Genomic DNA, 56737 nt, shown 5'->3' on the forward strand with positions numbered 1-56737 from the left:
TTTCTGCATGCGGCGGACGAGCTCGGCGTTGGGGTTGCCCTCCGGCAGGCCCAGCGGATAGTGGCCGGTGAAACACGCGGCGCAGAGGCTTTCCGCAGGCTGCCTCGTGGACGCGATCATGTCCTCAGTGGACACAAACGCCAGGGAATCCGCCCCGATCATAGTGCGGATGGATTCGCGCGTGGCCGCGTCGTTGACACCGCCGCCGTTATTCGCAATCAACTCGCCGGGGCTGGCGAAGTCGATACCGTAGAAGCACGGCCACTTCACCGGCGGCGACGCGATACGGACATGCACCTCCGCCGCACCGGCCTCCCGCAGCATTTTGATCAGCTTGCGCTGCGTGTTGCCGCGCACGATTGAGTCGTCCACGACAATGAGCCGCTTGCCCTCGATAATCTCGCGCACCGGATTGAGCTTCAGGCGCAGACCCAGCTGACGCAGGGTGTCCGAGGGCTGGATGAATGTGCGGCCGACGTAGGCGTTCTTCATCAGGCCCTGTTTGAACGGGATACCCGATTCCTCGGCATAACCGATTGCGGCGGGAGTGCCGGACTCCGGCACCGGCATGACCAGGTCACCCTCCACCGGTTCGACGTGCGAAAGGCGTTTGCCGATCTCGATGCGCGTCGCGTGCACCGAACGCCCCTCGATCACGGAGTCAGGACGGGCGACGTAGACGTACTCGAACACGCAGTGTGCTCGTGGGGTGTCCGCAAAACGCTCGGTGTGGACCCCGGTCTCGTCGATGGTGATAAGTTCACCCGGCTCGATGTCCCGGACGTAGGTGGCACCGACAATGTCGAGCGCGCACGTCTCGGATGCGACCACCCAGCCGCGCTCGAGGCGGCCCAGCGACAGCGGGCGCACGCCGTGCGGGTCGCGGGCGGCGTAGAGCGTGTGCCCGTCGGTGAACATGAAGCAGAACGCGCCCTTGATGGTGGGAAGCAGCTTGCGGGCGGCGTCGAGAAGCGAGGAGTTGTCGCGGATGGCATCAGTGAGCAGCGCCGACACAACCGCCGTGTCGGACGATGAGCCTTGACCTTCCACCCCCTGCGGCGGGATGAGCTTGCGCTCGATCGCCTGAGCCTGGAGCTCCTGATAATTGGTCAGGTTGCCGTTGTGGGCAAGGGCCACATCCGTCCCGTTCGGCGAGGTGCGGAACATCGGTTGGACGTTTTCCCAGCTGTTGCCGCCTGCCGTGGAGTAACGGGTGTGCCCGATGGCGACGTCACCCTGCAGGGCATCAAGAACCGATTCATCGAAGATTTGGGAGACAAGGCCCGTATCCTTGAACACCACGATGTTCTCGTTGTCACCCACCGCGATGCCCGCACCTTCCTGGCCACGGTGCTGAAGCGCGAAGAGGCCGAAGTAGGTGAGCTTGGACACGTCCTCCCCCGGAGCCCACACTCCGAATACGCCACACTCATCGCGGGGAACGTCCTCGTTGTTACCGCGAATATCCTGTGTACTCAAGGTTTGCACGTGCCCCACCTTATCGGATTACCCCTCATCTATGGCAATCACGGGAAGGCCACGGGCGACCTCGCTCGCACGGGAACCGGAAGCGTCGATACGCCCCGCCGAAAGGGCGTCCCGGAAAGACTCGATACCCGTGGCGACCCGCAGCCACGTCTCTGGGCTCATTTCAACGACGTTCGGTGGGGTGCCGCGAGTGTGGCGGGGCCCGTCGATGCACTGCACCGCGACGAACGGCGGCACGCGCAGCTCAACCGCGTGGCCTGGTAGTTCTTCAGCGAGGGTGCGGGCGGTGGTGCGGCAAGCGTCGGCAAGCTCCTTGCGCGGCGGTGCGTCTTCGGTCTCCCCGCGGAGCCAAGCGGCAACCGCCTCCACCGTCTCCCGCGTCGCCACCGGGTCGCTCTTACGCGCACTCATGACCGACATACTAATGTGTTCACTCATGGCATCCCCCGTTGAACAGACGAAATCCCCCCTGGTGACCTTGCGCTTTATGGCGGCGCCCAACGACGTCCTCATGGCCGGCGCGCAGGGCGTGTCCGGCGGCCGCGTCCTCGAATGGATTGACAAGGCCGCCTACGCGTGCGCGGTCCAGTGGTCCGGCACCTATTGCGTGACCGCCTACGTCGGCCACATCCACTTCACGCGCCCCATTCCTTCCGGACACCTGGTGGAGGTGCGCTCCCGCGTCGCAATGACCGGCCGGACCTCGATGCACATCGTCAACGAAGTACTCTCCGCGGACCCGCGTGAGGGCGTATTCACCCGCGCCTGCGACTGCCTTGTCATCTTCGTGGCAAAGGACCCAGAGACGGGTCAGACGACTCCCGTTCCCGCCTTCCGGCCCTCGACCGAGGAAGAGGAGCGCGTGCGCCACGCGGCGATGTCGCGCATCGAGCTGCGCCAAGCCATCGAAGCCGAGATGAGCACGCAAACGTATACGGATGATTCCACCGCACCGCGGGTGATCCACCGGTTCCTGGCCAAACCCACCGATATCAACTGGGGCGGCAAAGTTCACGGTGGCAGCGCCATGGAGTGGATCGATGAAGCCGGTGTCGCTTGCACCATGGAGTGGTCGGGCGAGCGTACCGTGGCGGTCTACGCGGGCGGGATTCGCTTCCGCAAACCGATCTCCATCGGCGACTTGGTCGAAGTGGACGCGCGCCTCACGCGTACCGACGCCCGCTCCATGCACCTGGTCATCCAAGTGCGTTCCGGCAACCCCCGCGGCGGGCGCGAAGCGTTGACCCCGGCGATTCACGCCACCTTCACTTATGTGGGCATCGACCTCGACGGACAACCCCTCGCCGCACGCCAGTTTGTCCCGTCGACCGACGAAGACAAGAGGTTGTGGGAGCACACCCAGACATTGAAGGACCTGCGGCAGGAGTACACGCCGATCCCGCTGGTGCGCCCGGCCGACGCCCGCCAACTACACTCTTAGGCTCACGGCGGGCGCCGAACCCACCGGCAACAGCCCGGGACTTAGGCTGGCGAGTTCGGTGCCATCGCGTGGTCGAACAGCTGCGGCAGGGTCGCATGCCACGCCTCGGCCAGCTCGGCAACGGTGACAGTTTCTCCCGCAACGGTTATGTCGCCGGTGCTATTCGTGGTTCCCAGCACGGTGACCGGAACACCTGCCTCCGTGGCACGCTGAACGGCGGTGTCCGCGCGGTCCTGGGAAACGGCGACGAGCACGCGGGAGGCGGACTCGGAGAACATGGCGGTGAATGCGTCCTCGTGCACTCCGGTCAGATCCACCTGCGCGCCCTTGCCGGAACCGAGCAGAGTCTCGAACAGCGCTTGGGCCAGGCCGCCCTCGGAAAGGTCGTGCGCCGCGGAGACGGATCCGTTGCCGACGAAGAATTCAGCCAAGCGCTCCTCGTTGCCGAGGTCGACCTGCGGCGGTAGGCCGGCGAGGCCCTGGCCGGAAATCTCCTGCCAGATGGAGCCGCCGAACTCGTCGCGCGTCTCGCCGAGCAACAGGAGCGTGAACTCCTCGTCGTTGCGGGCAGGCAACGCATGGCCGATGGCCTTCTCCACATCCTCGATCACGCCGAGGACGCCCACGACAGGGGTCGGGAGGATCGGAACATCACCGGTCTGGTTGTAGAAGGAGACGTTGCCTCCGGAGACAGGAATGCCCAGTTCAACCGCGCCATCCGCCAGGCCGTGGACGGCTTCACGGAACTGCCACATCACGTCCGGGTTCTCCGGCGAGCCGAAGTTCAGGCAGTTGGTGATGGCGACGGGGCGAGCACCGGTGACGGCGACATTGCGGTACGCCTCGGCGAGGGCAAGGCGCGCGCCCATGTTCGGGTCGAGATAGGTGTAGCGGCCCGATGCGTCGGCGGAGACGGCGACACCGCGGTTGTTCTCCTCGTTGATGCGCAAGACACCCGAGTTGGCGTATTTCGCCTGCACGGTGTTGCCGCGCACGTAGCGGTCATACTGCTGGGTGATGAAGTCGCGCGAGCACAATGCCGGGGAGGCGACCATTCGCAGCCACGTCTCACGCAGGTTCGCATGCTTACCGACGCCCACTTGCTGCTGCACCTCATCCTGCCATGCGGGGCGCGCCCACGGACGCTCATAGACGGGGGCTTCGTCGGCAATGGTCGACGGTGGGGCATCGAGAACGACCTCACCGTTGTGGGTGATCACGAGACGGTCACCTTCACCGGTGACCTCACCGATAACGGCGGCGTTGACGTCCCACTTGGCGCAGATCGCCATGAACCGCTCGACGTTTTCCGGCGCAACGACGGCGCACATGCGCTCCTGGGACTCCGAGGCAAGGATCTCGGCCGCGGACATATTCTCGGCCCGCAGAGGTACGGCGTCGAGATTCACACGCATTCCGCCGTCACCGGATGCAGCCAGCTCTGACGTGGCGCAGGCCAGGCCTGCGCCGCCGAGATCCTGAATGCCAACAACCACACCGGAGTGGTAAAGCTCCAGGCAGCACTCGATGAGCACCTTCTCGGCGAACGGGTCACCGACTTGGACGGCCGGGAGCTTACGTTCCGCTCCCTCCTCGAAAGTCTCGGAGGCGAGGACGGAAACTCCGCCAATGCCGTCGAGGCCGGTGCGGGATCCGAACAGGATTACCTTGTTTCCCTTGCCTGAAGCGAAGGCAAGCTTGAGGTCCTCAACCTTCAGGGTGCCGACACAGAGGGCGTTCACCAACGGGTTACCGGCGTATGTCTCGTCGAAGACCGTCTCACCGCCGATGTTCGGGAGACCGAGGCAGTTGCCGTAGCCGCCGATTCCGGCCACAACTCCGGGGAGCACGCGCTTCGTGTCGTCCGCGTCAGCGGGGCCGAAGCGGAGTTGGTCCATCACAGCGATCGGGCGCGCACCCATGGCCATAATGTCTCGGACGATGCCGCCGACACCCGTGGCCGCACCCTGGTAGGGCTCAATGTACGACGGGTGGTTGTGAGACTCCACGCGGAAGGTCACGGCATCGCCACCGCCGATGTCCACGACACCGGCGTTCTCGCCGATCCCGGCAAGCAGCTTGGAGCCCATCTCCTCGGTCATCGTCTGTCCGAAGTAGCGAAGATGGACCTTCGACGATTTGTATGAGCAGTGCTCCGACCACATGACGGAATAGACGGTCAGCTCGGCGTCCGTCGGGCGGCGGCCGAGGATACCGACGATGCGCTGGTACTCGTCATCCTTGAGACCAAGCTCGCGGTAGGGCTGCTCCTGGTCGGGGGTGGACTTTGCGTTGTCGACGGTGTCGTTGTGCACGGTCATCCTTTACGCTCCGATCGAAGAAATGGCGGATAGGAACAGGCCCAGGCCGTCGGCAGAGGGGCCGGTGAGTAATTCAACCGCGTGCTCCGGGTGAGGCATAAGGCCGACGACGCGCCCGGTTTCGTTGGTTACACCAGCGATGCCGTTGACGGAGCCGTTGAAGTTGTCGGTGTAGCGGAATACAACGCGGCCTTCTTTCTCCAGCTGCTCGATCGTCTCCGGCGCGGCCTGGAAGCGACCCTCACCGTGCTTTGCGGGGACGAGGATCTTCTCCCCCGCCTCGAAGTTCGAGGTCCACGCCGTGGAATTGTTCTCCACCACAAGGTGGGTGTCGACGCAGTGGAAAAGCAGACCCTGATTGCGGGTGAGCGCACCCGGCAACAGACCTGCCTCGGTGAGAATCTGGAACCCGTTACAGATGCCGAGGACGGGCATTCCCTTCTTCGCAGCCTCCACAACCGCTCCCATCATGGGTGCCTGTGCGGCAATCGCGCCGGAACGCAGGTAGTCGCCGTAGGAGAAGCCGCCCGGGACAATGACAGCGTCCACACCGTTCAAGTCGTTGTCCGCGTGCCAGAGCTCCTTCGGCTCCGCTCCGGCGACTCTCACTGCTCGGAGGGCATCAACGTCATCGAGCGTTCCCGGAAAGGTGATCACTCCGATGGTTGCCGTCATCGAACAACCTCGAAGTCCTCAATCACGGTGTTCGCCAGCAGGGTCTCGGCCACGCGCTCGAGTTCGGCGTCGGTGACGGAGTCATCGACCTCGATTTCGAAGCGCTTGCCCTGACGGACGTCCTCCACACCGCTCACCCCGATTCGACCGAGCGCGCGCAGGACTGCCTGGCCCTGCGGATCAAGAATTTCTGCCTTCGGCATGACATTTACGACGACACGTGCCATGGGGGTCCTTCGCTATAGGTAGGTCATACGACGCGCCCAGTATATCGGACGTTCAGACACGCCCTAATTGACATTTTTTGGGGCCATGTAAGGCGAAAATTGCACCCGAGTAAACGCTGTGGAAATTCTGGCTGCCGACTCAGCAAGATTCCAGAAACGGGGTTAGCTTAAGACCGGACCCCGGTCGCAACCCTTATACCCATTTTGAAGCAAGGAATTTCCATGTCTCTCTCCCGCCGCTCTCTTAGCGGTGCGATGGCCATCGCCATCGCCTCAGGCGCTGTCTCCTTTGTCGCCCCATCTGCCTTCGCAGCCCCGGACGGTTCCGCCGTGGTCATCAACGAGGTCTACGGCGGCGGCGGCAACTCCGGCTCTGTGTATTTCAACGACTTCGTCGAGCTGTACAACCCGACCGGCGCGCCCATCGACGTATCCGGGTGGAAAATCGAGCAGCGCTCCGCCGCCAACAATGTCGGCAATACGGTGATGCTCTCTGGTTCAATCCCGGCCGGCGGTTACTTCCTCGTACAGGGTGACGCTGGCGCCACAAACTCCGGCGCTCTCCCCACGCCAGATCAAACCGCGAAGTTCGGATTCAGCGCAACCAACGCCGTCGCCGCGCTTTTCGACGCCACCGGGACGCAGGTCGACCTCGTCGGCTGGGGATCCGCTAACACATCCGAGGGCGCCCCCGCCAAGACGACGGCAAATTCTACGTCCATCCAGCGCACTGCGGTCGGCGTCGACACCGACAACAATGCAGCCGACTTCTCCGTCGCCGCTCCGACACCGATGAACTCGGGTTCTGCGGGCACCCCCACCGACCCGGCTGACCCGGTTGATCCGGTTGATCCGGCTTCCATCACCCCGATCGCCCAGATCCAGGGCACGGGGGCAACCTCCCCGCTGGCCGGCCAGACAGTCACAACGGAGGGTGTCGTTACTGCCGCGTACCCGGAGGGCGGCAAGAACGGCTTTTACCTGCAGACCGCCGGCACCGGCACCGCGCCGAAGAACGCGGGTGACGCTTCGGACGGAATCTTCGTCTACATGGGCTCCCGCACGGACTACCCCGCCGTAGGCGCCTCTGTCCAGGTCAGCGGTGCGGTCAGCGAGTTCTACGACGTCACCCAGATCACCGCGTCTTCAATCACCGCTCTCGAGTCCACGCTCGCAACCCCCGTCGCGGTCAAGATTGACAACCTCCCCGCCGGTAACGAGGCTCGCGAGCCCTACGAGGGCATGCTCCTGCGCCCCACCGGCGACTACACCGTGACCAACAACTACTCGCTGAATTCTTTCGGCGAGGTCGGGCTCGCCCCGGGTGCTGTCGCGCACCGCACCCCCACCGATGTCGTTCTGCCCGGTGCGCCGGCCCAGGCTCTCCAGGCCGAGCAGGACGCAGAGGTGGTTTACCTCGACGACGGCCGCACCCGCAACTACCTCAACAACGACAAAAACACCCCGCTGCCGTACCTCATCACCTCAGATCAGGGGATCAAGTCCTTGCGCACCGGTGACCAGGTCGACTTCCAAACAGACGTCGTGGTTGACTTCTCGCATAATTTTTGGCGTTTCCAACCCCTGGAGCCGATCACGGGCAAAAACGAGGCCGCCGATCTCCCGATCACCTGGCAGGATTCCCGGGAGGCGACCCTCGCGGTTCCGAATTCCGTGCAGGGTGAATTCTTCATCGCGTCCTTTAACGTTCTGAATTACTTCACCACCCTCGGTGAGGACGTCGCCGGCTGCGGCTCCTACGAGGACATCTACGGAAACCCCGTCTCCACCCGGAACTGCGACGTGCGCGGCGCGTACTCGCAGCAGGCGTTCCAGGACCAACAGGCGAAGATTGTTAACGCGATCAACCGTCTCGACGTGAGTGTGCTCGGCCTCGAAGAGATCGAGAACACCTACACCGTCACCGGCGACGTCGCGCGCCGCGACGAGGCGCTGAGCAAGCTTGTCGACGCCCTCAACGCCGCCGGTGGAAACTGGGCCTACGTGAAGTCGCCCACCGAGCTAGGTACCGACGAGGATTTCATTCGCGTCGCGTTCATTTACAACAGGGACGAAGTCGAACCCGTCGGCGAGTCCAGGATTTTTGACGACCCAGCCTTCACCGGCACCGCGCGACAGCCGCTTGCACAGGAATTCAAGCCCGCCGGTGACAACGGGGAGAACAGCTTCGTGGCTATTGTTAACCACTTCAAGTCCAAGGGTTCCGTCGCTAACGGCGATACGGACACCGGTGACGGCCAGGGCAACAACGCGGACGTCCGAACCGCCCAGTCCACCGCGCTGGTCGACCACCTTGAGGCGCAAACAGACTGGGCTGAGAAGCCTGTGTTCATCCTCGGCGACCTGAACTCCTACTCCAAGGAAGACGCCGTCCGCTACCTCGAGCAGCAGGGCTTCACCAACATCGAATCCCGACGCGACTTCGACGGCGCGTCCTACCAGTTCAGTGGACAGCTCGGCTCCCTCGACCACGTCATGGGCAACGAAGCGGCGGTGGCCCTTGTGCAGGACGCGGCCGTTTGGAACATCAACGCAGACGAGTCCGTAGCCTTCGAGTACTCCCGCCGCAACTACAACGTGCAGGACTTCTTCCAGGCGGACAACCCGTTCCGCTCCTCCGACCACGACCCGATCAAGGTCGGCTTCAACCTAAACACCGAGCCGGACCCAGCACCCGATCTTGATCTGCCAACGGACAGCAGCAGGCCCAGCCACTCGAGTTCCTCTGGTCTACTGGGAGGCATCATCAGTGCACTTGTAGGTGCAACAGGCGTCATCGCGCTTATCGTTGCTGCGGTGAATTTCCTCTACCCGGACGGTGCCTCCGCTATCCTCGCCCGTATGGGCATGTAGAACCCCAGGGACTCTGCCGTTGCAGTCCTTGCACGGCTCTAGGCCAAGAAGGCGCGGTAGTCGGAAGGCTCCGCGCCTTCTTCCATGGCCGCTGACGCAGCGTTCAGGAAGTCGCGGCGGACCTTCTTGTCCCCGAGCTCACGTCCCGAGACCGAGAGACGGATGATGTTTCCCTTCGCCGCGCCACGTTGGGCTGCTCGAATGATGTTGCGGCGCCACCATTTAGCTGCACCGAAGCCCTCCCCAACGGAGAGATTGCGGCATTGGTAGAACATCCCGGTGTCGGTCTGGTAGAGCCCGTTCGTGGAGGCGACGAGGAGGAAACCGAAGTCCGGCAGCACCTCGAGCGTGCCCTCGGAGAGCCGCCAGCGTGGCGGCGCGAAAATGGAAAAGGAGAACCCGAGGGACTCCATCTGGCGGGTCGCTCCCTTGAGGCGGAGGCGCGCTTCGTGGGCGCCGAGCGTCGCGAACTCCGCCCGGCGGCCCTGAACCGGCTGGTCGAAACCGTTGAGGATCAGCGCCCGATTTGCTTCCTGCTGGGACAGCAGCCAGTTGCGGGTCTTTTTGTCCTTGGCCAGGTGCCACTTCTTGTCGATGTGCGGAGCCACCAGCAGGGAGACGGGAATCTCGGCGGCATCAAGGCCGGTGACGAGGCGCTCGACGTTGTCGAGGGTGCCGTCGAAAATCGACGACACGGAGACGAGGACGTGGCCGGGCATAGGGGCAATTATCGCATAACCGCCAAGCTAGCGCTCTACGGCTCCTGCCGTGTCCAGCACCCAGGCGTACTCGAACGCCGTCTGCTTCCAGCGTGCGTAGCGGCCGGACACCCCGCCGTGGCCAGCGGACATTTCCGTTTTCAAAAGGAACGTTCCACCGGTGGCGGTCTGGCGAAGTTTGGCAATCCACTTCGCAGGTTCCACGTACAGCACTCTGGTGTCATTGAGGCTGGTCACGGCCAGGATATTCGGGTATTGCTTCGCCTCGAGGTTCTCGTACGGAGAGTAGCTGGCGATGTAGTCGTAGGCCTCAGGGTCGTGGAATGGGTCGCCCCACTCCTCCCATTCGGTCACCGTCAACGGTAGTTCGGGCATGAGTATCGAGGTGAGCTGGTCCACGAACGGCACGATCGCCAGGATCCCCGCGAACTTCTCCGGCGCCAAGTTCGCAACCGCGCCCATCAGCAGGCCTCCGGCCGAGCCACCCTCCGCAACGAGCTGGTCATAGGTTGTGAGGCCACGTTCGACCAAGGCGTCGGCGCACGCGATGAAGTCGGTGAAGGTGTTGCGCTTGGACATCATCTTTCCGTTGTCGTACCACAACCGCCCCATCTCGCCGCCGCCGCGCACGTGCGCGCACGCCCACACCATGCCGCGGTCCAGCAAACTTAACCGGGCGACGGAAAAGTACGGGTCGGTCGAGTGCTCGTAAGAACCGTAACCGTAAAGCAACGCCGGGTTGGGCTGAGCAGGCTTATCGACGCCCCTCTCAATGCGCCGGACGACCGACACCGGCACCTGCGTCCCGTCGACCGCAGTCGCCCAGATCCGCTCTGCCACATAGTCGTGCGGGTTGTAACCGCCCTCGACCTGCTGCTCCTTGAGCAGCGTAAACGTGCGCTCCGCGACGTTGTAATCCAGCACCTGGGCAGGCTGGGTGAACGAGGTGTAGCTGATGCGCACGACCGGGGCGTCCCACTCCGGGTTGCCGGAAAGGCCGACGGAGTACAACTCCTCGTCGAACTCGAGCTCCCTGAAGGGGCCGAACTCATCGGATCGGAGGTCGGCGACGGCAAGTCTTCCGATTCCCCCGGATCGGTAACTCAGGAACATAAAATCGCGGTAAGCATCCGTGCCCTCGACCCGGCGCGTGTCGTCGGGGGCGACGAGCTCATCCAGCTCGCGGAGGGGTTTGACGTTGTCGACCGGGCACGTTCCGACGGCGTAGTTCGGGCCCGTTGCGTTGTGGGTGACTACCCAGTGTTCGGAGCCACCCACAAGCGCGTAATCGACGTCGTATTCCACGCCATCTTCACGCTCCCACAGAAGCCGGAACCTACCCTCGGGGTCTTCGAGCTCGAGCACACGGAACTCGCTGGTGGTCTTGGAACCCGTGACAATGTAGAGGAAGCGCTCCGCGCGGTCCGCACCGATGCCCACGTTGAAGCGCTCGTCCGTCTCCTCGTAGACAAGGACGTCCTCAGCCTCCTCGGTGCCGAGCTTGTGGCGCCAGACCTGGTGCGGGCGCCACGCGTCGTCGACACGCAGATAGAAGATGTGTTCTTCCCCTGCCCACACCGCACCATAGAAGACGTTGGTCAAGTGATCGTCGAGAAGCGAGCCCGACACGAGGTCTTTGACTCGCAGCTCGAATCGCTCATCACCTGCAGTGTCGAAGGAGTAGGCGAGGAGACGGCCCGAGGTGGTCACGCTGGACGCGCCAAGGGAAAAGAACTCGTGGTCTGCGGCGAGCTCGTTGACGTCGAGGAGCACCTGTTCACCGGGCAGTGGGGTGCCATCTTCGGGCACCTCGGGCGGTGTCCACGGTTGGCCGGGGTCAGCGGCGACACGGCAGGAGATGCCGTAGTCCTTGCCCTCCACCGTCCGGCCGTAATACCACCAGCCACCCTGGCGTGTGGGAACGGACATGTCCGTTTCTTTCACGCGGCCCTTGATCTCCCGGTAAACAGAGTCCGTTAACGGCTGCAGGTGTTGTGTCTGCGCCTCGGTGTAGGCGTTCTCCGCTTCCAGGTAATCGAGGGTTTCGCGGCTCTCCTTGTTGCGGAGCCACTCGAAATTGTCCACCACGTCGCGGCCGTGGAACGAGCGAGTCACCGGATGCTGGGGAGCCTTGGGGGCTTGGGGGGCTTGCGGGGCAGTCATGCTCATGACCGCCGAGTGTACTTATGGCCGGTTACGCGTTGGCTCCCGGCCAGTTGCAGAACTTCTCTCCGCTCAAGCGCTCGTAGGCCTCGATGTAACGGTCGCGGGTCGCCTCCACCACCGAGCCCGGCAGCTCCGGCGGCTCCACGTCACCCGCCGGATCCCAGCCCGATTTGGGGCCGGTGAGCCAGTTGCGCACGTACTGCTTGTCAAAGCTCGGCTGCACCTTGCCCGCCTCGTACGAGTCCGCGGGCCAGTAGCGGGACGAATCCGGGGTGAGGACTTCGTCGGCAAGCACGAGCGTGCCGTCGGAGTCCAGACCGAACTCGAGCTTCGTGTCCGCGAGTATGATGCCGCGGGACTCCGCGTAGGTGGCGGCAGCGGTGTAGATCGCCAGCGTCGCCTCCTTTAGCTCCGTCGCCAGTCTGTCCCCCAGCTTGGAGGCGACATACGCGAATGTGACGTTCTCATCGTGGTCGCCCTGCTCCGCCTTTGTCGCTGGAGTGAAGATCGGCTCTGGCAGCTTCGAGGCCTCGACCAGACCTTCCGGCAACGCCACTCCGCACACGCGGCCGGTCGCGTCGTACTCCTTCTTGCCTGAGCCCGTCAGATAACCCCGGGCCACGCACTCGAACGGAATCATGTCCAGCTTTTTCACCACGTGCGCGCGACCCAGCACCTCTTCCGGGACCCGCTCGTCCTCGACTGGGCCCGCCAGATGGTTGGGAAAGTTGAGCTCGCGCTGCAGAAGGTCGAAGAAGAAAGTACTGGTTGCAGTGAGGATTCTGCCCTTGTCCGGGATTTCCGGATCGAGGGGGAAGTCGAATGCCGAAATTCGGTCCGTTGCCATCATCAGCAACGTGTCGCGATCAACCTCGTAAATCTCGCGGACTTTGCCGCCAGAGAGGTGAGTGTAATCGGATAACTCAGGGCGCATGGTGAGCCAGTGTAGTCCGGGCTCGCGTCAGGGCGAATCGGGGCGACGCACCGGGCAGTGACCTACTCTTGAGCCATGATAAACCGATCTGTTTTGGCGCTCGGGCTTTCCTTGGCGGGGGCGGCGGGCGCGCTGACCGCATGCTCCGCCGGGGCCGATCAGCCGACCGCCTCCATCGCGGAGCCGCTGACAGAGCTTGCCGACGAGCCCGAGGACTTCACACCCACCAGTGACGGGGAGGTGCTCGACTTTGGCGACTCCGCAACGGTGGTCACCACCGGATTCGACACCGGCGCCGCCGTGTACTGGGAGGTGACCGTGGAAAAAACGGAAACGCTCACCCACGAGGAGATCAAGGCCCGGATCGGGCAGGACCCGGGGGCGATCGGGCTGCCTGAGCCGGAGGAGAGCGATTCCGGTGCTGGTAGTTCGGACGGCTCCGGTGCCTCCCCCACGACGACCATCGAGCGACCAAAGCCGGAGCGCTACGCAGGTTTTACTTGCTTCGTGGCCACCTTCACCCCAGTTGGCAAGAGCGACGGCAGCTATTCCGTGACACTGCCAAAGCTGACCCCAGTCGACCCCGGCGGAGTCAACGCCAACTTCGTGCCCACCGGCAACAACGAGTACTGCGGGGTCAGCGCGGACGACGAGGTGCCCGCATTCACCGGCGACATGGAGATCGGGCGGGAGTATAAGCAAGCCGTTGTCACCTGGAAGGGAGCAGACGACCCGGGGATCGTGGGCACCGGCGTGGCGCTGGCCACCGAGCCGAGCCCCAGGAACACAGCGCACCAGCCCCAATACGTGCGCTGGGAGTAGCGCCTCTTACAGGATGTCGCCCGGTGTGTAGCCGGCGGCGTCGGGGTGGGCGTCGATAAGCTTCTGAATCCGTCCGAGCACGTTGTCCACCTGCGACTCCGCGGCGCCGATGAAGGCGTGGCGGTCCTCCAGCGCCTCCTCGAGTTGGGCCTGCGACAGGGGGAGACGCTCGTCGGCGGCGAGGCGCTCGATGAGGTTCTGCTCCGCACCGTTCTCGCGCATGTCCAGCGCCATCGCGACTGCGTGCTCCTTGATCACCTCGTGCGCCGTCTCACGGCCCACGCCCGCGCGCACAGACGCCATGAGGATGCGCGTGGTGGCGAGAAACGGTAGGTAGCGGTCCAGTTCCCGGTTGATCATCGCCGGAAATGCGCCGAATTCAGCGAGCACCGTGAGGAAAGTCTCCAGCTGGCCATCGATGGCGAAGAAGGCGTCGGGCAGGGCGACACGGCGCACGACCGAGCAGAACACGTCGCCCTCGTTCCACTGCTGCCCCGCGAGGTCCGCCACCATGGTGAGGTAGCCGCGGAGGATCACCTGGAAACCGCCGACGCGCTCGCAGGAGCGGGCGTTCATCTTGTGCGGCATCGCGGACGAGCCAACTTGGCCCTCCTTGAAACCCTCCGTGACCGTCTCGTTGCCGGCCATGAGGCGGATCGTGGTGGCCAGGCTGGACGGGCCGGCGCCAAGCTGCACGATTGCGGAGATGACATCGAAGTCGAGGGACCGCGGGTAAACCTGGCCAACCGAATCAAAGATACGGTTAAACCCAAGGTGACGGGCGATTCCGGCTTCGAGCTCGTTGAGCTTTCCCTCGTCGCCGCCCATCAGATCCAGCATGTCCTGAGACGTTCCCATCGGTCCCTTGATGCCTCGCAGCGGGTAGGCGCTGAGAAGGTGTTCGATGCGTTCGGTGGCGGCGAGGATTTCATCGGCGGCGGAAGCGAAGCGCTTGCCAAGGGTCGTCGCCTGCGCAGCCACGTTGTGGGAGCGGCCGGCCATGACCAGCGATTTATACTGCTCCGCGCGGTTGCCTACGGTTCTGAGTAGCGCCACGGCCTTGTCGCGGGTGAGCTCGAGGGAGCGGATGATCTGCAGCTGCTCGACGTTCTCGGTGAGGTCGCGGCTGGTCATGCCCTTGTGGATATGCTCGTGACCGGCGAGCGCGTTGAACTCCTCGATGCGCGCCTTCACATCGTGGCGGGTTATCTTTTCGCGCTCTGCAATGCTGCTCAGGTTGACGTGATCGATGACGCTTTCGTAAGCGTTGACCGCCTCGTCCGGGATGTCGACCCCGAGCTCCTTCTGCGCTTTCATCACGGCGATCCAGAGCTGGCGCTCGAGCACAATCTTGTGCTCGGCGCTCCACAACGACGCCATTTCCGGGGATGCGTAGCGGTTGGACAGGACGTTTGCGTTCATCGGTTTCTCCACGCGTCCGATTATTCCATGGCGGGTGGACATCGCAGGCCAAGCCTACCCGCATTCGAACTAGTGTTCTATCTTGCGGGGGCCGTGTCCTGGGTTGTTTTTATAGTGTCGGTATTTTAATAGAAAGGGGGGTCCCATGGCCGAGCTGCGCACGCTTGTCGACGACATTGCTCGCGCAATGAATGAGCTGAGCTCGCTTTTCGACGACCCCGCAACGCTGTCCTTCGCGTCAATCCGCGCCGAAATGGAGCGCCTAGAGCAGGCTGTGAATAAGAAGGCCTTTGTCGACGCCTCTTTCGCCTACATCTGCGACCGGGACCGGGCGGGCCGCGCAGTGGGCGGCAACCATGCGAACGATTACCTCGAGAAAGCCCTCGATCTATCACCCGCAGAGGCTTTCCGGCGACTGAGCCGAGGACGGGATATGTTCGCTCCCCCGCCGCCACCGCCTCCCCAGCCGCCTACCGGCGAGGAGAACCCGTTGGATTTCGACCCACCAGCACCGGGGCCGACCGAAAACCAGAGAAAGGCTCGTGCTGATTCGCAGACCGTGGGTCCGGAGAAACAGGCGGTCATCGATTCCGAACTGCGCGGTTTGTCAAAGGAAGCAGCGCATGAACGGCCCTCGATCTACACCCGTGCCATGGCGGAGGCGAAGACTCGCGGCGTCAGCGATTTGCGGAAGTTCGTTCGAAGCCAGGTGCAGCGCGCCAACCGGGCACACAAGCCGGACTGCGACCCGAACGCGGGTTTTTCCGCCCGCAGCATCAAGGCATCTCGCCAGAAAGCGGACGGAACCTACAAGATCTCCGCCACGATGACCGCGGGCGACTGGGCTCTGTTCAAAGCGCTTCTGGGTTCCGATTTCGGGCCCGGTTCCAACACCACCGCTGATTCTTCCGAGGACTCACGGACTCCGACGCAGCGCCGCTACGACCAGTTTTGGCGCATCCTCACCCAGTTCGAGGCGGATCGGCAGGTGAAAAACCGCGGTGCGGCATCTGTGGTGCTTGCTATCACTCTCGACGATCTCGCCGACGCCGACTGGCACACGACGTTCATGACCAACACGGGTATCGAGGTGAATTGTTTCGACCTCGAGCGCCTCGGAATGGGCCAGACGGAGGATTTCATCCTCCACATCGACCGAGTCACGGGTGTTCCCATCTCTCTCGGCAGGACCCGACTAGCAAGTGTGGAACAGCGCATCGCGATGCTCGCCATCCAGGGCGTGTGTGCGTGGACGGGTTGCGACGTGCCCATGTCCGAGGCGGAGATGCACCACATCCTGGCTCATATACAGGGCGGTAACACGGACCTAGACAACCTCGCCGGCCTATGCCGTCGCCACCACTCCTGGAATAACGACGCTCGGGACGGAAGAAACGGAAAATCGCACGTCGGACGGTGCCAAGAGACATGCCGAGTGGGTGTGGTTTCCCCAGACGGGGGCATCCGCTTCAACGAGACGGTTTCCTACCACCAGTCACCAATGGCGAAGCTGCGGAAGCGCGACCACAAAATCGAGACGCACCAGGCACCGGACCCGCCCATGTTCCACCCACCACCGAGGCGAGCGAATGCTACAGCGAGATCGCACCCTCAATAGCCGCGCGGGCAATGTCCCTGCGGTAGAACGACCCCTGCAGCTCAACGCGCTCAATCTCGGAGTAGGCCGCCTGGACGGCCTCCTGAAGCGTGCCGCCGACACCGAGGGCGTTGAGCACGCGGCCACCCCCCGACACCAGCGTGCCGTGCTGCGCGCCAGTGCCCGCATGGAGGATCTTCGCCGGGTCATCCAGATTGTCACCCGAGATGGCGTCACCCGTGCGCGGGGACTCAGGGTAACCCTCAGCGGCAAGCACGACCGTCGCGGCGTACCCCTTCTTCCAGGACAAGGCGGGAAGGTCGGCCAGGGTTCCGGCGGCGACGGCGTAAAGCGCGTCGACAAGCGGTGTCTCCAGGAGCGCGAGCACGGGTTGTGTCTCCGGGTCCCCGAATCGGGCGTTGAACTCCACGACAGCGGGACCCTCCTGGCCCCACGCCAGACCCGCGTACAAGAGGCCCTTGTAAGGAACGCCGCGGGCAACCATTTCGCGCGCAACCGGCTCAACTACCTCGGTGACGATGCGCTCCACAGAGCCCTCCGGCAACCACGGCAGCGGCGTATACGCGCCCATTCCGCCGGTATTGGGTCCCTGGTCGCCGTCGTAGGCTCGCTTGTGATCCTGCGCCGGAAGAAGGGGCACGACCGTCTCACCGTCGACCAGGCAGAACAGCGAGACCTCCGGCCCCTCAAGGAAGGACTCGAAAAGCACCGGGTTGCCAGCCTCGATCACGGCGCGGGCGTGGGCGGCGGCGGCTTCGCGGTCCTCCGTCACCACGACCCCCTTGCCGCCGGCGAGGCCGTCGTCCTTGACCACGAAACGAGGGCCGTATTCGTCGAGCGCCGCGTCGATCTCATCAAGCGACGTAATCTGCGTCGCCGATGCGGTCAGGACTCCGGCCGACGCCATGACGTCCTTGGCAAACGCCTTCGACCCCTCGAGCTGGGCGGCCTCCCGGGAGGGACCGAACACCTGAAAACCTGCCTCCCGCAAGGCGTCGGAAACGCCCGCAACGAGCGGGATTTCCGGGCCGATGACGACGAGCTCCGCCTCAACCTCGCGAGCGAGGGCCACAACCGCGTCCGGCGACGTCACGTCGACTGGGTGCACCGAGGCCAGCGACGCCATACCGGCGTTGCCCGGCGCGGCGAAGAGTTCGTGGCCGGAAAGGCCGTTGAGCAGGGCGTGTTCGCGGCCGCCCGAGCCGATTACGAGGATGCGCATGGCCTCCAATCTACAGGTAGCCTAGGCGAGCATGAGCACCGTGTTTACCAAGATCATCAACGGGGAAATCCCGGGCCGCTTCGTCTACCGCGACGAGACGGTTGCGGCGTTCCTCACCATCGAGCCCGTCTCCTACGGCCACACCCTTGTCGTCCCAGTGGAGGAAGTGGACAAGTGGACCGATCTCGACCCGGCCACCTGGACGCACGTCAACGAGGTCGCCCAGAAAGTGGGCGGCGCGATCATCGACGCCTTCGGATCCGAGCGCGCCGGCTACCTCATCGCCGGTTTCGAGGTCCCCCACGCCCACGTCCACGTCTTCCCGGCGGATGACATGAGCGGCTACAGTCTGTCCACCATTATGCCGGCGGACCAGACGGACCCGGGGAAAATGGACGAGGCGGCCGCAAAGCTGCGCGCGCGTCTCGGCGTGGGCGAGGACGGCCGCGAGAAGTAGAGCGGAGAGGACGCGGGAAAAGCTAGCCCCATGCGGGGTTGTCCACATCGACCCCTTCCGCTGCGGCCTGTGCCTCCACGAGCCGCAGCAAGTAAGTGTGCTCCCCGCCGTACGCGGCGTGGAAGCGCTCATCTGCGACGTACATCCGCGCGAGAATCAGCTGGCGCGCCGCGGTGGCCTCGTACCATTGGCTTATCGACGCTCGGTGCCTGCGCACCAGGATCGCAGCGGCGTCCGAGCCCGGCTCAACGCCCGCGGTTCGCGCCGCGGTGAGGTCGGCCGCGAACGTCTCCTGCTCGCCCTTGAGGCGCTCAAAGTCCTTGGCGCCCTGGATCTTCAGGCGCGCCTCGGATTGCGCCCACTCCGGGGTCTCGCCCCAACGCCGCTCGGCCTCTGATTGGTAGGCAGTCATGTACTCGCCGAAGTATCGGCTTAGATTCTCCATCGTCGTCTCCTTCAAAAGTTGGTCGCATGCATCCACTTGGCGCTTCAGCTCTCTAGCGCGCCGCGCGAGCTCGCGCCGGTGGCGGCGCAGCGCGTTGCGGAGGGAATCGCTGGAGGGGGCGTCGAGAAGCGAAGAAATCTCGCTGAGAGACATCCCCATCTGCTGGTAGATCACAATCACCGAGCCACGCTGCAGATCCTCGTCCGAATAGACGCGAAAGCCACCGCGTCGCTGCGGCACGAGAATACCGAGGGAGTCCCAGTGCCTGAGCGCTTTCGGCGTTACACCGAGCCAGGCTGCTGCTTCGCTAATGGAGTGCATGTTCACCATCAAAAGGTGTGCCGCAGGGGAAAGGTCAAACCATCGGAAGCGACAGCGTGAACGTGGAACCCTTCCCCGGCGCGGTGCGCACCGAGATGGCGCCGCCATGGGACTCGACAATTGACTTGGTGATGGCCAATCCGAGGCCAGAGCCGCCGCCCGATGCGCGATTGCGGGACGAGTCGGCGCGGTAGAAGCGCTCGAAGATGTGGTCGGCGTCCTCGGCAGACATGCCGACGCCGTCGTCGGTTACATCGATGAATACCTTGTCCAAGTTCTCCCGCAGGGTGATGGTGACCTCGGCCTCGGGCCCGCCGTGTTTGAATGCGTTGCTAACCAGGTTGAGCATGACTCGATGGAGACGGTCGGGGTCACCCATCACCATCGGCACGTTCATGGCCTCGTTGTTGACCTGAAGGACGCGGTCGGGGAAAGCGGCCTGGGCCGTGGAGCGTACCGAGGAGACGACCTCGAACATGTCCACCTCGCGGGTCTCCAAGCGTGCCCCCTCCGCACGGGTGAGCGCCAGGAGGTCCTCGACGAGGAGCTTCATGCGGCCGGACTCCTCGTCGATCTTGGACAGCACCATGTCGGGGTCGCTGACCATGCCTTTGCGGTAGAGCTCTGTGTATCCGCGCACGCTGGTCAGGGGGGTGCGCAGCTCGTGGGAGGCGTCGCCGACGAAACGGCGCATCTGTTCCTCCTTCGCCCGGGACTCCTCAATTGAGTCCTGGAGCTGGCCCACCATGGTGTTCACCGCGAAGGAGAGCTTGCCCACCTCGGTGTCGCGCGACCATGCGGGCACGCGCCGGTCTACGTCACCGTCGGCAATCGCCAGCGCCGTGTTCTCCACCTCCCGCAGCGGGGCGAGCGCGCGACGGATGAAGAAATGGCCCCCGAACCCGATGCAGATCACCGTGAGGGTGCCCATGCCGGCGGAGACGATCGCCAGCGACGCGAGCATGCGGTGCTCGGACTCGAGCGACTTGGCCACATACTGGATACTGCCGTCGGGGTTGATTTCGGCCATGGCGCGCCACTCAGCGGCCTCGCTTGAATCGCGCCGGGAACCGATCGTCTGCGGCTTGAACCCCTTGACCTGCGCGAAATCGGGGCTCGCACCGGGGCGGGAGTCATAGTAGAGGTAATCGGGCCATTCCGGGTACCGAAGGGCCTGGCGAAACTCGCTCGGGGCTCCCATGGACGGCCAGGGGGCAGCTTGGCCGACCCATGTGTCGAGGCCCTCGCGGAGTTGCTCATCGGCACGCTGATAGAGCAGACCGCGCATCAGCGTGTACACGGCGATGGAGCTCAGCGCCATGCCGAGGGTCGTGATCAACAGGACAATCGCGAGCAGCCGCCGCTGCAGCGGGATCTGGCTCGTGCGGGACTGGGTGGACAGCTCCGAGCGGGCCATGGGTTACTGGCGGGGGGTGCGCAGGACGTAGCCGACGCCGCGGACGGTTTGGATGAGCGGCACGTCACCGGTGTCTACCTTGCGGCGCAGGTAGGAGATGTAGGACTCAACGACATTGCCGTCGCCGCCGAAGTCGTAGTGCCAGACGTTGTCCAGGATCTTTGCCTTGGACAGCACCACCTCGGCGTTGAGCATTAGGTAGCGCAGGAGGTTGAACTCGGTCGGTGAGAGGTCGATGATCTCCCCGCCCTTTGTCACCTCGTGGGTGTCATCGTTGAGGGTGAGGTCGGCGTAGCGCAGTGTGGCGTCTTGGCCGGCGTCGTCCGTGACGTGGCCGCGACGCAGGATGACGCGGAGGCGCGTGATCACTTCCTCTAGGCTGAACGGCTTGGTCACGTAGTCGTCAGCGCCGATGGTCAGCCCGTGGATGCGGTCCTCCACCGCGTCCTTCGCGGTGAGGAACAGCACGGGGCTGTCGAGGCCCTCGGCGCGCAACCTGCTCAGCAGCTCGAAGCCGTCCATGCCGGGCATCATGACGTCGAGAATGTAGGCGTCAGGGCGGAAGTCGTGCGCAACCTTCAAGGCTTCCTGCCCGGAGCTTACGCTTTCAACCTCGAAGCCTTGGAACCGCAGGGACACGGTGAGCAGTTCGACGATGTTGGGCTCGTCGTCGACGACGAGGATCTTGACGCCCTCGATTGAATCTGGCATGTGAATTTTCCTTCCAGCAGAATAATTAAAGCTAGTAAACCCCCTTAACCTGTACGTTTCCTGTACGCGTTCTGGCGGGTGTTTTCTTTTTCGCTTATCGACGCCTCCACGGTGCGCGTCCGTATACTTCCCACGGTGCGTTGGCTCCTCTTGTCGGTCCTTTCTACCGGGTTGCTGTTGATCGGTCTGGATAACTCCATCCTGTACACGGCTTTGCCGATGATCCAGGCCGAGCTTGGAGCAGCCCCGTCCCAGGGTCTGTGGATCATTAACGCTTACCCGCTCGTGGTCGCGGGTCTGATGCTGGGTACGGGCACCCTGGGTGACAAGGTCGGCCATGCCCGGATGTTCACCATCGGACTCTTCCTCTTCGGAATTGCGTCGCTCTGCTGCGCGTTTGCCCCGACTTCCGAGATTCTCATCGCCGCCCGCGGTTTCCTCGGGGTGGGCGCCGCTGTGATGATGCCGGCCACCCTGGCCCTGATCCAGCAAACCTTCACCGTCGACCGGGAACGCAACACCGCGGTGGGCATCTGGGCGTCGGTGGCCACGGTGGGTGCCGCGGCGGGCCCGCTCGTCGGCGGCTTCTTGCTGGAGCATTTTTGGTGGGGCTCGATTTTTCTCGTCAACGTTCCCATCGTGGTTCTCGCGCTCGTCGCCGTGGCCCTGTTGCGCCCCGTAAATCAGCCGCACGCCTTAGCTAAGTGGGACGCTTTCTCCACCGTGCTCAGCGTCCTCACCTTGGTGTGTTTCACGCTCACCATCAAAGGCCAATTGTGGTTCGTTGCTCCGGCGGCGCTGGGAGCCTGGGCGTTCGCGCGTCGACAAGCGAGGCTCGTGCACCCACTGCTCACCTTCGACATCTTCCGCAACCGCATCTTTTCTGCGGGCGTGGCCGCGGCCGCGCTAGCGTACGTGGGCATCGCGGCGGTGGAGTTACTGACCGCGCAGCGCTTCCAGACCGTCGCCGGGTTCAGCCCCCTCGAAGCAGGGGCGATCGTGTCGGCGATTGTGGTGGCGTCGCTGCCGTCGTCGATTATCGGCGGGGCGGTGCTTCACCGCACCGGGTTTTTCCCGTTGATTGTCGGCGGGATGGTAGTCGCGGCGGCGGGGTCGCTCATCGCAGCCTTTAACGTGGAGAACCTAGCGGTGTTCCTGGTGGCGATGCTGTGCGTCGGCGCCGGCGTGGGGGCCGTGTTCTCCGTGGCGTCGACCGCAATCATCGGCTCGGCACCGAAGCACCGCGAGGGTATGGCCGCCAGCGTCGAGGAGATTTCCTACGAGCTCGGCGCGCTCACGGGTGTGGCGTTGCTCGGCACCATGATGGGCAGCCTGCACGCCCGCTTCGCCGCCGGCGGTCACGGAATCGCGGGTTCCCCGGACGGGGCCTACGATCTGGCGTACGCGGTGGTGCTCAGCATCGTCGCCGCGATCCTGCTGGGCACCGCCGCCGCGTGCGCGTGGTTGCTTCGCGGCAACCCGAAAAGGCCCGCCGCGTCAAGTAGTTGAGCTGGAGACGAGACTTGAACTCGCAACCTACGCATTACAAGTGCGTTGCGCTACCGATTGCGCCACTCCAGCAGTGCGGCTGATTCTACACGCCGGGCCAACGCGTGCGGTAACCGAGGGCGCGGGTTAGGGTGACGGATGTGGCAAACGGGTTGAGCGCGCTCTGGGAGAGCGTGGCGGGTAAGCGCAGGGGCGTCGCGACCATTGACGAAGTCCGAACCTCGCCTCCCCCGTCGGTCCTCGCCCCAATTGACCTGACGGACCCCGCCCAGGTTGCAGCGGTGATGAACATCGCGGCGCGCATCGGTTCGATCCTGATCACGAACGGCACGACGAGCTCGGACGCAAAAGCGTCGATCCACACAGTGACGTCGTCGTACGGCCTGCACTACTGCCACATCGACATCACGGTCAACACCATGACCATCCATACAATTATCGGGGTCAACCGCCGCACGCCGGTGAGCGTTTTCCGCGTGGTCAACGACATGTCGGAGAACTACCACAAGCTGCAGGAAGTCGACCGGTTGATACGCTCCATCCGCTCGGGTGCGACACCGCCGGAGGTCGCGGAGAAAGTCCTCGACGACATTGAGCGCGAATACATTCCCCGCCGCAACCTTCGCTTCCTGGCGGGTTGGGCGGTGATGGGGGCCGCCATCGCGATTCTTTTGGGCGGGGACTTGTTCATGGCGGCCCTTGGCGGGTTCACGGCGTTTCTGATCATGGGCATCAACAAGGTGCTGTCGAAGAATGACCTGCCGTACTTCTTCCACTGTGTCATCGGCGGGCTTCTGGCGACGATTCCTGCGGTCATCTTTTACAACTTTTCCGCACAGATCGGGCACCCGATCGTTCCCAGCCAGGTCATCGCGACCGGCATCGTCGTCTTACTCGCCGGCCTGACTCTGGTGCAATCGCTTCTCGACGGCATCACCGGCTCACCCGTGACAGCTTCCGCGCGGTTCTTCCAGACCATGCTGTTTACCGGGGGCATCGTGGCAGGCGTTGCCACCGGCATCACGGTGGGCGAGATGTTCGGCGTCGGCTTGCCGCCGCTGGAGACGATGCTGGGCGCCCCCACCTTCAGCTCCGCCCTCGCGCGCATCCTAGGCGGCACCGTCGCCGCCGCCGCCTTCGCCGTGACGTGTTTCGCGGAAAAACCCGCCGTCATCGTCTCGGCGGCGACGTCGTTCGCGGGCTCCGCAATGTATTACGTGTTCCTGCTCCCGCTGGGCGCGGACCGTCTCCTCGCCACCTCCGCCTGTGCGATCGTCGTCGGCCTGGCCGGAGGCCTCATCGCCCGCTTCTTCATGATCAACCCGGTCATCACCGCCGTCGCGGGTGTCACGCCGTTCCTGCCCGGATCCGGTGTCTACCGCGGCATGTACGCGATCATGAACGAGCAGATGGTGGTCGGGTTGACCAACCTACTTTTGGCTGTGGGCACCTGCATGGCTCTGGCGGGCGGCGTAGTTCTCGGCGAGTGGATGGCCCGCCGCATCCGCCGCCCGCAGCTGTTCAACCCCTACACCGCGTTCCGCCGCGCGGGGCGGGTCACATTCCAGCAGATCCGGCGGGCGGAGCTCGTAGCGCGCCGAGCCGCCCGTCCGAGACGCGGCGGATCGACGAGACTCCAGTGCCCTCCCACGTGACACGGGCAGTGGCGTAGAATAGGGTTTTTCATGTCGCACCCCGGATGAAGGAGACACCTGAAGTGCCACCCAAGATCACCGATTCCCGCCCCTCCCCCGAGGCTATCCATGCGGTTGAGGAGCAGACGGCGGCGGGTGCCCGCCGGGTCGTGGCGACATACGCCGAGGACTTCTTCGATGGTGTGACGCTCATGTCCATGCTCGGCGTGGAACCGCAAGGCTTCGTTTACAAGAAGTACGCCGAGGAGCGCGAGGCCGAAGCCGCAGTGGAAGAGGCCCCGGCCAAGGCCGCGAAGAAGACCACGAAAAAGACCACGAAGAAAGCCACCAAGAAGGCGGCTAAAAAGGTAGCGAAGAAGACCACCAAGAAAGCCGTTAAAAAGGTAGCGAAGAAGACCGTCCCGGCAGCGGGCGACGAGGCTTAAGCTCTGGTTATGACGGGGGACAACAAGTTCGTGGTTGTCGCCAACCGGCTGCCGGTGGACCGCACGAAGTCGGGATGGCGTGCGTCCCCCGGTGGGCTCGTCGCGGCCCTCGCCCCCGTGCTGCGCGCCCATTCCGGCTGCTGGGTAGGGTGGCCGGGCGAGCCCGACACCCACGTTCCACCCTTCGATTTCGACGGTATCTCTCTGCACCCCGTCGGCTTGAGCGGGTGGGATTTCGAAAACTTCTATGAGGGGTTCTCCAACTCGTCGCTGTGGCCGCTGTACCACGACCTAATCGTCACACCCCAGTACTCGCCGGAATGGTGGGACGCGTACAAGTCGGTGAACAAGAAGTTTGCCGACGCCGTCGCCGCCGTCGCGGCCGAGGGGGCGACGGTGTGGGTGCAGGACTACCAGTTGCAGCTTGTGCCCGGGTTGTTGAAGGAAGCCCGTCCCGACCTGACCATCGGTTTCTTCCTCCACATCCCCTTCCCTTCCCCCGACTTGTTCAAGCAGCTCCCGTGGCGCGAGGACATCACCCGTGGCTTGGAGGGTTGCGATCTCATCGGATTCCAGCGCGACGAGGACGAGCAGAACTTCCGTGCGCTCGTGGGCGCGTCCGGCCCGCGCACGGGGGCATTCCCCATCTCGATCGACCCGGGGGCGATTCACCCCGGGGCGCGGGAGGACGTCGACAAGCTGCGTGAAAAGCTGGGCAACCCCCGCACGCTTATGCTCGGGGTCGACCGCTTGGATTACACGAAGGGCATCCTGCAGCGGCTGCTGGCCATCGAGAACCTCTTGGAGCAGGGCGAGCTTGACGACGTCGCGGTGGTCCAGCTCGCCACCCCCTCGCGCGAGCGTATCGAGCACTACAAACAGACGCGCCGCGAGGTGGAGGAGGCCGTGGGCAGGATTAACGGCCGCTTCGGGTCCGTGGGCACGCCGGTCATCCACTACATCCACCGCCCGGTTCCCAAAGGTGAGCTGGGCACTTACTACGCAGCGGCCGATGTCATGCTGGTAACCCCATTCAAGGACGGAATGAACCTGGTGGCCAAGGAGTACGTCTCGTGCCACCCCGACGGCGACGGGGCGCTCGTGCTCTCCGAGTTCGCCGGCGCGGCCGTGGAGTTGAACCAGGCGTACCTGTGCAACCCCTTTGACTTAGAGTCGATCCAGCAGGCGATCCTCGGGGCGGTCGACGGGGATCCGGAGGCGATGCGCGCGATGCACAAGCGGGTGACGGAATACGACGTGGACCGCTGGGCGCAGACATTTTTGGAGGCCCTGTGAGGCGCGCGGCGGCAGCAGCCACGGCGGCCGTGCTGGTGCTGGGCGGGTGCGCGCGCACAGCGGATGACGCCGGTTTGAGCGGTGAAACGTGGCAGGTCGTGGCGCTGCACACGCAGCCGGACACCCCCGGCGAGCTGCCAACGGACGCCGCCGGGAAGGCGTCGCTGCGCTTCTCCGGCTCTTCCATGAACGCGACGACGGGGTGCGCGCCGCTGCGGGCGCAGGTGGAGACATCCCCCGAGCGCTTGAAGCTCGTCGACGCGGAGGTAAGCAGTGCCGGTGACTGCTTCGGCGGGTCGCGCTACGTGCACGACACATTGACCAGCCTGCTTGTCCCCGGTGCGGAGTTTGAAATCCACATGCTCAATGAGCGTGAGGCGACGCTGACGGCGTTGGCGGACACTGTTGACAGGCCGTCAATAAGGGTGATGGCGCTGTGACCCCGGACCTGCGCGGCGAGGTGGACCGGGTCGCGGCGACCGAGACCCTGCTTGTCTGCCTCGACTTCGACGGCACCATCTCCGAGCTCGGTCCCGACGCTTACGCGGTGCGCGCCCACCCGGAGGCGCTCGCGGCCATCCACGAGCTCATGGCGCTGCCGGACACCCAGGTCGCGGTGTTGACCGGCCGACACCTCGACGGCCTGCGCCGCGTTTTGCCGCTGGACGACCCCGCGGTTCTCGTCGGCTCCCACGGCGCGGAAACTACCGAGGGATCGCCCGAACTCTCGGCCGCGGACCGCGCCTACCTGGACCGCATCCAGGCCCTGCTCGAAGAGCTTGCCACTGCCCCCGCGTTGGTGGAGGTCAAGCCCTACCAGCGCGTGATTCACGTCGCGAAGCTGGCAGAGACACAGCCGGAGGAGGCGGAAGCGATACTCGCCCGCGCCCGCGCCCTGGATACCGCGGGCCGCCCGGTGGTTAGCGGGAACAACGTCGTGGAGTTCTCCGCTATCGAGGTGACCAAGGGCTCGTGGCTCGCCGGCCACAAGGTACGTTTTAGCGCCACCCTGTTCGCCGGGGACGACACGACCGACGAGACCGCCATGGAGGTGCTCGGCCCGGGCGACCTCGGCATCAAAGTGGGAACGAAACCATCTGCGGCGCAGCACCGGGTGGAGGGGGTCGATGCGATGGCGAAGGTGCTCACGCACCTTGCCGCGGCGCGGCGACGGTTCGTCCTGGGATAAAACGGGTCGGCAAGATCAAGCGTTGCTGATCCTCCGGTGGCGTGGGGGAGGCGTCGATAAGCGAGCGCAGCATGCTGCCCACCGCCTCACCCTTCGCCACATTGGGCTGATCGACGGTGGTCAGACAGAGGTTGAGCGCCGCCTCAATGCCGTCGAAACCGGTGACGGAGAGGTCGTGCGGGACCCTGGCGCCGCAGTGGTCGAACACGCCGAGCGCCATGGAGTCCGTGGTGCACAGCACGGCGGTGAGATCGGGATTCGTTTCCAATAACTCGCGGGCGCCGTCGGCGGCGGAGGCCCGGTCGTTGAAGTGGCGGGTGACGATGGGCACGTCGCAGACGCCGGCCGCGTCGAACACTTCGAGAGCGCCGCCCACCCGCGCGCGCTGCACGTGCAGGTCGGCGGATGCGAGCTCCGTGCGGTTGACGGCACCGTTGCGCGGCTCGCTGAAAAGGCGCTTGGCCAGGATACCGATGCGGCGGTGGCCGGCACCAAGGAGAGATTCGGCCGCGGGCTGGATGGCCGCGGAGTCGTCGATGCCGACGTAGGGAACACCGGGGGTTGTCGGTTGGTCGCAAATGACCACGGGGAGGCCGCGCTCGCGGGCGGCCGCGAGGTGGGGATCGCCCGCGGGCACCGAGTACACAACAAAGCCGTCCACGATCGCGCCGGTGACCAGCGACGGGTTGTCCTCCCCCGGGCCCGCGGGGATTAGCGTGAGGGAGAAGTCGGTCTGGCGGGCGAGCCCGGCGAGGAAGTCGACGGAGGCGCGGTCCTCGAAGGCGTAATGGAGGCGCTCCGTGAGAATGACTCCGACAGCCCCGGCCCGGCGGGTGCGCAGCGAACGCGCCGCCGGGTTGGGTCCGGTGTATCCGCGCTTCGCCGCCGCCGCGAGGATCCTCTCCCGCAGCTGGGGTGAGAGCTGGTCCGGTCGGTTGTAGGCGTTGGACACCGTCGTGCGCGACACCCCCACCTCGGTGGCGATGGACGCCAGAGTGCTGGTGCGGGGCTTGCGGGGACGCGGGGGCATGCGGACCATTCTATGCTCTCGTGGGCAGTCTCAGATATGCTTCCTATCAGCCAATAATTGAAACCATTTTTCATTAGTGATTAACTTGGTGACATGCTTTCAACCAAGTCCCTCCGCGCTACCGCAGCCGCGTTCGCCACGTCCCTGTTCCTCGCCTCCTGCTCAACCGGCGGCGGCGCTGATACTGCCGCCACCACGGGTTCCGCCACCGATACACAGGCAGCGGCTGAATCGGATACCGTCATCGCCACCACCAACGTCTGGGCCGACGTCGCCGGCGCAGTCCTGGGTGAGGATGTCCCCGCGGTGATCTCCAACCCCGCGACCGACCCGCACGACTTCGAGCCGGCCGCCGCCGACCTGGCCAAGGTCACCCAGGCGAAGGTCCTCGTCGCCAACGGCGGCACCTACGACAACGCCATTTACCGCGCCGCAGACCCCAAAAACGTCATCAGCGCCCTGCCGCTGTCCGAGGGAGGTCACGACCACGGCCACGACCACGGCCACGTGGGGGAAGGTCACGAACACAGTGAGCACGACGAGCACGCCCATGAAGGCGAGGGCCACGAGCACGACCACGCCCATGAGGAAAACGAGCACATCTGGTACGACACCGGAGTTGTCCGCGAAGTCGCCGACAAGCTCGCGAAGGTCTCCGAGGACAACGGCGTCGAGGCCGACACCGGCGAGGTGAACAAGCGCCTCGACGCCGTCGACGCCAAGCTCGGTGCCCTGCCGGCCGCCCGCGTCGCGCAGACTCACCCGATCGCCGACGCGATCGTGGAAAATACCAAGCTCGAGGACGTGACTCCCGAGGATTACCGCTTGGCCACGCTCAACCACAACGAGCCGTCGAGCGCTGCCGTCGCCGCCCTGATCACGATGATCGATAATGGCGAGGTCGATCTCCTCATCAACAACCCGCAGACCCCGTCCGCTCTCACCGACCGTATCCTCGCGGCCGCCGAGCAGAACCAGGTCCCGGTCATCGACATCGCCGAGACCCCGCAGGGCGGTGACGACTTCTTCGACTACCTCGACGAGATCGCCAACTCTCTGACCGAGAAGCTCGGAAAGCTGCAGTAACATACTCGAAGTGATAGCTCGCCTCACCGACCTCTCCGCCGAGCCGCTGTGGTCCGGGATCAACCTTGAGATCAACCGCGGCGACTTTATCGCGGTGCTCGGGCCCAACGGTTCGGGTAAATCGACCCTGCTCAACGTCATGCTCGGCCTGCGCCGCGCGACGAGCGGCCGCGTCGACATGCCCGAGCGGGTCGGTTACATCCCGCAACAGCGGATGTTCCCGCCGCACATGCCCGTGCGTGCGCGCGACGTGGTCTCGCTGACGCTCAAACACGGGGTCCTCACGGGCCGCTCGCCCAAGAAAGCCGACGTGGACGCCGTCCTCGACTCCGTGGGCGCGGGCCACCTCGCCGACGCTCGCGTGGGCATCCTGTCCGGCGGGCAACAGCAGCTGGTGCGCCAGGCGCAGGCGTTCGCGAACGACCCCGAGCTCGTGCTTGCCGACGAACCCCTGCTCTCGCTCGATGTCTCCCGGCAGCGTGAAACTGTGCGTCGATTAGCTCACGCGCAGGCCGCGATCATGATGGTCACCCACTCGATCGACCCTGTGATGGAGGTCGTGGACAAAGTGCTCTACCTCGGGCCGAACGGCCACGTGGTCGGGCCGGCGCAGGAGGTGCTGCGCGCGGACGTGCTCAGCGAGCTCTACGGCACGCGTGTCGACGTCCTCACCGTGCGCGGGAAGACGGTGATCGTGTGATCCAGCAGTTCATTCAGGGCTTCATTCAAGACACAGCGCACCTGCTGTCCTTCGACTTCGTCATCGCCTCACTCATCGCCTGCGCCTTGCTCGGCTTCCTCTCCGGCGTGCTCGCGCCCCTGGTGGTCATCCGCCAGATGGCGTTCGCGGTGCACGCGACGTCGGAGCTGGCGCTCATGGGCGCGGCCATCGCGTTGGTGACCAGTGTCAATCTCTCGCTTGGCGCGGTGGCTGGCTCCGTGTCAGCCGCCATCGTGTTCGTTCTCCTCGGCCTGCGCGGGGGCAACGATTCCGCGGTGGGCACCGTGATGAGTTTCGGCATGGGGGTGTCTGTGCTGTGCATCTACCTCTACCCCGGCAACTCGACAGTCGCGTTGGCGCTTTTAACCGGCCAGGTCGCGGGTGTGAGCAACATGAACCTGCTGGTGCTCGCCGTTTCTACGGTCGTGATCATCGGGGCGGTCGCGGTGTTGTGGCGCCCGCTGCTGTTCGCCTCCGTCGATCCCTCGATGGCCGCGGCAACAGGCGTGCGGGTCCGGCTTTTCGCCGTTGCGTTCGGCGTGCTGCTCGGTGTCGCCTCCGCGCAGGCCGTGCAAGTTGTCGGCGCTCTGCTGGTCATGGCGCTGCTGATCACCCCGGGGGCGTCGGCCGTGGCCGTCACCGACAATCCTGTTGCCGCCGTGGCCTGGTCCGTAGTCTTCGCCCAGGCCGCGGCCGTGGGCGGGCTCATCTTGTCGCTCGCTCCCGGAATCCCGATCAGCGTGACCGTGGCATTCGTCTCCTTCGCCATTTACGTCGTCTGCCGGTTCGTGGAGCGCGGCCGCGTGTCAAAGCTGAAGAAGCTGGACGCGACGCCATGACCGTTGCCCGCCGCACGCTCGCCCACCAGGGCCGGGAGCGCCGATACATCGAGGTCGCCCACGGTGCTTCGCCGGATACCCTCGTGCTGTTCCTGCACGGGTCGTTGCAGTCCGGCAGCGTGGCCCGAAACTTCACGGCCAACACCTTCGACGCCCTCGCCTCGGCGACGACCACCGTTGTCTACCCCGATGGGGTCGGCCGCCACTTCAACGACCTGCGCCGCGGTTTCAACGAGTCCGCTCGCACCCTCGGCATCGACGACGTCGGATTCCTCACCAGCCTCATCGATTCATACGGCGCCTCGCGGGTGATTGGCTGCGGCTTCTCCAACGGCGGCCAGATGCTGCTGCGCATGCTTTTCGACGCCCCCGCCACGCTCGACGGAGTAGCCTTGTTCGGATCCGCCATGCCCGCGGACGACAACCTCATCTGCTCCCCCGCCAACTACGTACCCACCCCGATCCTGTCGGTGCAGGGCACGGGCGACCCGATCGTGCCCTATCACGGCGGCGACGCGGGCATCGCCGAGAGCAATCGCGGAGAAACGCGCTCGGCGCCGGACTCCGCCCGTTACTTAGCCGAACTCAACGGTGCCCGGAGCCATTCCACCACCTACCCCGCGCAGGGCGTTCGAGTGGACACCTACACCGGGGGCGCGCCCGTCGAGCTGTGGTCCGTCGAGGGCATGGGCCACCTCGTCCCCGCCCCGAAGCAGCTCGACGCGCGCCTCGGCCCCGGCACCGACAAGGTCGTCGGCGCCGAGCTTGTGCGCGACTTCTTCGCGCTCTAATCCTTGAGCGCGGCCACCCGGCGCTGGCGGGCGAACTCGCTGAGCACAACACCGGCGGCCACTGAGGCGTTGAGTGACTCCACCCATCCCTCCGTGGGGATGGACATGATAACGTCGCAGTTCTCCCGCACGAGCCGCGAAATCCCCTTGCCTTCGGAGCCGACCACAATGACCACCGGGTCCGTCGCGCCTTCGAAAGTGTCCAGGGTGTGCTCGCCGCCTGCGTCGAGGCCGACGACCATGTAGCCGTTGTCCTTGAACTCCTTGATGGTGCGGGTGATGTTGACGGCCTTGGCGACGGGCAACCGCGCCGCCGTGCCCGCGGAGGTGCGCCACGCAACACCCGTGACCTGCGCCGAACGACGCTCCGGGATGATGACGCCGTGGCCCCCGAAAGCGGCGGTGGAGCGGATCACGGCGCCGAGGTTGCGTGGGTCGGTGATGTTGTCGAGCACCACGAACATGCCGGTCTGCGCGCGGTCCCTCACCCCGGCCATAAGGTCGAAGACGTCGGCGTACTTGTACGGCTGGATCTTCAACCCGATGCCCTGGTGCATGCCGTTGCCGGTCATGTTGTCCAGGTCGCGGCGCGGGATTTCCTGCACCGGCAGCCCCTTCGCGTTGGCCAGGGCCACTGCCTCGGAAAGGCGGTCGTCGTGCGCGGTGCCCTGCGCGACGTAGAGCGCTTCGGCCGGGACTTTCGCGTGCAGGCACTCGACCACCGGGTTGCGGCCCACAACGAGGTCGGCCTTGTCTTTCTCGTGTCGGCCCGAGTCGCGGCGCTGGCGCTCCAGCTTCTTCTTGTGTGCGGAATGGTAGACGCGGTCCTCCGCCTTCGGGGTAGCCTTCTTACCCTCCAGCCCGCGGCGGCGCTGGCCGCCGGAGCCCTTCGCGGCACCCTTCTTGCTGGTCTTGATCACGTCTGGTCGCTGGTACGGTTTCGCCATGGGGCTGGTTCCTTAATTCTTGAGGGCCCATTGCGGGCCGTCGGCGGTGTCGGTCACGTCAATTCCGGCGGCGGCGAGTCGGTCGCGCACCTCGTCGGCGCTCGCCCAGTCCTTCTCGGCGCGGGCGGTTGTGCGCCTTTCGAGCTCAGCGGCGACGAGGACGTCGAGGGCTCCCATCGCGGCGTCGCTAAGCGGCGCTTCCTCGTCCCACTCCCCGGGGTCCACTCCCAGCACCGCTGCCATCGCGCGGACCTGGCCGGCAATCTCGGCGGCTTGCGCCTCGTCCTTGGCGGCCAGGGCCTTGTTGCCCTCGCGGACGTGGTTGTGGATCTCGGCCAACGCCTTCGGGACAGAGAAGTCGTCGTCAAGCGCCTGCTCGAAGCCGGCCGTCCACGCCGACTTCTCGGGTGTCCCGGCGCGGGCGACGAAGTCCTCGATGCGGCGGTAACCGGTCGCGGCCTCGGACAGCGCCTCCGGGGAGTACTCCAACACGCTGCGGTAATGGGCGGAGCCGAGGTAGTAGCGCAGCTCCACCGGACGCACGCTGGCTAGCATGTTGTCGATGGAGAGCACGTTGCCCAGCGACTTGGACATCTTCTCGCCCGCCATGGTGACCCAGTGGTTGTGCATCCAGTAGTTCGCGAACCCGTCACCGGCGGCGTGGGACTGGGCTGCCTCGTTCTCGTGGTGCGGGAACTGCAGGTCCAGCCCGCCGCCGTGGATGTCGAACTCTGCGCCCAGGTACCAGGTGGCCATGGCGGAGCACTCGAGGTGCCAGCCCGGGCGGCCGTCACCCCACGGGGTCGGCCAGCTCGGCTCACCCGGCTTCGCGGCCTTCCACAGCGCGAAGTCACGGGCACCGCGTTTGCCGCGGTTATCAGGCTCGCCGTGTTCCATTTCTTCGACACGGTTGCCGGAGATCGCGCCGTAGTCGCTGCCCTCGGCGCGCGCCCACGCGTCGACGTCGAAGTAGACGGAGCCCTGCGCCTCGTAGGCGAAGCCCTTGTCGATGAGCCGGCGCATGTAGTCCACCATCTGGGTCACGTGCCCCGTTGCCCGCGGCTCCACCGACGGCGGCAGAACACCGAGCGTGTTGTAGGCACGGGTGAACTCCCGCTCGTAGGTGGACACCCACTCCCACCAGGGGCGGTTGTTCTCCGCAGCCTTGGTCAGGATCTTGTCGTCTATGTCGGTGACGTTGCGCACGAACGCTACGTCGAAACCCTTGGCCATGAACCACCGGCGCACGATGTCGAAAGCTACCCCGGAGCGCAGATGGCCGATGTGCGGCGACGACTGCGGCGTAGCGCCACACAGGTAGATCGAGACGTGGCCCTCGCGGACCGGCTCGAAGACCCGCAGCTCGCGCGCGGCTGTGTCGTAGATGCGTTGGATTCCGGAAGTCACGCCCGTCAGTCTAGCCGTTCGCCGTGCCCGGCTTTTCGGGCAGCTCGACGAGAGCAGTAGCGATCGCCGCGCGCCCTTCGCCAGAGCCGGTGAAACCCATGTGATCCGTCGTCGTAGCCGACACTGTCACGGGCGCGCCGAGAGCTTCCGAGAGCACGCGCTGCGCCTCCTCGCGCACCGGCCCCATCTTCGGTGACTGGCCGATGAGCTGGGCTGAAACGTTGATCACGGTGATGCGGTGGGCACGGACAAGCTCCCGCAACTCGCCCAAGAGCTGGACGCCGCGCACCCCGTCATACTCCGGCCGGCCGACACCGACGAAAGACCCGAGGTCGCCCAAACCCGCCGCGGAGAGCACTGCGTCGACGATCGCGTGGCTGACCACATCGCCGTCGGAGTGACCCTCGCAGCCGTTGACGCCCTCGTGGAGGATACCGGCGATCCAACACTCCTTGCCTTCCTGAATCTGGTGGGCGTCGAAGGCGGTTCCTACGCGCAGGTTATTCATCAGTGTCCTTTCCAACGGGCCCGAGTGCGCCGGGCACCTCGAAGATCGTCGGCTCCGCCTCGTCGGTGATGCTGGTAGCCAGGCGCAGGTCAATCGGGGTGGTGATCTTGAACGCCATCGGGTCGCCCTGGACCGTGGTCACCTCTACACCGTGCCATTCAGCCACGCTCGCGTCATCGGTGGCGGTGAATCCTGGGGCGCCCGCGAAGTAGGCCTCGTTTGCCGCGCGGAGAGTTCGCAAGTCAAAGCCCTGGGGGGTCTGCACCGCCCGCAGCACCGCACGGTCGGGCGTGCCGGTGACCACCTGGCCGCCGACAGTTTTGATGGTGTCCGCGACGGGAACCACCGGCACGACCGCGTCGCGTCCCTCCAGCACCGCCCGGGTCACGCGCGCGATCATACCGGGCGGGGTGAGCGCGCGGGCGGCGTCGTGGATGAGCACCACCGCATCCTCGTCGGGGATAGACTTCAACCCCTCCCAAATGGAATCCGCGCGCTCGGCGCCACCGTGCACGAAGCGGACTTCGCGACCTGGCAGCACCTGACGTGCGAGCGGCTCCATCTCGGGGCTGACTACAACGACGACCTCGTCGACGATTTCGGAAGTCTCCATCGCCGCTACCGAGCGCTCGAGCAACGTCCGCCCGCGCAGCGGCACGAAAGCCTTGGGCACCGCGGCCCCCAACCGGGTCCCCTGTCCTGCGGCCGCGACGAGGGCGATAACCCTGCGCTTCGGTTCAGGCATCTACTTGTCGTCGCCCTCGAGGTCCCCGGTGTCATGATCATCATCCGCGTCGTCGAAGCTGAGGTCGTCTAAGTCGACATCGTCATCGAACGCGTCGCGCGTATCGACGGCGATCCCTGCGGCGACCTGGCGCTCAATGATCTCCGTGATGCCGCTCTCCATCTCCTCGGCTTTGGCCTCGTCGACCGGCTTGGCCAGCGCGAGCTCGCCGACCAGGATCTGGCGAGCCTTTCCCAGCATGCGCTTCTCACCGGCGGACAGGCCCTTGCCCTGGTCGCGGCGCCACAGGTCACGGACGACCTCGGCCACCTTGTTAATGTCGCCGGAGGCGAGACGCTCCTGGTTTGCCTTGTAGCGGCGGGACCAGTTTCCGGCCTCTTCGACATCGGTCTCGCGCAGCACGGAGAAAACCTTCTGCAGGCCATCCTCGTTAACCACGTCGCGCACGCCGACGAGTTCGGTGTTCTTCACCGGCACGCGGACTTCGAGGTCCGACTGGAGGATCTTCAGCACGAGGAAGTCGAGGGTCTCGCCACCGATCTCCCGCTGCTCGATGTCGGCGATGCGTGCCGCGCCGTGGTGCGGGTAGACAACAACTTCTCCGACTGTGAATTCCATGTTTCTCCTTGCCGGGACGGGGGTTACAACCCCACTACTCTACCACCCTGCATCTCACCCCGCCCGACCCCGTGCGCGGCTGCCAGCAACCACCCCCGGCCGCTTCGCGCGATTGCCCCCAACGCACCCCGAAACTGGGAAAATCGTGGCTGCACGCACTAGTGTTATCGGGGAAAACTCACGTGTTATTTACTGATGGAGGACATCGAAGTGAAGTCCCTGAAGCCGGTTGCCGCCGCCTCCGCCGTTGCTGCGTCCGCTCTCCTGCTCGTATCCTGCTCTGCGGGCCAAATTACGCAGACCTCTTCCCAGGTCGCGGCCGTTGACGGTGGCAGCACCACGAGTGAGAACGGCGAGGTTGCTGTTCAGGACGTCACCGTCGTCCTGGCCGAGGACGGTCGCGCCGCTCTCAAGTTCACCGCGGTCAACCAGGATTCTTCCATGAAGGCGCACCGCTTGGTCTCCGCCTCCGTCGACGGCCAAGAGGTCGAGTTGAGCCCGGCCCCGCGGGAGATCCCGACCCAGTGTTCGGTCGTCGGCGACTCGGCCGAGGGAATTGACGCCCTGCCGCGGGCAGATTCCGACTGCATCCAGTACGTCGAAACCTCCCTCGACAACGACGCCTTCGCTTACGGCGGCAACGTCCCCGTCACCTTCACCTTCGACGCCGGCACCATCGATGTCGACGCGCCCGTTTCCGCGCCGATGCTCCCCTCCGGTGAAACGACCCGCGGCCCGTCCGAGGGCCACGAGGGTCACGGCCACTAGCCGCCTCACGCTTATCGACGGCTCCTTGCAACGCCGCAGTTCGCCCACGCGAACTGCGGTTTTTGCGTACGTGGAGGGTGATGTCGGGCCCGTGTCTTAGAGTGCAGGCATGGCGAAGAAACAGCGCGTGATACACACCTGCTCCGAGTGCGGGTACTCCTCCCCGAAATGGCTCGGGCGATGCCCCGAGTGCGGTCAGTGGGGCACGCTGCAGGAGGAGACTCCGCTTGCCTCGGCCTCCGCCGCTGGCGGCCCCGGGCCGGTGCGGTTGCAGGCGTTGACTCCCACCGCCCCGGCACAGCCCATTACGGCCGTCGATGCCGCAGCGACCAAAACCGTGCCTTCCGGCATCGGCGAACTCGACCGCGTCCTAGGTTCGGGCGTAGTCCCCGGGTCTGTTGTCCTCATGGCCGGTGAACCGGGTGTGGGCAAGTCCACCCTGCTGCTTGAGGTTGCCTCGCGCTGGGCCAGGCTCGGCGGCCGCAAAGCCCTTTACGTCACGGCGGAAGAGTCGGCCGGGCAGGTGCGAGCACGGGCGGGGCGCACCGACGCCCTGCAGGATTCTCTCTACCTCGCCGCCGAGTCCAACCTCGACGTGGTGTTCGGGCACGTGGAGCAGATCAAGCCGTCCCTGTTGATCGTGGACTCGGTGCAGACCATGCACGCTCCCGGTGTGGAAGGCGTGGCCGGCGGCGTCGCCCAGTCCCGCGCCGTCACGGCCGCGCTGACCACTCTGGCGAAAACCACCAACCTGCCCATCCTGCTAGTCGGCCACGTGACAAAGGACGGCAACGTCGCGGGTCCCCGCGTGCTGGAGCACTTGGTGGACGTGGTGCTCAACTTCGAGGGCGACAGGCAGTCGAGTTTGCGGATGCTGCGCGGGATCAAGAACCGCTTCGGCGCCACGGACGAGGTCGGCTGCTTCGAGCAGACCGCCGAAGGCATCCGTGAGGTGTCCGACCCGTCGGGCCTGTTCCTTTCCCACCGAGGCAACACTCCCGACGGTTCCGCTGTGACCGTGGCCATGGACGGTGTGCGGCCGATCTTGGCGGAGGTGCAGGCGCTGACGGTGGACCCGGTGAACAAGAGCCCGCGGCGGGTGGTCACCGGCTTGGATTTTAACCGCGTTCCCATGGTGTTGGCGGTGCTGCAGGCACGGTGCAACGAGCGGACCAATGACAAGGACGCCTACGTGGCCACTGTCGGCGGAGTGAAAATCACTGAGACTGCCACGGACCTGGCCGTAGCATTGGCCACCTGGTCGAGCCTGCACGAAAAGCCCCTACCCACAAAGACCGTCGTAGTCGGTGAGGTCGGCCTCGCCGGGGAGCTTCGGCGGGTGCCCAATTTGGGCCGGCGTCTGCAGGAGGCCGCCCGGCTGGGTTACGAGTACGCCATCGCACCCGCGGGCGAGAAGCTCTCCGTTCCTGGCATGCGGGTGTCACAGGTCTCCACGCTCGGTGAGGCCATCGCTCTGGTTTCGGGGCGTTAGAATTGCTCACCATGACCGAACCTTCCCCCGCACCGAAGCAGTTGAGGGACACCCTGCAACTTCTCGCGCCGGGCACCGAGCTGCGCGACGGCCTGGAGCGGATCCAGCGCGGGCACACCGGCGGCCTCATCGTGCTGGGCGACGGCCCCGAAGTTACCGGCATCTGCGACGGCGGCATAGAGTTCGATGTCCCCTTCCAGCCCACCCTGCTGCGGGAGCTGACCAAGATGGACGGGGCGGTCGTACTCTCAGGTGATGGCTCACGCATCGTGCGCGCCAACGTGCAACTCGTACCCTCGCCTTCTTACCCGACGAGTGAGACAGGCACGCGGCACCGCGCGGCGGAGCGCACCGCACTGCAGACGGGGGTGCCCACCGTGTCCGTGTCGGCGTCGATGAACACCCTTACCTTGTACGCCCACGGGCAGCGCCACCTACTCGAGGAGCCTGCGGTGCTCTCAGCCCGCGCGAACCAAGCCCTGTCCACGGTGGAGCGCTACCGAGCCCGCCTCGATCTCGCAGGCCAACGCTTGTTCGTCGCCGAGATGAATGACTACGCCACGGTTGCCGACGTGCTCAACGTACTGCAGCGCCAGATCATGCTCGAGCGCGCCGCCAACGACATGGACGAGGGCATCGTGGAGCTCGGCGTGGACTCGCGCCAGCTGTCACTGCAGTTGACTGAACTGCGCGGCAGCATCGGCGAAGACATCGAGATGATTGTGCGCGATTACATCGCGTCGTCCGCTGTGCCCTCGGATGAGCAGGTCGCGGACGCCCTAGCCTCCTTGGGGAAGCTGCCCGATTCGGAACTACTCAACACCGCCGCGCTGGCGCGTCCCCTGGGCCTGCCCGCCACGGAGGAGAACCTCATGCACAACGTGGCGCCGCGCGGCTACCGGGCGCTGTCCCGGGTGCCCCGGGTGCAGAGGTTCCTCATGGACCACATCGTCTCCGAGTTTGGTTCGCTCGGCGAGCTGCTCACGGCCGACCCGGAACGCATCGCGGACGCCGAGCACGTCTCGCCGCTGTGGGCGCGCCACATCTACGAGGGCCTGCGCCGCCTGACCTAGAGTCGCCCCGCCATGGCGAACCCGCTAGCGGATGGTGAAGTCCGCCGGGTTTGAAGCAGAGTCGCCGATCACGGCGTGGAGGTAGTACGCACCCGGCGCGACGGGCTGGCGGTTGGTGCACTGCCCGGGCTTGGAACCGGTGGCGGACCAGCGGGCCTCGAACATGCGCGGTTTGCCTGGTTCGAAGGTTTCCTCGCCGGCGACCACTGGCGGGTAGCAGTCCACATCCGACCAGACGCGCTGGTTGCTGCCCATGTTGTAGACCTCGAAACGGAGCTTTTGCTCATCAAGGTCAACCACACAGTCCGCCTTGGTCGGGTTGGTGATCTTCATGTAGAAGACAGGCTGGTCCCCGACGGCGTAGCTCGGCTCGGCAGTCTGCGCCTCGATATCCAAGTCCGCCAGCTCGCACGTGTCCTTGGCGGCGGCGTTCACCGTGGGCTCTGTGCTCTCGGTGGCGTTTGCCTTAGACGTCTTGGACTCGGAAGCTGTTTCGGAGGCGGTCTTAGTAGCGGTGCCCGTTGTAGTGGTTTCCGAGCTGTCGTCGTCGCTCGGCGCCGGAACCGTTGGCTCCGTGGTGACTTGCTCCGTCGGGGCGGACGGGGTAGCAGAGGCGGGGTCATCCGCGCTCGAGCCGGAGCGCGCCCACGCCGTCAAGCCCCACACGAGCAGACCGGCGAGCACCAGGATCATCACGAGCGCCGCCATGCGACGGCGCATGTAGATTTCGGGCGGAAGCGGTCTGTTGACTGGGCGCTCCGGGTTCTCGCGGTTCTGATAGGGCTGGTTCGTCACAGAGATGACTTTAGCGCGCGAAATGTTCGCTGACGGTCTCGACGCGGCCGTCAGCAAGGCTGTAACGGGCGGCGACGACACCGACGGACCCGTCGAGCGCACCGTCCTGCAGCGCCGGGATGCGGTCGATGAGGTGCTGCGCGGTGATCCGGGCATGTTCGCGCTCGACGTCGTCGGGCTCCCCCTTGTCGTGACCCTTCGCCCAGATGACGGACGGCGCGATCTTCTCCACGAACACGCGCTGCAGGCCCAGTGGAATCTCCGCCTTCTCCACCGCAGTGTAAGCCGCGCCGATCGCGCCGCACGCCTCATGACTGAGCACGATGACGAGCTTGACTCCAAGGCTGGTCACGGCAAAATCGACAGACCCCGACACCGCCGCGTCGACGCACCCGCCGGCGGTGCGGATCACGAACATGTCGCCCAGGCCGGCGTCGAAAAGCATCTCGACGGGCACGCGCGAGTCGGAACACGCGAGCACGGCGGCGACGGGCGCCTGGCCCTCGCGCAACTCGAGGCGGCGCTCGACTGTGCTGTTCGGGTGCTCGACGTTATCGGTGGCGAAGCGATCGTTGCCGCGCAGGAGGGCCTCCCACACGGAGGCGGGAGAAGGGCTCTGGGGCTGGTTCAGTGTCTGTGCCATGACCACTATTGTGGCACTTATTGTGAGTATCCAGAACAAGGTGATCGACTACTTCCGCGGCAACGCCCGCGACCTGCCGTGGCGCGAGCCCGGCACGACCCCGTGGGGCGTTTTGCTCAGCGAGGTCATGAGCCATCAGACCCCCGTCGCGCGTGTCGCTCCCATCTGGCGGGAATGGATCACGCGCTGGCCCACTCCCGCCGACTTCGCCGCAGCCGGGCCCGACGAGGTATTGCGCGCGTGGGGCACCCTCGGCTACCCGCGCCGGGCGCTGCGGTTGCGTGAGTGCGCGCGTGCGATTGTCGACGAGTACGGCGGTGCGGTGCCCCGCGACGTCGATACGCTTTTGAGCCTGCCGGGAATCGGGGCGTACACGGCCCGGGCGGTCGCGTGCTTCGCGTACGGCGTCAACGCCGCCGTGGTGGACACGAACGTGCGCCGCGTGTACGCGCGGGTCGTCGAGGGGAAGTTCCTGGCCGCGCCGCGTGCCCGCGAAATCGCGGACGTCACCGCCCTGCTTCCCGACGTCGACGGACCGGTGTTCTCTGCGGGGCTGATGGAGCTCGGGGCCCGCGTGTGCACGGCCACTAACCCCAGATGCCCTGAGTGCCCGCTGGAGGCTGAGTGCGCATGGGTGGCCGCCGGTAGGCCCGAGCCGACGAAGGGCGAGCTCAAGCGCAAGAAGGTGCAGAAGTTCGAGGGAACTGACCGGCAGGTGCGCGGCAAGATCATGAAAGTGCTGCGGGAGGCCGAGGGCCCCGTGCCCCAGGCAGCGATCGACGTCGTCTGGCCCGAGGCGGCACAGCGTTCCCGCGCCCTATTTTCGCTTCTCAGTGACGGTCTGGCCGTGCAGGATGACAGCGGCTACTTCCACCTGCCGCGGTAGTTCAGGCCGCCTGGCAGGTTCAGCCACACCCCGCCGCGGGAGTTGACTGTGACGGGCCCGACTTTGGTGGAGACGGAGCCACCCGATTTCGACAGGTTGAGCCACGAATTGCGACCGAGCTTTTTCCTAGAGCGGTAGTAGATACCCATGGCGTCATCCTAGCGGCTTACCCGTTGGTGAAACGTCTACACTGCGTCCCCATGGATATTGGACATACCTTTGACGCGCACGCAGTTACCGTGGCATTCTCCATCGCCTTGCTCGCCGGAGTATCCACAGGGCTCGGCGGCCTGCTGGTCGCCCTCAAATCGAAGCCGACGAATCGGTTCCTCGCCGGCTCCCTCGGTTTCTCGGCCGGCGTCATGGTCTACATCTCGCTCGTCGAGCTCCTCCCCGGCGGAATCGATGACCTTGCGGAGGTCTACGGGGGAAGGGCCAGTTTGTACGGGGTTCTGGCGTTCTTCGCCGGCGTGCTCCTCATCGCGGTCATCGACAGGCTCGTTCCGGAGGCGATCAACCCGCATGAGTTCCCGGACGAGAGGTCCCGCGACCGCGCCCGCTCAACCATGATGCGTGCCGGGCTCCTGACTGGTGTCGCCATTGCGATCCACAATTTCCCAGAAGGTTTCGCCACCTTCATCGCGGCACTCGGTGACCCACAGCTGGCCTTGCCAATCGCAGCGGCCATTGCGATCCACAACATTCCGGAAGGCATCGCTGTGGCCGTTCCGTTGCGGGAGGCGACGGGCAAGAAGTGGGCCGCCGCTGGCTGGGCGACGCTGTCCGGTCTCGCCGAACCGCTCGGGGCAGCGATCGGGTTTCTTGTGCTCATGCCGTTTATGGGACCCGCCACCCTCGGACTGTCTTTCGCGGCCGTCGCGGGGATCATGGTCTTCATTAGCTTCGACAAGCTGTTGCCCAGCGCGATCGCCACAGGTCAGCACCACCACTCCGTCTATGGTGTGGTGGCCGGGATGGCCCTCATGGCCGCCAGCCTGATCGCGCTGTCTTAAGTCTCAACCCGGGGTTTAGTGACCGGAGGGAAACGACGGGGGTATCCAACAATCCAGATGACCCCAATTTTTATATACACGTGGGTCTAACTAGTAAAGTCCCACTAATGAAATCGCTCTTCCGCCTCTCAACGGCTGGCCTGGCCGCCCTCCTCATGCTCAACGCCGCCGCCCCCCAGGCCACCTCCCAAAGCTCCCAGCAAATCGCCGACGGCCTGTATTACGCCGCGACGACGCCGGTGGAAAACCTCTTGGGAGGATACGACCCCTTCTACGACGATCCCGTCGCCGATCTCGGCGCACCAGGCACCCTTCTGCGCACCCAGGCGGCACCCCACCTCCTCAACGTCATCGGCCCCGGTTACCCCGGATACGCTGAGAAGATCCTCTACACCTCTACCACCATCCACGGTGAACCCATTGCCACCAGCGGGTTCGTCATTGAACCAGCTACTCCGTGGCGAGGGTCAGGGCCCACGCCGACCATCGTCTTTGCTCCCGGAACCCGCGGTTCCGGCGACGCGTGCGCACCCTCGCGCGGGCCGTGGCTGACAACCAAGATTGACGTAGACAACACCGCCGTGGGGGTCAATTATGAGCTGCCCTTCTACGAAACGGCCGCGCACGTGGGAATTCGGGTGGTGGTTGTCGACTACATCGGCTTGGGCACTCCCGGCCCGCACACCTATGTTTTGCATGACGAGGAAGCCCACGCCATGCTCGACGCCGCCCGCGCTGTCGTTCCGGCGGGTGACCCGGTCGCCTTTTACGGATACTCCCAGGGCGGCGGAGCGGCTGCGGCGGCCGCGGAGCAGCAGCCCGCGTACGCGCCGGAGTTGAACTTGAAGGGGACCTTCGCGGGCGCGCCGCCAGCAGACCTGCTCGCCACCCTCGAAGGCGTGGACAACTCCATGATCGCCGCCGTGCTCGGTTACGCCGTCAACGGCTGGATCGACCGCTACCCCGAGGTGCGGCCACTGCTTGAATCGAAGATGAACGAACGCGGTGCACAGTTCATCGCGGGTACCGCCAATTCCTGCATGGTCGACGGTGCAGCGAAATGGGCGTTCACCGATACCAGAACGCTAACCGACACGGGTGAGTCCGTCGCGGAAATCCTGGCCGCGCGGCCAGAAGTTGCCGAGCTCTTTGAGGCGCAGAAGCTGGGTCAGAAGGCGCCCACCACTCCGATCATGGTCTCCACCGGCGGCGCGGACGATCTCGTCCCGACCCCGCAGGCAACTCAGCTCGCCCGGGACTACTGCGCCGCCGGAGTCAACACGACCATGTTCAACGAACACGTTCCGGCACTCACTCCGGGTATCAAAGTCGGTGTTAACCACGCCGCTGGCATCTTCACTCAGTTCGGTGTTTCCGGTTCGTGGATCATCGACCGCTTCAACGACGTGCCGGCCACATCCAACTGCGGAAGCTTTTAAACAGACACAACAGCACCCTCCCCTCGCCTGCTCGGCGCGGGGAGGGCGCTGTTTTAGTACCGCTTCTACGCCGGGGAGCCAGCACTAGCGGGGCCACGGCCCTCTTCGTCATCGTTGCCCGGAGCATCCTCCGCGAGCGTCACCTCGGGCGCATCGGGTTCGTCCGACGGGTTGTCACCGGGGCCTTCAATCGGGGAGTCCGCCACGGGCTCCGGGGCGATGTCGCGGACCTCTTCCAGCTCCTCCACATCGAAGGTGTCAACCGGCAGCGGCTTCGGGCGCGGGGCGAAGGTGAAGGTGGCCTCCTCGGCGACCTTGCCGCGCTCGCGCTTGGCCGACTCGACGTCGCCGTCCCAGTTCTCTACATCGACGGTGATGATCTCACCGGCGCCGATCTCGCCGTAGAGAATCTTCTCCGAAAGGATGTCCTCGATCTCGCGCTGGATCGTGCGGCGCAACGGTCGAGCACCTAGCACGGGGTCGAACCCGCGCAGAGCGAGGAGGTTCTTGGCCTTGTCCGTGACCTCGATCCCCATATCCTGGGCCGCGAGGTTCTTGTCCACGCGGCTGATCATCAACTCGACCATCTGGACAATCTCATCCTGCGTGAGCTGGCGGAATACCACGATCTCGTCGATGCGGTTGAGGAACTCGGGGCGGAAGTGCTTCTTCAGCTCGTCGTTGACCTTGTTCTTCATCCGGTCGTACTGAGCGTCAGCATCCGTGGCGGTGCTACCGGAGAAGCCCAGACCGACGGCCTTCGAGATGTCGCTCGTGCCCAGGTTGGACGTGAAGATCAGCACGGTGTTCTTGAAGTCCACCATGCGGCCCTGGCCGTCGGTGACGTGGCCTTCCTCTAGGACCTGCAGCAGCGTGTTGTAGATCTCCTTGTGCGCTTTCTCGATCTCGTCGAAAAGCACCACGCTGAAAGGCTTGCGGCGAACCTTCTCCGTCAGCTGGCCACCCTCCTCGTAACCGACGTACCCGGGAGGGGCACCGAACAGGCGCGAGGCGGTGAATCGGTCGTGGAACTCGCCCATGTCGATCTGGATGAGCGAATCCTCGTCGCCGAACAGGAATTCGGCCAGAGCCTTCGACAGTTCGGTCTTACCCACGCCGGAAGGTCCAGCAAAAATGAAAGAACCAGAGGGGCGCTTCGGGTCCTTCAACCCCGCGCGGGTGCGGCGGATGGAGCGGGAAATGGCGCGCACGGCCTCGTCCTGGCCGATGATGCGCTTGTGCAGCTCGTCTTCCATGTTGAGCAGGCGCGAGGACTCGGACTCGGTGAGCTTGAACACGGGGATGCCGGTCCAGTTCGCGAGCACGTCCGCGATCTGCTCGTCACCGACCTCGGCGATGTCCTCGAGGTCGCCGGAGCGCCACTGCTTTTCCTTCGCCTTGCGCTCCTCGCCCAACTTGCGCTCTGTGTCGCGCAGACCTGCGGCCTTTTCGAAGTCCTGGGCGTCGATTGCCGCTTCCTTCTCCTTGCGCACCTCGGCGATGCGCTCGTCCACCTCGCGCAGGCCTTCGGGCGCGGTCATGCGCTTAATGCGCATGCGGGCACCGGCCTCGTCCAGGAGGTCGACGGCCTTGTCCGGCAGGAAGCGGTCGTTGATGTAGCGGTCGGACAGGTTCGCCGCGGCAACCAGGGCATCGTCGGTGTAGGACACCCGGTGGTGCGCCTCGTAGCGGTCGCGCAGGCCCTTGAGAATGGTCACGGTGTCTTCGACGGAAGGCTCGTCAACCTGGACAGGCTGGAAGCGGCGCTCCAGGGCGGCGTCCTTTTCAATGTGCTTTCGGTACTCATCCAGAGTGGTCGCGCCGATCGTCTGCAGCTCGCCGCGGGCCAGCTTCGGTTTGAGCAGCGACGCCGCGTCGATCGCACCCTCGGCGGCGCCTGCGCCCACGAGAGTGTGGATTTCGTCGATGAACAGAATAATGTCACCGCGCTGGTTGATCTCCTTGAGCACCTTCTTCAGACGCTCCTCGAAATCACCGCGGTAGCGCGAGCCCGCGACCAGGGAGCCGAGGTCGAGCGAGTAAACCTGCTTGTCCTTCAGGGTCTCGGGGACCTTGCCGTTGGCTATGTCGAGCGCAAGGCCCTCCACCACCGCAGTCTTGCCCACACCGGGCTCACCGATGAGCACCGGGTTGTTCTTCGTGCGGCGCGACAGCACCTGCATGATGCGCTCAATCTCCTTGTCGCGACCGACAACGGGGTCGAGCTTGCCCTCGCGGGCAGCCTGGGTGAGGTTGCGGCCGAACTGGTCGAGCACCAGCGAGTTCGAGCGCTCGCCCTGCTGCCCGCCGCGGGGTCCGGAGCCGCCGCCGAGGGGTGCCGCGCCGGAACCGGCGCCGGCGAGACCGCCCTGCTCACCGCCTTCTTCCTGGCCCTCGCCGCCTTCGTAACCGGAGAGCAGCTGGATAACCTGCTGGCGCACGCGTGGCAAGTCGGCGCCGAGCTTAATCAGCACCTGCGCCGCCACACCCTCACCCTCCCGGATGAGCCCGAGCAGCAGGAACTCGGTGCCAATGTACTTGTGGCCCATCTGCAACCCCTCGCGCAGGGAGAGTTCGAGGACCTTCTTCGCGCGCGGCGTGAACGGGATGTAACCCGTCACCGGCTGGGTGCCGTGGCCGATGATCTCCTCGACCTCGCGGCGGACATCTTCGAGGTTAATGCCCATGGACTCCAGCGCCTTGGCGGCTACGCCCTCACCCTCTTTGATCAGGCCAAGCAGGATGTGCTCCGTGCCCATGTAATTGTGGTTCAGCGCGCGCGCTTCCTCCTGGGCCAGGACGATAACGCGGCGGGCTCGGTCGGTAAACCGCTCGAACATCAGGCAACCCCTTTATCTGGAAGGTTTGTGAAAATAGTTGTCCTCCACCATAACGCGCGGCTACGACAACCCTTCCCGGATTTCCAGTCGGGATGTGACAGTCAGGTAATAAACACCACGTCACCGGCCATGTTCACCGGTAGCGAACACGGTGATATGGACGGCTAGTTTTCCCCGCGGCCGCGGGATGTCACAGTCAAGGTTTTCTCGACTGTGACCGCCTGGGGTTTTAGACGCCGGAAACTCTTCACTGTGACATCTCCCGGCTGTTACGGGCAACCTACAGCAGGTCTCGCAACACCGGGTCCGCCATGTTCAGCACGGCGTTGCGGGCGTCCGTCGCGGTCTGCGCGTCCTCGGCGTAGTTAGCCATCTGACGGCAGGTGTCGAGGTCGTGCAACCGCAGCGCGGCGCGCACCGCGTTGACCTTGCCGGGCGCCATGGACAGCGAAGTCACACCGAGGCCGACAAGCACGAGCGCCATGAGCGGGTCGCCGCCGGCCTCGCCGCACACGCCGACGGGCTTGCCGGTGGCCTCGCCACCTCGGCAGGTCGCGCGGACCATGGACAACACGGCGGGCTGCCACGGGCTGAGCAGGTGCGCCAGCTCCCCCTCCATGCGGTCTGCGGCCATCGTGTACTGGGACAGGTCGTTGGTGCCGATCGAGGCGAAATCCACCAGCGACAACAGCTGCTTGGCACGGATCGCCGCCGCCGGGGTCTCCACCATCACGCCAACGCGCTTCAAACCGTGGGCGCGGGCTTTATCGGCGAACCAGGTGGTTTCTTCCACGGTGGAAACCATCGGCGCCATGACCCACAGGTCCGCGGCTGGCGCGGCGGCGCTGGCTTGGGCCAGGGCGATGAGCTGGGCGTCGATAAGATCTTCTCGCGCCTGCGACAGGCGTAGACCACGCCGGCCGAGCGCGGGGTTCTCCTCGGGCCCCAGGTCCGCGAACGAGAGCGGTTTGTCCGCGCCCGCATCGAGCGTGCGCACGACCACGCGGCGGGTGCCGAAGGACTCGAGCACGGAGGTGTACGTGGCCGTCTGCTCCTCGATGCTGGGGGCAGCGTCGCGGTCGAGGAAGAGGAACTCGGTGCGGAACAGGCCGGAACCCTCGAGGTCGTACGTCGCGGCTTTGGCGGCGTCGTCGGCGGTGCCGATGTTGGCCAGCAGCTTGACCTTGTGGCCGTCGCGGGTCGCGCCCTCGCCGGAGGAGCCGGCCAGAGCGGCGGCGCGGCGGCGGGAGCGTTCCTTCAGCTCTGCGACATCGGAGGCGGTCGGCGCGACGATGACCTCGCCCACGCCGCCGTCGATGGCGAGCTCGACGTTCTCGGCGCTGGCGAGCGCCTCCGCGATACCCTTGACCTGCACGGCCGCGGGGATGCCGAGCTGCGCGGCGAGGATCGCGGTGTGCGAGGTCGCGCCGCCAGCCTCCGTGACGATGCCGCGCACCATCTCGGGGTCGAGCGTCGCGGTCTCCGCGGGCGCGAGGTCGTGCGCGACCAACACCACTGGCTCGGTCAGGTCAGGCACGCCGGGTTCGGGCAGATTGCGCACCCGCGCGGTGGCGCGGTCGCGGATGTCGTAGAGGTCCGTAACACGCTCCGCCATGTACCCGCCGAGCCCCCGCAACTTCGTGGCGTAGACCTCCACCGCGTCGTGGATCGCCTTGGTCACGCCGGTACCCTTCTTCAGCTCCTTGTCCACACCCTTGATCAGGCCGCGGTCGGTGGCCAGGGCCGCGGTGGCCTCGAGCACGGCCTTGGAGGTCTCCGAATTGGCATGCCCGGCGCGTTCACGTAGCGACGCCGCGACCTGATCGAGCGCGTCGCGCACGCGCCGGCCGTCGGCGTCGGCATCTACCGAGGCGGGCTCAAACTCGTCGATGCCCACCGCCGGGGTGACAACGGCGACGGGCCCGGAGGCGGTTCCGGCGGAGACCCCGATGCCGTGGAGGACGAGACGATCATTCATTGTGGTTCCTTTCGGTCTCTCCCAGCCTGACGATGTGGTGGCCGAGGTAGGCGGGGCAGGGCACTCGCATCGCACCAACCCATTAATATGGACGACAAATCTAATTCCCACCTTAACCAAGAACTAAGGACCGTTCTCATGCGACGTTCTTTGCGTGCTTTCATGTTGCTGACCGTCGCCGTGACGCTGTCTGCCTGCGCGGAATCAGGTGAGGAAGCGCAGATGCCGTTGAGAACGGTGGAAACGATCTCCAGAGAGCCGCGTCCGGCGAATGGCGAAGTATCTGCCTCCACCTCCGTGAAACCCGAGGGCACTACGAGCTCCGAAAACGCCCCGACAACCAAAGCAGCTACGAAAACTTCGGCGGTGAATGACGACGTGGCTCCCTCGACGTCTGCGGCACCGGCACCGGCACAGCGCGCTGGTGGTTACTACACCGCCAGCAACAACGTCGCGGCATCCCACCCCCAGTGTGACGGCCGATGGATCCTGATCTACGAGTCCGTTCACGGTTTCGGAGTGGACACGCCTGCGCAGATCACACGCGCGCTGAACTCGTACCCATCCTCCGAATACACAAACCCCGGTGAGTGTCCGTCGCTACGCGCCCGGGTTGACGGCCAGGACATTTACCCCGTGTACCGCGACTTTGGAAGCGATGTTGAGGGGATGTGCGCGGCATGGCGCTCCGGCGGGCAGACGGCCAATCCCCGCTCCCTCAACATGGCGGGGGACTTCTCCCACCCCTGCTAGTAATTCTGCTTCCCCGGACAGGTTGGCGTGGGATCCAGAGCCGTCGAGAAGCTAGTACTCGTCGGGCAGCGTCCACACCGGCGGGTCCACCAGGGTCCCGCTGGGAGTGATTTTTCCGTCGGAGGTCACGGTGAAAGAGTCCCCTCCGGATGTGCACTGCAGCGTCTCGCCATCGGGGTAGCGGCACCTGCTTTCGCGAACGGTGATTGACTCGCCAGGGTGCAGCGTTCCTTGCGAGGGACCCACCCCTTCAAACACCGTGTAATGCATGCTGTCCTCCCCGATATAGACCGAGTCGGGCTGCCGCGGAGGTAGGGGGACCGCAGTGACCATTGGGGCGTCGGGCGGGGTAAGCCCCTGACACGTCGCGCCGTGCGGGCTGATCGCACAGGTGCCCGTTCTTGACCCCACAATGTAGGTGAATACGCTCATCCCGGCACGCTCGAACGTTTTTGGGTCGACAGGGGTATCGGCTGCACGCGAGGTGGTCGTTGTACTCGAAGCGGGGTTCTGCGCGGGAGGTTCCGCGGTGATGACGGATGCCGTGGTCAGCAGGGCGCCTACTGAACTTGTGCCTGGGGTGTCCTGCGCGGCACACCCGGTCAGAACCGCGACACACGCCACGGCAACCGCTCCTGCAACACGTGTCTCCATTTTCCTGCCCTCCGTCGCTTGGCGGCGTGTCCCCAGTTGCACCCAATCTCGTTATTGGACGCCACTCTAACGCACAGGAACCACGCGCGCAGGCACGGTGGGAAGCGTTCCCGTCGTTAATTCCGCGCAGTCTCCCGCAGCCTGACGATGTGAAGGCCGAGGTAGGCGATTTCGTCTTCTGTCAGCGCACAGTCAAATCGTAGCTCCACCACCGACGCCACAGTGCGCGCGCAAGCGACCTCGCGCGGGTAGGCGCTGAGTAGCTGCTCAGTCAGTGGCGAGTGCGCGTGGTCGAGCTGTTGACCGCGGCTCAAGCGCACCAGAAGGTAGCGCACGTGGGTGATGAAGCGGGCAACGCTTATCGACGCCGTGTCCAACGCCACCCCGAGCCCCGCCGAAACCACCTCCAACATTTGCTGGATCACACCCGTCATCTGGTACGTCTGAGTCAGGTCCCCGGTGGAAAACCCGGCATTGACCACGTGGAGCGCAAGCGCGACGGCCTCAGATTCGGGCAACTTGACGCCGCCGGGACCCTGGCGCCGGTTTATATCGTTGAGCAGGGCGACGCCGAGCTCGTACTCGCGCGGGTAGAGGTGCAGCACCTCCGAGCGCAGCGGGTACTCGACCACCTCGCCCGCCCGGGCCCGCTTGACCGCCAACTCAATGTGGTCCGAGATGGCGGTGATCAGCGTCAGGCGGCTGCGTACTTCCTCGGGTGCACCGACCGCGTCGAGGGCGGCGGTCACCTGGGAGACGCGTTCCGCGGGCAATCCGGCGAGCATTTCTGCCGAGTGGTCGGGATCGCGGCCGTCGGCGGGCACGAACACCCGCGCGACCCTGGCGAGGTCAAGCTCGTCACCCTCCTTCGCGCCGAAACCGATCCCCCGCCCCGTGGCAACAACTTCCCCGCCATGGGCGACGCTGCGCGCGAGCACGACGTTGTTGTTGAACACGCGCAGGATCTGCATGACAGGTGATTCTACCGCCAGGAGCACCTGGTGTACTACCTGGTCACGTCCAGAACCGGGTCGCCGGCGCGGACTGCGCCGGAAGCGACGTCGTCGACGCTCGCCATGGCCTTGGTGTTGACTACGGTGGTGATCACGGTTGGGTTATAGCCAGCGCGCTGTACCGCGGCGAAATCGACGCGGGCTAGCGGCTGACCTACCTCAACCTGCTGCTTCTTCTCCACCAGCGGGGTGAACCCTTCGCCTTTCATCTGGACGGTGTCGATGCCGATGTGCACCAGCACCTCCACGCCCGCGTCGGTCTTGATACCGTAGGCGTGGCCCGTCTTGGCCACGGAGATCACCTTGCCGGCGACCGGCGAGACGACGGTTGCATCGGCGGAGGTGGCCGGAATGACCCCGACGGCTTGGCCGAGCGCTCCGGAGGAGAAAGCCGGGTCATCGATCGCACCCATGGCCACTACCTCACCGTCTGCCGGTGCGAGAACGAGGGTGGCTGCGGCGTTTTCTGCGGCCGGAACCTCCGGGGACGCCACAGGCGCGCCCGAATCAGCCGCGGGAACCACCGCCGCCGGGGCATTGCCCAAGTCGCCGTCGTTGCCCGCGACCGCGAGGGCCGCGGCCTTCTCCTCTGCAGTGCGGTAGTCGGAGAGGTAAATGAGGATGAACGCGGTGAGGAACGCGACCGCGATCGAGATGACGTAAACCCACGCGGGGCTGAACACCGGAATAGTCAGCAGAGAGGTGAACACGAACGCGCTGGTCTGCACGCCGTCAAACGGCGCGGAGAGGATGGCAATAGTCAGGCCACCGGTGAAACAGCCCACGAGCATGCGCGGGTAGATGCGCTTGAAACGCAGGTGGATGCCGTAGAGCGAGGGCTCCGAGATGCCGCCGAATAGGCCCGCCGCGAGAGCGGAGCCGGACGTCTGGCGCATCACCGTGTCGCGGTCACGCATAGAAATGGCAAGCACCGCGGCGGTCGCACCGAAACAGGCGAAGTTCCATACGCCCATCGGGCCCTGGATGAAGTCGTAACCCAGGGTCTGGATGTTGACGAGCATGAGCGCGTTGAGCGGCCAGTGCAGGCCGAGCGGGACGAGGAACGGGTAGAGCATCGGGATCGCGATGGCGAAAACGAAGGGGGCGTTGCTGTTGAGGAACGCCAGGCCGACGCCGATCCACGCGCCGAGGGCGTAACCCAGCGGTCCGATGACCAGCGCGGTAAACGGGATCATGAGCAGCAAGGTAAAGAAGGGCACGAACACCATGTGCACGGCGGACGGGATGATCCTCTGCAGGCCCTTGTACACCAGCGCGGCAACGGCGGCCATGATCAGCGGGACGAAGACGTTGCCACCGTAGCTCGGCAGATACATGGGCAGGCCCATGACGGTGACGCGGGCGACCTCGGTGCCCAAAAGCGCGTTCTGCTCCAGCACGGCGTCGGGGTGCTCCGCCAAGCCGGAAAATTGAGGGGTGAACAGCGCCAGCATGACGGCGGCCGGCACCCACGGGTCGATGTTGAGCTTCTTGCCCGCGTTGTAAGCCACCATGACCGGGAGGAAGAAGAACACGGAGTTCCACATCGCATCAACGAACTGCCAGCCCGGTGTTTTGACCTCCGCACGGAAGTCCACCAGGCCGAGAGCGTCCATAACGGCAGCGAAGGCGATAATGAGCGATGCTCCCAGCAGCACGCCCAAGATCGGGCGGAACGAGTCCGAAAGGTACTCGAAGAAGGCATCGAGCCAGGGCATCTTGCCCTTCGCCTTGGAGCGCTGCTCCGCCTTGACGGCGGCATTGGACCGTTCGCGCATCTCAGGCAACCCGTTCATCGCGTTGTACACGTTGGCCACGTCGCCGCCGATAATGACCTGGTAGTGGGAACCGCCCTGGGCGACGGCGCCCATGACTTTCGGGACGGATTCGAGTTTGGCCTTGTCGGCGAGGGAGGCGTCGTTAAGCTCGAAGCGAAGTCTGGTCGCGCAGTGGGTCAGCGACGCGATGTTATCGGCGCCGCCGACGCCGTCGAGGATGTCCGCGGCCTGCTGCTGCAGACCTGATGTGGTGGTGGACATCGTGCTCTCCTTTCGGGTTGATCAGGATCGAAACGCGAAAAGACCTGGAGCGAAGCGCGTCGGGGCGCCAGCTCCAGGTCTTGCCCCGGCCTATGAAGAACCGGGTAACAACCCTGTGGTTGGTGGATACATAAATGTTAGAACTAGAAAAGTTAAATAGCAATTCGCCCCAGTGACAATGTGCGAATCAACGGGATTGAGTGCACCAGGTCACAGCGGTGACCCTCCGGCCCTGTCAGTCCAGCGGCACTCCCCGGCCGTCCCGGTCGTAACCGCCCGCGCCGGCGAGCACGAGCACCGTCTCCACAAGGGCCCACAGGCCCACCGCGCCCAGGATCACAAACCCGATGAGGAGGATCGTGGTGAGGAACCCGACAACGGAAAGCACGAGTTTGATCGCGCCGAGCTTGTTCTGGTGCAGGTAGAAGTTGCCCACACCGAGGCCACCAAGGAAAAAGAACAGCAGGGCCGCGACGATCTTGCTCTTCGGGGCCACGGGGTAGGCAGGCTGCGCAACCGCGCCGTACTGCTGCTGTGGAGACGGGAATTGCTGGTACAGCTGCTGAGCACCAAATTGCTGCGGCGGCGCCGTGGGGAACGTGCCATACCCCGCGGAGTAGGGGGCGGGCTTACGCAGTGGCAGACCATCGGCGTCGAACTGTTCCCCACCGGGGCCGGTGTACCTCGTGCTCACAGGATCGATCCTTCTGTTGGAGTGCTGGTTGACTGTGAGTCACACTACCGCGTGCACTTCATTGGCGCTCTACAACGACGTCCCAAAATTCGCGGGTCCCGAGCAACTGCCGCAATGCTCGCTAGTTCGCCTCGGGCTTGACCAACGGGAAGAGCACCGTCTCACGGATGCCCAGGCCGGTCAGTGCCATGAGCAGGCGGTCTACGCCCATGCCCGTGCCGGCAGTCGGGGGCATGCCCTGCTCCATCGCGGCAAGGAAGTCCTCGTCGAGCACCATGGCCTCGTCATCACCGTGGGCGGCTAGGCGCGCTTGGTCCGCGAAGCGCTCGCGCTGGATGACCGGGTCGACCAGCTCGGAGTAACCGGTGGCCAGCTCGAAGCCGCGCACGTAGAGGTCCCACTTCTCGGTCACGCCGGGCTGCTCACGGTGGTCGCGAGTCAAAGGCGACGTCTCGACAGGGAAGTTGATCACGAAGGTCGGCTCGTAGAGCTGGTCGGAGCACAGCTCCTCCCAGATCTCCTCGACGAGCTTGCCGTGCAGCCAGCCCGCGTTCTGCGGCACCCGCAACCCAATGGCCTCGGCGATAACCGTGAGTTCTTCCACGGTGGAGTTGATGGTCACCTCGGGCTGGCCGGGGAATTTCCGCGCCAGCGCCTCGTTGAGCGAGGGGTACATCTCCAGCACCTTCCACTCACCGGAGAAGTCGTACTCCGTGCCGTCGGCGAGCGTAACTTTCTGCGAGCCGAAAACCTCCTGCGCGCAAAACTGCACGAGGCCCTTCATCATCTCGGCACCGTCCTTGTAAGTGCCCCAGGCTTGGTAGGTCTCCAGCATGGTGAACTCGGGCGAGTGTGAGGAATCCACACCCTCGTTACGGAAGTTGCGGTTGATCTCAAAGACGCGTTCGATGCCGCCGACCACACAGCGCTTGAGGTAGAGCTCGGGGGCGATGCGCAGGAACAGGTCAATATCGAGCGCGTTGGAGCGGGTGACGAAAGGGCGCGCTGCCGCACCGCCGTGCAGGGTCTGCAGCATCGGCGTCTCCACCTCGAGGAAATCGAGACCGGTGAGGTACTTCCGCACCGCAGCGGTGACCTTGATGCGGGTCAAAGCATTGTCACGCGCGGCTTCGCGCATGATCAGGTCTGTGTAGCGGTGGCGGACGCGCTGCTCCTCGTTCATCTCCACAAACGCGACGGGCAGCGGGCGCAAAGCCTTCGACGCCATCTGCCAGGCGGAAGCCATGACGGAGAGCTCGCCGCGCCGCGACGCAATGACGCGGCCACTGACGGAAACGATGTCGCCCAGGTCAACGTCGTCCTTCCAGCTGGCCAAGGCTTCCTCCCCAACTTCGGCGAGGGAGAGCATGACCTGCAACTGGGTGCCGTCGCCCTCCTGCAGGGTGGCGAAGCAGAGCTTTCCGGTGTCGCGCTTGAACATGATGCGCCCGGCGACGGCAACCGTGTCCTGCGTCTCCCCGCCCGGCGCGAGGACGGTCACACCCGTTGGGGGTACCGGCGCCTCAGCGGAGTCGTCGTCGGCGACGACAGCGTAGGCCGCGCGGAGGTCCTTCAGAGAGGTAGTGCGGTCCACGGCGACGGGGTACGCGCCGCGTCCGTCGTCGATAAGCTTCTGGCGCTTGGCACGGCGGAACTGCTGCTGCTCGGAAAGATCCTGGCTCTCGGTAGTCACGGTGAACCAGATTAGTCGGTGCGATGCCCGAGCGGGAGTTCAGCCCAGCTAGGGGCACACCGGAAGTGCGAGGCGCTGCTCCTCGGCGTCGCGGCCGTTGATGAGAATGCCGTAGTCGCTGTTCGCGCCCTTAGGCGCCAGGAAATACGCGGGTTCCGACGAGTCCTCCAACGTGACGGAGGTGACCTCGCACTGGCCGTTGCTCAGCACATGGGCGGAGGTGCTCTCGGGCAGCGCCGCGTCGCGGGCTGTCTCGGAGTCATACTTGATCACGGAGACACCGAGGTCAGCGTCCGCGCACCGGATCTTTCCCAGCTGGCCTGCATCCGCAGCGGCTTCAGCGCACGGCAAACCGTTCCATCCCTTGAGCCCCTCCCTTGCAGAGACGATATCCGGGAACGCCATGTGGATCTCCTGATTCACGCCCTCCCACCGCTCACCCGCGCCGCGATGGGTGTACCACCACAAACCGCCCGCCGCCGCGGACAGCAGAAGCACGGCGGCAAGCAGCCACGGCCAGACGGCACGCTGGGACGTGGACCGCTCGGGTTTCACCGTGGCGCCGGGGGCGGAACCCGTCTCTGGGAAGTACTGCCGGGGGCGGAAGCTGCCAACACCGGCGTCGGCCCATTGAGCCCGCGCCAGCTCGCGCAGCGACACAATGTTAATGTCCGGCGCATTCGGGTCGTCCAGCTTAGAGTCGTACGCGCCGCGCTTGCCCGGGTGGCCCAGGATGCGCCTGGCGACGTCCAGCTCCTCCATACCACCTGGGTTGGTAGGTGCACCTGCGTTGATGCGGCGGTCAAGCTCACCCGCGATGGACGCTGAATCCATGGCACGGTCGAGTCCGAGTGACGAGTACAAGTCGTAGTGGGCCATGGAATTCCTCGCGAGCTGGTGTTATCGGAAGCGGCTGTC

The 56737-nt window shown here is 65.1% G+C and carries 52 protein-coding genes and 1 tRNA gene (1 of these 53 cut by a window edge); 22 read left to right on the top strand and 31 right to left on the bottom strand.

Annotated elements, in window-relative coordinates; genetic code table 11:
* Both purF and G7Y29_RS08930 read right to left on the bottom strand, forming a co-directional pair.
* On the bottom strand, positions 1–1488 hold the 5' portion of the coding sequence (gene purF, locus G7Y29_RS08925) for an amidophosphoribosyltransferase (RefSeq protein ID WP_165002238.1). The gene continues 12 nt to the left of window position 1, outside the view; the window shows 1488 of its 1500 coding nt (coding positions 1–1488); the start codon lies at positions 1486–1488; its stop codon lies beyond the left edge, outside the window.
* A gap of 18 nt (positions 1489–1506) precedes the next feature.
* Positions 1507–1899 (bottom strand): sterol carrier family protein, encoded by a 393-nt coding sequence (locus tag G7Y29_RS08930; RefSeq protein ID WP_249399740.1) that lies wholly within the window; start codon positions 1897–1899, stop codon positions 1507–1509.
* A gap of 25 nt (positions 1900–1924) precedes the next feature.
* On the opposite strand from G7Y29_RS08930, the gene G7Y29_RS08935 reads away from it, so the two are divergent.
* Entirely contained in the window at positions 1925–2929 is a 1005-nt protein-coding gene (locus G7Y29_RS08935; RefSeq protein WP_165002240.1) for an acyl-CoA thioesterase, read from the top strand.
* Positions 2930–2970: 41 nt separating this feature from the next.
* Here the strand turns inward: G7Y29_RS08935 and purL are convergent, their stop codons facing one another.
* Genes purL through purS form a run of 3 tightly spaced genes read right to left on the bottom strand, consistent with a single transcriptional unit; the run spans position 2971 to position 6152 of the window.
* Positions 2971–5250 carry a phosphoribosylformylglycinamidine synthase subunit PurL gene (gene purL / locus G7Y29_RS08940; protein ID WP_165002241.1) on the bottom strand — a complete coding sequence of 760 codons (2280 nt, stop codon included), beginning with the start codon at positions 5248–5250 and terminating at the stop codon, positions 2971–2973.
* A gap of 3 nt (positions 5251–5253) precedes the next feature.
* Positions 5254–5925: a phosphoribosylformylglycinamidine synthase subunit PurQ gene (gene purQ / locus G7Y29_RS08945; RefSeq protein WP_165002242.1), complete on the bottom strand. Its 672-nt coding sequence runs from the start codon at positions 5923–5925 to the stop codon at positions 5254–5256.
* Complete coding sequence (purS, locus tag G7Y29_RS08950; protein ID WP_165002243.1) at positions 5922–6152, bottom strand: phosphoribosylformylglycinamidine synthase subunit PurS; 231 nt, start codon at positions 6150–6152, stop codon at positions 5922–5924. The genes purQ and purS overlap by 4 nt, the downstream gene beginning before the upstream one ends.
* 222 nt (positions 6153–6374) lie before the next feature.
* Here purS and G7Y29_RS08955 point away from each other — a divergent pair, with 222 nt between their 5' ends.
* On the top strand, positions 6375–9026 hold the full coding sequence (locus tag G7Y29_RS08955) for an ExeM/NucH family extracellular endonuclease (protein WP_165002244.1): 2652 nt from the start codon (positions 6375–6377) through the stop codon (positions 9024–9026).
* A gap of 38 nt (positions 9027–9064) precedes the next feature.
* On the opposite strand, the gene G7Y29_RS08960 is transcribed toward G7Y29_RS08955, so the two are convergent.
* Genes G7Y29_RS08960 through G7Y29_RS08970 form a run of 3 tightly spaced genes read right to left on the bottom strand, consistent with a single transcriptional unit; the run spans position 9065 to position 12845 of the window.
* Positions 9065–9745: a DUF2334 domain-containing protein gene (locus tag G7Y29_RS08960; protein ID WP_165002245.1), complete on the bottom strand. Its 681-nt coding sequence runs from the start codon at positions 9743–9745 to the stop codon at positions 9065–9067.
* 27 nt (positions 9746–9772) lie between these two features.
* Entirely contained in the window at positions 9773–11908 is a 2136-nt protein-coding gene (locus G7Y29_RS08965; RefSeq protein ID WP_165002466.1) for a S9 family peptidase, read from the bottom strand.
* Between the two features lie 31 nt (positions 11909–11939).
* Positions 11940–12845: a phosphoribosylaminoimidazolesuccinocarboxamide synthase gene (locus tag G7Y29_RS08970; protein WP_165002246.1), complete on the bottom strand. Its 906-nt coding sequence runs from the start codon at positions 12843–12845 to the stop codon at positions 11940–11942.
* A 75-nt stretch (positions 12846–12920) separates the two neighbouring features.
* Between G7Y29_RS08970 and G7Y29_RS08975 the strand changes: the two genes are divergently transcribed.
* Positions 12921–13667, top strand: a complete 747-nt coding sequence (locus G7Y29_RS08975) for a hypothetical protein (protein ID WP_165002247.1) — start codon at positions 12921–12923, stop codon at positions 13665–13667.
* Between the two features lie 6 nt (positions 13668–13673).
* On the opposite strand, the gene purB is transcribed toward G7Y29_RS08975, so the two are convergent.
* Positions 13674–15089 carry an adenylosuccinate lyase gene (gene purB, locus G7Y29_RS08980; protein WP_165002248.1) on the bottom strand — a complete coding sequence of 472 codons (1416 nt, stop codon included), beginning with the start codon at positions 15087–15089 and terminating at the stop codon, positions 13674–13676.
* 145 nt (positions 15090–15234) lie between these two features.
* On the opposite strand from purB, the gene G7Y29_RS08985 reads away from it, so the two are divergent.
* Complete coding sequence (locus G7Y29_RS08985; RefSeq protein WP_165002249.1) at positions 15235–16707, top strand: HNH endonuclease signature motif containing protein; 1473 nt, start codon at positions 15235–15237, stop codon at positions 16705–16707.
* On the opposite strand, the gene purD is transcribed toward G7Y29_RS08985, so the two are convergent.
* A complete protein-coding gene (gene purD, locus G7Y29_RS08990) occupies positions 16682–17929 on the bottom strand; it encodes a phosphoribosylamine--glycine ligase (RefSeq protein WP_165002250.1) in 1248 nt (415 codons plus the stop codon). The genes G7Y29_RS08985 and purD overlap by 26 nt on opposite strands.
* 31 nt (positions 17930–17960) lie before the next feature.
* Between purD and G7Y29_RS08995 the strand changes: the two genes are divergently transcribed.
* Entirely contained in the window at positions 17961–18386 is a 426-nt protein-coding gene (locus G7Y29_RS08995) for an HIT family protein (RefSeq protein WP_165002251.1), read from the top strand.
* A gap of 22 nt (positions 18387–18408) precedes the next feature.
* On the opposite strand, the gene G7Y29_RS09000 is transcribed toward G7Y29_RS08995, so the two are convergent.
* From G7Y29_RS09000 to G7Y29_RS09010, 3 genes are read right to left on the bottom strand one after another with little or no spacing between them, the layout of a single operon-like run.
* Entirely contained in the window at positions 18409–19152 is a 744-nt protein-coding gene (locus tag G7Y29_RS09000) for a MerR family transcriptional regulator (RefSeq protein WP_196820142.1), read from the bottom strand.
* A 34-nt stretch (positions 19153–19186) separates the two neighbouring features.
* Entirely contained in the window at positions 19187–20569 is a 1383-nt protein-coding gene (locus G7Y29_RS09005) for a sensor histidine kinase (RefSeq protein WP_165002253.1), read from the bottom strand.
* A gap of 3 nt (positions 20570–20572) precedes the next feature.
* Entirely contained in the window at positions 20573–21280 is a 708-nt protein-coding gene (locus tag G7Y29_RS09010) for a response regulator transcription factor (protein WP_165002254.1), read from the bottom strand.
* 135 nt (positions 21281–21415) lie between these two features.
* Between G7Y29_RS09010 and G7Y29_RS09015 the strand changes: the two genes are divergently transcribed.
* Positions 21416–22789, top strand: a complete 1374-nt coding sequence (locus tag G7Y29_RS09015; protein ID WP_165002255.1) for an MFS transporter — start codon at positions 21416–21418, stop codon at positions 22787–22789.
* On the opposite strand, the gene G7Y29_RS09020 is transcribed toward G7Y29_RS09015, so the two are convergent.
* A tRNA-Thr gene (locus tag G7Y29_RS09020) sits at positions 22789–22861 on the bottom strand. The two genes, G7Y29_RS09015 and G7Y29_RS09020, sit on opposite strands and share 1 nt — an antisense overlap.
* 68 nt (positions 22862–22929) lie before the next feature.
* Here G7Y29_RS09020 and thrE point away from each other — a divergent pair.
* The 5 genes from thrE (at position 22930) to G7Y29_RS09045 (ending at position 27354) form a co-directional block, all read left to right on the top strand.
* Complete coding sequence (gene thrE / locus G7Y29_RS09025) at positions 22930–24444, top strand: threonine/serine exporter ThrE (protein ID WP_430393289.1); 1515 nt, start codon at positions 22930–22932, stop codon at positions 24442–24444.
* 62 nt (positions 24445–24506) lie between these two features.
* A complete protein-coding gene (locus tag G7Y29_RS09030; protein WP_165002256.1) occupies positions 24507–24869 on the top strand; it encodes a histone in 363 nt (120 codons plus the stop codon).
* A 9-nt stretch (positions 24870–24878) separates the two neighbouring features.
* Entirely contained in the window at positions 24879–26165 is a 1287-nt protein-coding gene (locus G7Y29_RS09035; RefSeq protein ID WP_165002257.1) for an alpha,alpha-trehalose-phosphate synthase (UDP-forming), read from the top strand.
* Positions 26162–26605, top strand: coding sequence for a hypothetical protein (locus G7Y29_RS09040; protein ID WP_249399742.1), 444 nt, complete (start codon positions 26162–26164; stop codon positions 26603–26605). The genes G7Y29_RS09035 and G7Y29_RS09040 overlap by 4 nt, the downstream gene beginning before the upstream one ends.
* Complete coding sequence (locus G7Y29_RS09045) at positions 26602–27354, top strand: trehalose-phosphatase (RefSeq protein ID WP_165002258.1); 753 nt, start codon at positions 26602–26604, stop codon at positions 27352–27354. Before G7Y29_RS09040 ends, G7Y29_RS09045 begins: the two co-directional genes overlap by 4 nt.
* Here G7Y29_RS09045 and G7Y29_RS09050 read toward each other — a convergent pair.
* The gene (locus G7Y29_RS09050; protein WP_165002259.1) at positions 27311–28384 is read right to left on the bottom strand and encodes a LacI family DNA-binding transcriptional regulator; all 1074 of its coding nucleotides are present in this window, start codon (positions 28382–28384) and stop codon (positions 27311–27313) included. The two genes, G7Y29_RS09045 and G7Y29_RS09050, sit on opposite strands and share 44 nt — an antisense overlap.
* A gap of 93 nt (positions 28385–28477) precedes the next feature.
* On the opposite strand from G7Y29_RS09050, the gene G7Y29_RS09055 reads away from it, so the two are divergent.
* The 4 genes from G7Y29_RS09055 to G7Y29_RS09070 are packed head-to-tail and all read left to right on the top strand — an operon-like array spanning position 28478 to position 31821.
* A complete protein-coding gene (locus G7Y29_RS09055) occupies positions 28478–29470 on the top strand; it encodes a metal ABC transporter solute-binding protein, Zn/Mn family (RefSeq protein ID WP_165002260.1) in 993 nt (330 codons plus the stop codon).
* Between the two features lie 10 nt (positions 29471–29480).
* Positions 29481–30170: a metal ABC transporter ATP-binding protein gene (locus G7Y29_RS09060; protein ID WP_165002261.1), complete on the top strand. Its 690-nt coding sequence runs from the start codon at positions 29481–29483 to the stop codon at positions 30168–30170.
* Positions 30171–30181: 11 nt separating this feature from the next.
* Positions 30182–31030 (top strand): metal ABC transporter permease, encoded by an 849-nt coding sequence (locus G7Y29_RS09065; protein ID WP_165002469.1) that lies wholly within the window; start codon positions 30182–30184, stop codon positions 31028–31030.
* On the top strand, positions 31027–31821 hold the full coding sequence (locus G7Y29_RS09070; protein WP_165002262.1) for a CE1 family esterase: 795 nt from the start codon (positions 31027–31029) through the stop codon (positions 31819–31821). The genes G7Y29_RS09065 and G7Y29_RS09070 overlap by 4 nt, the downstream gene beginning before the upstream one ends.
* Here G7Y29_RS09070 and rlmB read toward each other — a convergent pair.
* From rlmB to G7Y29_RS09095, 5 genes are read right to left on the bottom strand one after another with little or no spacing between them, the layout of a single operon-like run.
* Complete coding sequence (gene rlmB / locus G7Y29_RS09075; RefSeq protein WP_165002263.1) at positions 31818–32768, bottom strand: 23S rRNA (guanosine(2251)-2'-O)-methyltransferase RlmB; 951 nt, start codon at positions 32766–32768, stop codon at positions 31818–31820. The genes G7Y29_RS09070 and rlmB overlap by 4 nt on opposite strands.
* Positions 32769–32780: 12 nt before the next feature.
* Complete coding sequence (cysS, locus tag G7Y29_RS09080) at positions 32781–34175, bottom strand: cysteine--tRNA ligase (protein ID WP_235933537.1); 1395 nt, start codon at positions 34173–34175, stop codon at positions 32781–32783.
* A gap of 10 nt (positions 34176–34185) precedes the next feature.
* Entirely contained in the window at positions 34186–34683 is a 498-nt protein-coding gene (gene ispF, locus G7Y29_RS09085) for a 2-C-methyl-D-erythritol 2,4-cyclodiphosphate synthase (RefSeq protein WP_165002264.1), read from the bottom strand.
* Positions 34676–35428 carry a 2-C-methyl-D-erythritol 4-phosphate cytidylyltransferase gene (ispD, locus tag G7Y29_RS09090; protein WP_165002265.1) on the bottom strand — a complete coding sequence of 251 codons (753 nt, stop codon included), beginning with the start codon at positions 35426–35428 and terminating at the stop codon, positions 34676–34678. The genes ispF and ispD overlap by 8 nt, the downstream gene beginning before the upstream one ends.
* Complete coding sequence (locus G7Y29_RS09095) at positions 35429–36046, bottom strand: CarD family transcriptional regulator (protein WP_165002266.1); 618 nt, start codon at positions 36044–36046, stop codon at positions 35429–35431.
* Between the two features lie 195 nt (positions 36047–36241).
* Here G7Y29_RS09095 and G7Y29_RS09100 point away from each other — a divergent pair, with 195 nt between their 5' ends.
* The 3 genes from G7Y29_RS09100 (at position 36242) to disA (ending at position 39379) form a co-directional block, all read left to right on the top strand.
* Positions 36242–36814 carry a hypothetical protein gene (locus tag G7Y29_RS09100; RefSeq protein WP_165002267.1) on the top strand — a complete coding sequence of 191 codons (573 nt, stop codon included), beginning with the start codon at positions 36242–36244 and terminating at the stop codon, positions 36812–36814.
* A 109-nt stretch (positions 36815–36923) separates the two neighbouring features.
* Positions 36924–38306, top strand: a complete 1383-nt coding sequence (radA, locus tag G7Y29_RS09105; protein WP_165002268.1) for a DNA repair protein RadA — start codon at positions 36924–36926, stop codon at positions 38304–38306.
* A 2-nt stretch (positions 38307–38308) separates the two neighbouring features.
* Entirely contained in the window at positions 38309–39379 is a 1071-nt protein-coding gene (disA, locus tag G7Y29_RS09110; protein ID WP_430393276.1) for a DNA integrity scanning diadenylate cyclase DisA, read from the top strand.
* A 24-nt stretch (positions 39380–39403) separates the two neighbouring features.
* On the opposite strand, the gene G7Y29_RS09115 is transcribed toward disA, so the two are convergent.
* Positions 39404–40174, bottom strand: a complete 771-nt coding sequence (locus G7Y29_RS09115) for a hypothetical protein (protein WP_249399743.1) — start codon at positions 40172–40174, stop codon at positions 39404–39406.
* A 10-nt stretch (positions 40175–40184) separates the two neighbouring features.
* A complete protein-coding gene (locus G7Y29_RS09120; RefSeq protein WP_165002270.1) occupies positions 40185–40817 on the bottom strand; it encodes a carbonic anhydrase in 633 nt (210 codons plus the stop codon).
* On the opposite strand from G7Y29_RS09120, the gene G7Y29_RS09125 reads away from it, so the two are divergent.
* Entirely contained in the window at positions 40816–41703 is an 888-nt protein-coding gene (locus G7Y29_RS09125) for an HhH-GPD family protein (protein ID WP_165002271.1), read from the top strand. The genes G7Y29_RS09120 and G7Y29_RS09125 overlap by 2 nt on opposite strands.
* Here the strand turns inward: G7Y29_RS09125 and G7Y29_RS09130 are convergent.
* Positions 41682–41852, bottom strand: coding sequence for a DUF4236 domain-containing protein (locus tag G7Y29_RS09130; protein WP_165002272.1), 171 nt, complete (start codon positions 41850–41852; stop codon positions 41682–41684). The genes G7Y29_RS09125 and G7Y29_RS09130 overlap by 22 nt on opposite strands.
* Before the next feature lie 51 nt (positions 41853–41903).
* Here G7Y29_RS09130 and zupT point away from each other — a divergent pair, with 51 nt between their 5' ends.
* Together zupT and G7Y29_RS09140 are read left to right on the top strand one after the other, a co-directional pair.
* Positions 41904–42716, top strand: coding sequence for a zinc transporter ZupT (zupT, locus tag G7Y29_RS09135; RefSeq protein ID WP_165002273.1), 813 nt, complete (start codon positions 41904–41906; stop codon positions 42714–42716).
* Positions 42717–42823: 107 nt separating this feature from the next.
* Entirely contained in the window at positions 42824–44155 is a 1332-nt protein-coding gene (locus G7Y29_RS09140; protein ID WP_165002274.1) for an alpha/beta fold hydrolase, read from the top strand.
* 65 nt (positions 44156–44220) lie between these two features.
* On the opposite strand, the gene G7Y29_RS09145 is transcribed toward G7Y29_RS09140, so the two are convergent.
* Positions 44221–46995, bottom strand: coding sequence for an ATP-dependent Clp protease ATP-binding subunit (locus tag G7Y29_RS09145; RefSeq protein ID WP_165002275.1), 2775 nt, complete (start codon positions 46993–46995; stop codon positions 44221–44223).
* A gap of 280 nt (positions 46996–47275) precedes the next feature.
* A complete protein-coding gene (ptsP, locus tag G7Y29_RS09150; protein ID WP_165002276.1) occupies positions 47276–48973 on the bottom strand; it encodes a phosphoenolpyruvate--protein phosphotransferase in 1698 nt (565 codons plus the stop codon).
* A gap of 138 nt (positions 48974–49111) precedes the next feature.
* Here ptsP and G7Y29_RS09155 point away from each other — a divergent pair, with 138 nt between their 5' ends.
* The gene (locus tag G7Y29_RS09155; protein ID WP_165002277.1) at positions 49112–49726 is read left to right on the top strand and encodes a hypothetical protein; all 615 of its coding nucleotides are present in this window, start codon (positions 49112–49114) and stop codon (positions 49724–49726) included.
* A gap of 51 nt (positions 49727–49777) precedes the next feature.
* On the opposite strand, the gene G7Y29_RS09160 is transcribed toward G7Y29_RS09155, so the two are convergent.
* From G7Y29_RS09160 to G7Y29_RS09185, 6 genes are all read right to left on the bottom strand, one after another.
* Complete coding sequence (locus G7Y29_RS09160; RefSeq protein ID WP_165002278.1) at positions 49778–50380, bottom strand: hypothetical protein; 603 nt, start codon at positions 50378–50380, stop codon at positions 49778–49780.
* A 116-nt stretch (positions 50381–50496) separates the two neighbouring features.
* Positions 50497–51351, bottom strand: a complete 855-nt coding sequence (locus tag G7Y29_RS09165; RefSeq protein WP_165002279.1) for a PRD domain-containing protein — start codon at positions 51349–51351, stop codon at positions 50497–50499.
* A gap of 35 nt (positions 51352–51386) precedes the next feature.
* Positions 51387–53432 carry a glucose PTS transporter subunit IIA gene (locus tag G7Y29_RS09170; protein ID WP_165002280.1) on the bottom strand — a complete coding sequence of 682 codons (2046 nt, stop codon included), beginning with the start codon at positions 53430–53432 and terminating at the stop codon, positions 51387–51389.
* Between the two features lie 235 nt (positions 53433–53667).
* The gene (locus G7Y29_RS09175) at positions 53668–54126 is read right to left on the bottom strand and encodes an NINE protein (protein WP_165002281.1); all 459 of its coding nucleotides are present in this window, start codon (positions 54124–54126) and stop codon (positions 53668–53670) included.
* Positions 54127–54247: 121 nt separating this feature from the next.
* Positions 54248–55819, bottom strand: a complete 1572-nt coding sequence (lysS, locus tag G7Y29_RS09180; RefSeq protein ID WP_165002282.1) for a lysine--tRNA ligase — start codon at positions 55817–55819, stop codon at positions 54248–54250.
* 48 nt (positions 55820–55867) lie between these two features.
* Positions 55868–56698 carry a hypothetical protein gene (locus G7Y29_RS09185; protein ID WP_165002283.1) on the bottom strand — a complete coding sequence of 277 codons (831 nt, stop codon included), beginning with the start codon at positions 56696–56698 and terminating at the stop codon, positions 55868–55870.
* Positions 56699–56737 lie beyond the last annotated feature (39 nt).

Origin of the sequence: Corynebacterium qintianiae (genome assembly GCF_011038645.2) — a bacterium.
Classification (GTDB): domain Bacteria; phylum Actinomycetota; class Actinomycetes; order Mycobacteriales; family Mycobacteriaceae; genus Corynebacterium; species Corynebacterium qintianiae.

Bases quoted from the DNA above. Each gene is read 5' to 3' on its own strand.
- G7Y29_RS09035 (WP_165002257.1), top strand. From the start codon at position 24,879: ATGACGGGGGACAACAAGTTCGTGGTTGTCGCCAACCGGCTGCCGGTG.
- G7Y29_RS08995 (WP_165002251.1), top strand. From the start codon at position 17,961: ATGAGCACCGTGTTTACCAAGATCATCAACGGGGAAATCCCGGGCCGC.
- G7Y29_RS09070 (WP_165002262.1), top strand. From the start codon at position 31,027: ATGACCGTTGCCCGCCGCACGCTCGCCCACCAGGGCCGGGAGCGCCGA.
- G7Y29_RS09050 (WP_165002259.1), bottom strand. From the start codon at position 28,384: ATGCCCCCGCGTCCCCGCAAGCCCCGCACCAGCACTCTGGCGTCCATC.
- G7Y29_RS09120 (WP_165002270.1), bottom strand. From the start codon at position 40,817: ATGGCACAGACACTGAACCAGCCCCAGAGCCCTTCTCCCGCCTCCGTG.
- radA (WP_165002268.1), top strand. From the start codon at position 36,924: ATGGCGAAGAAACAGCGCGTGATACACACCTGCTCCGAGTGCGGGTAC.
- G7Y29_RS09095 (WP_165002266.1), bottom strand. From the start codon at position 36,046: ATGGAATTCACAGTCGGAGAAGTTGTTGTCTACCCGCACCACGGCGCG.
- G7Y29_RS09100 (WP_165002267.1), top strand. From the start codon at position 36,242: ATGGAGGACATCGAAGTGAAGTCCCTGAAGCCGGTTGCCGCCGCCTCC.
- G7Y29_RS08955 (WP_165002244.1), top strand. From the start codon at position 6,375: ATGTCTCTCTCCCGCCGCTCTCTTAGCGGTGCGATGGCCATCGCCATC.
- zupT (WP_165002273.1), top strand. From the start codon at position 41,904: ATGGATATTGGACATACCTTTGACGCGCACGCAGTTACCGTGGCATTC.
- ptsP (WP_165002276.1), bottom strand. From the start codon at position 48,973: ATGAATGATCGTCTCGTCCTCCACGGCATCGGGGTCTCCGCCGGAACC.
- G7Y29_RS09185 (WP_165002283.1), bottom strand. From the start codon at position 56,698: ATGGCCCACTACGACTTGTACTCGTCACTCGGACTCGACCGTGCCATG.
- G7Y29_RS08970 (WP_165002246.1), bottom strand. From the start codon at position 12,845: ATGCGCCCTGAGTTATCCGATTACACTCACCTCTCTGGCGGCAAAGTC.
- G7Y29_RS08935 (WP_165002240.1), top strand. From the start codon at position 1,925: ATGGCATCCCCCGTTGAACAGACGAAATCCCCCCTGGTGACCTTGCGC.
- G7Y29_RS09055 (WP_165002260.1), top strand. From the start codon at position 28,478: ATGCTTTCAACCAAGTCCCTCCGCGCTACCGCAGCCGCGTTCGCCACG.
- G7Y29_RS09145 (WP_165002275.1), bottom strand. From the start codon at position 46,995: ATGTTCGAGCGGTTTACCGACCGAGCCCGCCGCGTTATCGTCCTGGCC.
- G7Y29_RS09160 (WP_165002278.1), bottom strand. From the start codon at position 50,380: ATGGAGACACGTGTTGCAGGAGCGGTTGCCGTGGCGTGTGTCGCGGTT.
- purB (WP_165002248.1), bottom strand. From the start codon at position 15,089: ATGAACGCAAACGTCCTGTCCAACCGCTACGCATCCCCGGAAATGGCG.
- G7Y29_RS09000 (WP_196820142.1), bottom strand. From the start codon at position 19,152: ATGCACTCCATTAGCGAAGCAGCAGCCTGGCTCGGTGTAACGCCGAAA.
- G7Y29_RS09165 (WP_165002279.1), bottom strand. From the start codon at position 51,351: ATGCAGATCCTGCGCGTGTTCAACAACAACGTCGTGCTCGCGCGCAGC.
- purS (WP_165002243.1), bottom strand. From the start codon at position 6,152: ATGGCACGTGTCGTCGTAAATGTCATGCCGAAGGCAGAAATTCTTGAT.
- purL (WP_165002241.1), bottom strand. From the start codon at position 5,250: ATGACCGTGCACAACGACACCGTCGACAACGCAAAGTCCACCCCCGAC.
- G7Y29_RS08930 (WP_249399740.1), bottom strand. From the start codon at position 1,899: ATGAGTGCGCGTAAGAGCGACCCGGTGGCGACGCGGGAGACGGTGGAG.
- G7Y29_RS09010 (WP_165002254.1), bottom strand. From the start codon at position 21,280: ATGCCAGATTCAATCGAGGGCGTCAAGATCCTCGTCGTCGACGACGAG.
- G7Y29_RS09130 (WP_165002272.1), bottom strand. From the start codon at position 41,852: ATGGGTATCTACTACCGCTCTAGGAAAAAGCTCGGTCGCAATTCGTGG.
- G7Y29_RS09140 (WP_165002274.1), top strand. From the start codon at position 42,824: ATGAAATCGCTCTTCCGCCTCTCAACGGCTGGCCTGGCCGCCCTCCTC.
- G7Y29_RS09005 (WP_165002253.1), bottom strand. From the start codon at position 20,569: ATGGCCCGCTCGGAGCTGTCCACCCAGTCCCGCACGAGCCAGATCCCG.
- G7Y29_RS08965 (WP_165002466.1), bottom strand. From the start codon at position 11,908: ATGACTGCCCCGCAAGCCCCCCAAGCCCCCAAGGCTCCCCAGCATCCG.
- rlmB (WP_165002263.1), bottom strand. From the start codon at position 32,768: ATGGCGAAACCGTACCAGCGACCAGACGTGATCAAGACCAGCAAGAAG.
- G7Y29_RS08985 (WP_165002249.1), top strand. From the start codon at position 15,235: ATGGCCGAGCTGCGCACGCTTGTCGACGACATTGCTCGCGCAATGAAT.
- purD (WP_165002250.1), bottom strand. From the start codon at position 17,929: ATGCGCATCCTCGTAATCGGCTCGGGCGGCCGCGAACACGCCCTGCTC.
- ispF (WP_165002264.1), bottom strand. From the start codon at position 34,683: ATGAATAACCTGCGCGTAGGAACCGCCTTCGACGCCCACCAGATTCAG.
- ispD (WP_165002265.1), bottom strand. From the start codon at position 35,428: ATGCCTGAACCGAAGCGCAGGGTTATCGCCCTCGTCGCGGCCGCAGGA.
- G7Y29_RS08960 (WP_165002245.1), bottom strand. From the start codon at position 9,745: ATGCCCGGCCACGTCCTCGTCTCCGTGTCGTCGATTTTCGACGGCACC.
- purQ (WP_165002242.1), bottom strand. From the start codon at position 5,925: ATGACGGCAACCATCGGAGTGATCACCTTTCCGGGAACGCTCGATGAC.
- G7Y29_RS09170 (WP_165002280.1), bottom strand. From the start codon at position 53,432: ATGTCCACCACCACATCAGGTCTGCAGCAGCAGGCCGCGGACATCCTC.
- G7Y29_RS09125 (WP_165002271.1), top strand. From the start codon at position 40,816: ATGACCACTATTGTGGCACTTATTGTGAGTATCCAGAACAAGGTGATC.
- G7Y29_RS08975 (WP_165002247.1), top strand. From the start codon at position 12,921: ATGATAAACCGATCTGTTTTGGCGCTCGGGCTTTCCTTGGCGGGGGCG.
- G7Y29_RS09155 (WP_165002277.1), top strand. From the start codon at position 49,112: ATGCGACGTTCTTTGCGTGCTTTCATGTTGCTGACCGTCGCCGTGACG.